Genomic DNA, 54,358 nt, shown 5'->3' on the forward strand with positions numbered 1-54,358 from the left:
CGGCGCGCACGGCGCGCTCCAGGAGCGAGGCGGGCCACGCCACCGGGCGGCGGCCGTCGCCCACCACCAGCTGGGCGCCCACGAGGCTGCGCACCATCGACCAGCAGAACGCGTCGGCGGCCACCGTCGCCACCACGGTGCTGTCCGGGTCGCGGTGCCACGCCATGCGGGACACCGCGCGGATGGTGCTGGCGTGCTCCTTGCGGCGGCAGTACGCGGCGAAGTCGTGCTCGCCCACGATGCCCTCCGCGGCGGCGTTCAGCCGGTCCAGGTCGAGGGGGCGCGGCCAGGCCAGGGTGTTGTGACGGCGCAGCGGATCGGCGCCGTGAGGGGCATCGGTCACGCGGTACTCGTAGCGCCGCGACAGCGCCGAGAAGCGCGCGTCGAACTCGGGTGGCACCGCGAACGCGGCCAGGACGCGGACGTCGGGCGGCAGCAGGCCGGCGAGCTTGCGGACGAGCGCCGGCTCCAGCACGGCCCAGCGCTCCTCGGGCACCTCGACGTGGCAGACCTGGCCCGTCGCGTGCACGCCGGCGTCCGTGCGGCCGGCCACCGTCAGGCCCTCGACCACGCCGAACAGCCGGGTCAGGACGGTCAGCAGCTCGCCCGCGACCGTGCGGCGGCCCGGCTGCACGGCCCAGCCGCTGAAGTCCGTGCCGTCATAGGAGACGTCCAGGCGAATGCGGACTGGCATGCGGTACCCCCCACAAAAGCAAGAAGCCCGGCACCCTCGGAAGGGTGCCGGGCCGTGACCGTCGGCTAGGCCTTGGTCTCTTCGTCCTTCGCCTCGGCGGCGTCCTCGTCCTCGGCCTTGGTGGAGACCGGGGCCGGGGCCTCATCCGCGTCGTCGCCGGCGAGGACCGCGATCGAGTCGGCCTTGGCGGCCTTCCGGGCGGTCTTGCGCGGCGCCCGAGGTGCGGCAACCTCGAGCTCCTCGACCAGCTCGATGATCGCCATCGGCGCGGCGTCGCCCTTACGGGGACCCGTCTTCACGATGCGGGTGTAGCCACCCGGACGGTTGCTGAACCGCGGCGCGATCTGGTCGAACAGCTGGAACACCACGTCCTTGTCCCGCACCACGGAGAGCGCTTGACGGCGCGCGTGCAGGTCGCCGCGCTTGGCCTTGGTGATGAGCTGCTCGGCGAGCGGGCGCAGCCGCTTGGCCTTCGTCTCGGTGGTCTGAATGCGACCGTGCTTGAACAGCGACGAGGCGAGATTCGCCAGCATCAGCCGCTCGTGCGCGGGGCTGCCGCCGAGGCGGGGACCTCTGGTGGGCGTGGGCATTGTCAGGGACTCCTCTAGTACAGCGGCTGTACTACTACAGCTGCTCGGTCTCGCGGTAGTCGTCGGCGTCGTAGTCCACCTCGGCGAAGGAGTCCACGACGTGGGCCGGGTCGAACGTCGGGGCGGAGTCCTTCAGACCCAGGCCCATCCCGGCGAGCTTCATCTTGACCTCGTCGATCGACTTCTGACCGAAATTCCTTATATCGAGGAGGTCTGCTTCCGTACGGCTTATTAGTTCACCGACCGAGTTGATGCCCTCACGCTTGAGGCAGTTGTACGAGCGGACGGTGAGGTCCAGCTCCTCGATCGGCAGTGCCAGGTCGGCCGCGAGCTGCGCGTCCTGCGGCGAGGGGCCGATGTCGATGCCCTCGGCCGTCTCGTCCAGCTCGCGGGCGAGGCCGAAGAGCTCCACCAGCGTCGAGCCGGCCGAGGCCAGCGCGGTGCGCGGGGTCAGCGACGCCTTGGTCTCGACGTCGATGATGAGCCGGTCGAAGTCGGTGCGCTGCTCGACACGGGTCGCCTCGACGCGGTACGTCACCTTGAGCACCGGCGAGTAGATCGAGTCGACCGGAATGCGCCCGATCTCCTGGCCCTGCTGCTTGTTCTGGTTGGCCGTCACGTAGCCACGGCCCCGCTCGACCGTGAGCTCCATGTCGAGGCGGCCCTTGCCGTTGAGCGTGGCCAGCTTCAGGTCCGGGTTGTGCACGGAGACGCCGGCCGGGGGCTGGATGTCGCCCGCGGTGACGTCGCCCGGGCCCTGCTTGCGCAGGTACATCGAGACGGGCTCGTCGAGCTCGGAGCTGACGCACAGCTCCTTGATATTCATGACGAGCTCGACCACGTCCTCCTTGACACCGGGGATGGTGGTGAACTCGTGGAGCACGCCGTCGATCTTGATGCTGGTGACCGCCGCACCCGGGATCGAGCTGAGCAGGGTGCGCCGCAGCGAGTTGCCGAGGGTGTACCCGAAGCCCGGCTCGAGGGGCTCGATGGTGAACTTGGACCGGACATCGCTGATGGACTCTTCGGCGAGACTGGGCCGCTGGGAGATGAGCACGTTCTGTTCCTCCAGTTCGTTGCGCGCCCGCTATTTGACGCGCTACGGAATCGGCGAGGCCCCGCGAGGGGGCCTCCACCGACCTGTGGTGCTACTTGCTGTAGAGCTCGACGATGAGCTGCTCCTGGACCTGGGTGTCGATGACCTGCCGCGCGGGCAGGCTGTGCACCAGGACCTTGAACTCGCTCGGGATGAACTCGAGCCACGCCGGGACGGTCTTGCTGCCCGCGAGGCCCTGCGCGACCTGGAAGGGGGTGAGCTCCCGCGACTTCTCGCGCACCTGCACGATGTCGTGCTCGCGCAGACGGTACGACGGGATGTCGACCTTCCGGCCGTTGACCACGATGTGGCCGTGCTTGACGAGCTGGCGGGCCATGTCGCGCGACGACGCCAGGCCGGCGCGGTACACGACGTTGTCCAGCCGCGACTCGAGGATGCGCAGCAGCTCCTCACCGGTCTTACCCGGCTTGGACACGGCCTCCTCGTAGTAGCCCGCGAACTGCCGCTCCAGCACGCCGTAGATGCGGCGGGCCTTCTGCTTCTCGCGCAGCTGCAGGAGGTACTCGGTCTCCTTCGGCCGGCCACGGCCGTGCTGGCCGGGCGGGAAGGGACGCGACTCGAACGGGCACTTCGGCCCGTCGCACTTGCTGCCCTTGAGGAACAGCTTCATCTTCTCGCGCCGGCAACGGCGGCAGTCGGCACCTGTATAGCGAGCCATGTTCTCTGTCTCTTCCCTTAGACCCGGCGGCGCTTCGGCGGACGGCAGCCGTTGTGCGGCTGCGGCGTGACGTCAGAGATCTGCCCGACCTCCAGGCCGACGGCCTGCAGCGAACGGATCGCGGTCTCCCGGCCGGAGCCGGGGCCCTTCACGAAGACGTCGACCTTGCGCATGCCGTGCTCCATCGCCCGGCGCGCGGCGGCCTCGGCGGCCAGCTGCGCGGCGAACGGGGTCGACTTACGCGAGCCCTTGAAACCCACCTGGCCGGCCGAGGCCCAGGAGATGACAGCACCGGTCGGGTCAGTGATCGACACGATGGTGTTGTTGAACGTGCTCTTGATGTGCGCCTGCCCGTGGGCGACGTTCTTGCGTTCCTTGCGCCGGACCTTCTTGACAGCGGCCCCACCGGCGCGAGCCTTCGGCGGCATTCTCTATGCGCTCCTAGATAAGTTTCTGCGTGGACCGGTGGTTACTTCTTGCCCGGCTTCTTCTTGCCGGCGACCGTGCGCTTCGGACCCTTGCGGGTGCGCGCGTTGGTCCGGGTGCGCTGACCGCGCACCGGCAGGCCCTTACGGTGCCGGATGCCCTCGTAACAACCGATCTCAACTTTGCGGCGGATGTCCGCCTGGACCTCGCGGCGCAGGTCACCTTCGACTTTGTAATTGGCCTCGATGTGGTCGCGCAGCTGCACGACCTCTTCGTCGGTCAGGTCCCGGGCCCGCTTGTTCGGGTCGATGCCGGTGGCGGCCAGGGTTTCGACAGCGCGCGTACGCCCGATGCCGAAGATGTAGGTAAGTGCGATCTCCGTGCGCTTGTCGCGCGGGAGATCAACACCGACGAGACGTGCCATAGGTGGGCGTGCTCCTCAAGTGTGCGGAGGTCTGTGCCCACTCCACTCCCGTCTGCCCACAGACGGGCCCCGGCCTCCGACCGGGGGTGCAGCCCCACGCGCGCCTCACCTTTCGGTGGGCGAGCCCGAGGCTGGAACGGGCTTACTACAAAAAGCGGGTGCCGGGGACTCAGCCCTGGCGCTGCTTGTGGCGCGGGTCGGTGCTGCAGATGATCATGACCCGGCCGTGCCGCCGGATGACCCGGCAGTTGTTGCAGATCCGCTTGACGCTCGGCTTGACCTTCACGGTTTGCCTAACTCTCGCTGCGCGCGCACTCGTACGAGCGGGCACGACAGAACCCGACCGTTATTTTGGGTACCGACACCGAATTACTTGTAGCGGTAGACGATGCGCCCGCGAGTGAGGTCGTAGGGCGAGAGCTCCACGACAACACGGTCCTCGGGCAGGATGCGGATGTAGTGCTGCCGCATCTTGCCGCTGATGTGCGCCAAGACCTTGTGGCCATTGGCGAGCTCCACCCGGAACATCGCGTTCGGAAGTGGCTCGATCACTCGGCCCTCGATCTCGATGGCCCCGTCTTTCTTCGGCATGTCCTCCGCTACCTGACATCGGGTCTGGTGGTCGGCGATCGTGTCCATTTTCTCAGGGCTTTGGAGCCCTGAGCCAGCCGCGGCTCCGGTCACACCACTAGAAGCGCGTGGAGGCATGCCGGAGTGGACGCGATGCGCCAATCGGCAAGTCTACGCGTGCGATCCCCCAGCACCAAATCGAGGTCACCTAGCTGTCGCGATACCGCTGCTGACGACCGTTCTCGGTGCTGCTACCCAGGACTTTGACGGAGAACGTCGATGCGAGGAGCACCGCGCCCCACGGCCCGGCGACCCACATCGGCCAGAAGTAGACGGGCTCGCCGGCGGAGACGCTCACCAGGGCCCAAATGACCACGTTCACCGAGACGGCGACGAGCCAGGCGCTCCAGATGCCGATGAGCCAGCGCGGGTTGCTCTTGTCGGAGGGGTCGGCCCGCTCGTCGGGGTCGTCGACGAACGGCTCCTTCGGCTCCAGCTGCGAACTGCCGACGGGGTGGAAGCCGGGCAGGTCCTTGAGGATGCCGTCCAGGTCGCCGTAGGTGCGCGCGGCGTAGGCGTCCTTGAGCCGGTCGTCGTACTCCCCGAGCGACAGCCGGCCCTCGTCGAGCGCCGCCTTGAGGCGCTCGGCCACGAACTGGCGGTCCACGTCGGCCGCGCGCAGGTTTTCCCGCCGGTCTGCCACTGCTCCCCCTTTGGACGCTGCACCCATCATCGCAGCCTGGCCACAGGGGGCTCTACCCCGGCAATACCCCTACTCGGAGGCCCCGACAGGCTCACGGGCCGTCACCAGGTCGCCGAGGTGGGCCCGCCCGCCGTCGTGGGCGGTCGTCACCCAGACGCCGTCGTCACAGAAGGCCATCGTGTGCTCGACGTGGGCGGCCACGGAGCCGTCGACCGTCACCACCGTCCACCCGTCGTCGAGCTCGGCCACCTTCGGCTTGCCCTTGGTGATCATGGGCTCGATCGCCAGCGCCATGCCGGGGCGCAGCATGGGGCCCTTGCCCGGGCGTCCGGAGTTCTGCACGAACGGGTCCTGGTGCATCGCGCTGCCGATGCCGTGGCCGCCGTAGCCCTCGACGATGCCGTAGCGGCCGGCCTTGCGGATTGTCGACTGGATGGCGAACGAGATGTCGGTGAGCCGCCCCTTGCCGGATCGGGCCCCACGCGCGGCGGCGGCGATGCCGGCCCACATGGCATCCTCGGCAACACGCACGAGCCGAAGCAGATCCGGGTCTACCGCCCCGACGCCGACGGTGATCGCGGCGTCCCCATGCCAGCCGTCGAGGTCGGCGCCGCAGTCGATCGAGATGAGGTCCCCTTCCCGCAGCACCTGCCGCGGGCTCGGGATCGCGTGCACGACCTGGTCGTTCACCGAGGAGCAGATCGAGGCCGGATAGCCGTGGTACCCCTTGAAGGACGGCACGGCACCAGCGGCGCGGATGGTCTCCTCGGCGATGCGGTCCAGGTCGGCGGTGGACACCCCGGGCGCGACCGCGGCGCGCATCCGGGCCAGCGCATCGGCGACGACAAGCCCGGCCCGGCGCATGTGGCCGATCTCCTCGGGCGTCTTGAGCTCGATCTCCATGTGGTGCGCCATCTGAAACTTACCGCCGCTGTGCTCAGGCGCCGTAGGAACGGAGGGCGTCGATCGCGCGCACGGTGATGTCCTCGACCGGACCCGTCGCGTCGATGCCCACCAGCTTGCCCTGTGCGCCGTAGTAGTCCACCAGCGGCGACGTGTCACGCGCGTAGACCTTCAGCCGCTCGGCGATGGTCTCGGCCTTGTCGTCGTCGCGCTGGAACAGCTCGCCGCCGCAGCGGTCGCACACACCGTCGTGCGTCGGCGCGTCGAACTCGACGTGCCAGATCTTCCCGCAGCCACGGCAGGTCCGCCGGCCCGAGAGCCGGCGGATGACCTCTTCGTTCTCCACGACGAGCTCGAGCACGATGTCGAGCCCGGTGCCCAGGTCGGCCAGCAGCTTGTCGAGCGCGTTGGCCTGCGGCACGGTGCGGGGGAAGCCGTCGAGCAGGAAGCCGTCGGTCGCGTCGCCCTCGCTGAGCCGGTCGGACACCATGTTGATGGTGACCTCGTCCGGCACCAGCTGGCCGGCGTCCATGTACCGCTTCGCCTCGACGCCGAGCGGGGTCCCCTGCCCGACGTTGGCCCGGAAGATGTCACCGGTCGAGATTTTGGGCACGGCGAGGTGCGCGGCGATGTACTCGGCCTGGGTCCCCTTGCCCGCCCCGGGGGGACCTACCAGCACCAGCCTCACTACCGGAGGAACCCTTCGTAGTTGCGCTGCATCAGCTGGCTCTCGATCTGCTTCACCGTCTCGAGGCCCACACCAACAATAATCAGAACAGCGGTGCCACCGAACGGGAAGTTCGACAGAGCCTGCGTGCCGCCCACGATCCCGATGAGCAGGTTGGGCAGGATCGAGATGATGCCCAGGTAGAGCGCGCCGGGAAGGGTGATGCGGCTGAGGATGAAGTCAAGATACTCGGCCGTGGGCTTGCCCGGGCGGATGCCGGGCACGAACCCGCCGTACTTGCGCATGTTGTCCGCCACCTCGGTCGGGTTGAAGGTGATGGACACGTAGAAGTACGTGAAGAAGATGATCAACAGGAAGTAGATCGAGATGTGCCAGGCGCTGTTCTGCGGCACGATGTTCCGGTTGATCCACAGGATCGTCTTGTTCGTCGAGTCGGTGCCGGCGAACGACGTGATCAGCTGCGGGATGTAGAGCAGCGACGAGGCGAAGATGACCGGGATGACGCCCGCCTGGTTGACCTTCAGCGGGATGTAGGTCGAGGTGCCGCCGTACATCCGCCGGCCGATCATCCGCTTCGCGTACTGGACCGGGATGCGGCGCTGGGCCTGCTCCAGGAAGACCACGAACGCGATGACGACGACGGCCAGGCCGACGATGATGAAGAACGTGGTGCGGTCGTCCTGCCAGATCTGGATGCCCTCGAGCGGGAGGCGGGCCGCGATCGAGGTGAAGATGAGGACCGACATGCCGTTGCCGACGCCGCGGTCGGTGACCATCTCACCCAGCCACATGATGACGCCGGTGCCGGCGGTCATCGTGATGACGAGCGTGGCGAGCGTCAGCCACATCGGGATGCGGCCGGTGTCCGGGATGATCGGGTAGGTCGACTGGTCACACGCGCCGCCGAAGAGCTGGCCGGACCGCGCCAGGGCGACGAACGCCGAGGCCTGCAGGATGCCCAGACCGAGGGTCAGGTAGCGCGTGTACTGGGTGATCTTCGCCTGGCCCGACTGGCCTTCCTTGCGCAGCTGCTCCAGGCGCGGGATCACCACCGTCAGGAGCTGCAGGATGATGCTCGCGGTGATGTAGGGCATGATGCCCAGTGCGAACACCGACAGCTGGAGGAGCGCTCCACCGGAGAACAGGTTCAACAGGGTGAAGACCTGGTTGTCCTTGCTGTTCTCGACGATGTTGAGGCACTTCTGCACGTTGCCGTATGACACACCCGGGCTGGGCAGCGTGGCGCCGAGCCGGTAGATGCCGATCATGAGCAACGTGAACAGGATTTTCTTGCGCAGGTCAGGCGTTCGGAACGCGCTAACAAAGGCGGAGAGCAACTTCATCCTCCTGCGCAAGGCGGCCGTTCGTTCGGCCGACGAGGTGGGGTCCGGGTGGTGCCGATGTCACTGACGAAACGTATGAGTCGAGCGTGTTACTGCGCAACGGACTCTAACAGGATGTCCGGGGCACATCACGTCCGGCTTTGAACGCACCGCGTGGCGCCCACCACGTTGGTGGACGCCACGATAGCGCTCTATTCGAGCTCGCCGCCGAGCAGCTTCACGGAACCGCCGGCCGCCGCGATCTTCTCCTTGGCCGACGCGCTGAACTTGTGCGCGCTGACCTGCAGCTTCACGCCGCCGAGCTCCCCGTCACCGAGGACCTTGACCAGCTCGCCCTTGCGGACGGCGCCGGCCTGCACGAGCTCGGTCACGCCGACCTCGCCGCCCTGCGGGAAAAGCTCCGCGAGGCGTGCAAGATTCACAACCTGGAACTCGACCCGGTTGCGGTTGCGGAAGCCCTTGAGCTTCGGCAGGCGCATGTGGAGGGGCATCTGCCCACCCTCGAACGCCGCCGAGATGTTCTTGCGGGCCTTGGAACCCTTGGTACCACGACCGGCGGTCTTGCCCTTGGAGCCCTCACCGCGACCCACACGGGTCTTCTCGGTCTTGGCGCCGGGGGCCGGCCGCAGGTGGTGCAGCTTGATGGTCATGGAATTACTCCACCTCTTCAACCGCGACGAGGTGCGACACGGTGTGGATCATGCCGCGGATCTCCGGGCGATCCTCCTTGACGACCACGTCGCGGATCCGCTTCAGGCCGAGCGAGCGCAGCGTGTCGCGCTGGTTCTGCTTGCCGCCGATCTCGGACCGGATCTGGGTCACCTTGAGACGGGCCATGGTTACGCACCCGCCCCGGCGCGCGCGGCCAGCATCGCGGCCGGCGCAACATCCTCGACCGGCAGGCCGCGGCGCGCGGCCACGGCCTCCGGGGACTCGAGCTTCTTCAGCGCCGCCACCGTCGCGTGGACGATGTTGATGGCGTTGGAGGAGCCGAGGCTCTTGGAGAGCACGTCGTGGATGCCCGCGCACTCCAGAACGGCGCGGACCGGGCCACCGGCGATGACGCCCGTACCGGCGGAGGCCGGCTTGAGCAGCACGACACCGGCCGCGTCCTCGCCGATCACCGGGTGCGGGATGGTCGCCGCGAGCCGCGGAACCTTGAAGAAGTGCTTCTTGGCCTCCTCGACGCCCTTGGCGATGGCCGCGGGCACCTCCTTGGCCTTTCCGTAGCCGACGCCGACCGTGCCGTCACCGTCGCCGACGATGACCAGGGCGGTGAAGCTGAAGCGACGACCACCCTTCACGACCTTGGCGACACGGTTGATCGCGACGACCCGCTCGAGGTGGGGGGTCTTCTCGGCGGGCGCGTTGCCACGGCCGCCACCCTCACGACGATTCTCGCGACGGCCGCCACCACCTTCATTGGTGTTACCGGACCCGCCGCCCCTGCGCTGAGGACCAGGCATGAACGCTTCTCCTTCTAGAACTCGAGTCCGGCTTCGCGGGCGGCGGTTGCCAGAGCCGCGATGCGGCCGGCGTACCTGTTGCCACCACGGTCGAAGACGACCTTGCCGACACCCGCGGCCTTCGCCCGCTCGGCGAGGAGGGTGCCGACCTTAGCGGCCTGCGCCTTCTTGTCGCCGTCGGTGCCACGGATGGTCGCGTCGAGCGTCGATGCCGAGGCCAGCGTGTGGCCCTTGATGTCGTCGACGATCTGCGCGGTGATGTTGCGCAGTGAGCGGGTGACGACCAAGCGGGGACGCTCGGCGGTGCCACCGACGTGCTTGCGGATGCGGAAGTGCCGGCGAGCCCGCCCCGTGCGGCGCGCGGAGGCAACGCCACCGGAGTTGCGGCGCTTGAGCAGCGTGGCGCTCATTTCTTACCAGCCTTTCCGGCCTTGCGGCGGATGACCTCGCCCTGGTACCGCACGCCCTTGCCCTTGTACGGCTCCGGCGGGCGAATCTTGCGGATGTTGGCGGCGACCTCACCGACCTGCTGCTTGTCGATGCCGGCGATGTGGAACACCGTCGGCTTCTCGACCGTGAAGGTGATGCCGGGCGGCGGCGTCACCAGGACCGGGTGCGAGAACCCGAGCGCGAACTCGAGGTCGGCGCCCTTGGCCGTGACGCGGTAACCGGTGCCGGCGATCTCCAGGCTCTTGCGGTACCCCTCGGTCACGCCGACCACCATGTTGGAGACAAGCGTGCGGGAGAGCCCGTGCAGCTCCTTGGACTTCCGCTCGTCGTCGGGGCGGACGACGCTGTACGTGCCGTCCTCGGCCCGCTCGATCGTGATCGGCTCGGCGAGCGTGTGGCTCAGCTGCCCCTTGGGGCCCTTGACGGTGACGACCGGGCCGTCGACCTTGATGTCGACGCCCGAGGGCACCGTGATCGGCTTACGTCCGATTCGAGACATGTGATGCCTTCCCTTACCAGACGTAGGCGAGGACTTCCCCGCCCACCCCTCGCTTGCGGGCCTGCTTGTCGGTCAGGAGGCCCTGGGACGTCGAGATGATGGCCACACCGAGACCACCGAGCACGCGCGGCATCTCGACCGACTTCGCGTAAACGCGGAGGCCGGGCTTCGACACGCGACGGATGCCGGCGAGGCTGCGCTCACGGTTCTGGCCGTACTTGAGGTCGACGACAAGGGTCTTGCCGACCTTGCCCTCTTCCGGCTCCTGAACCAGCCACGCGGATACGTAGCCCTCGGTCTTGAGCACCTCGGCGATGTTCGCCTTGATCTTCGAATAGGGCATCGACACCCGGTCGTGGTACGCCTGGTTGGCGTTACGCAGACGGGTCAGCATGTCTGCGATCGGGTCGGTCATGGTCATGTGTTTGTCAGCCTTTCTCGCCGCGGTTCCGCACCGGGTCGGTGGGCCTGCGGCGAAGGAGGATTACCAGGAAGCCTTGGAAACGCCGGGCAGTTCACCACGGTGCGCCATCTCACGGATGCACACGCGGCACAGGCCGAACTTGCGGTACACGGCCTTCGGCCGGCCACAGCGCTGGCAGCGGGTGTATGCGCGAACCGCGAACTTGGGCTTCGCGGCGGCCTTGAGGACAAGGGCTCTCTTCGCCATGGGTCAGTTCTCCCTAGTTCTCACGGAAGGGGAAGCCGAGCAGCTTGAGCAGCGCGCGACCTTCCTCGTCCGTGCGAGCGGTGGTGACCACGGTGATGTCCATCCCTCGCGGCCGGTCGATGCGGTCCTGGTCGATCTCGTGGAACACCGACTGCTCGGTGAGACCGAACGTGTAGTTGCCGTTGCCGTCGAGCTTGCGCCCGTCGAGACCGCGGAAGTCGCGGATACGCGGCAGCGCGATGGACAGCAGCCGATCCAGGAACTCCCACATCCGGTCGTTGCGCAGCGTGACCTTGGCGCCGATCGGCATGCCCTCGCGCAGCTTGAACTGCGCGATGGACTTGGTCGCCCGCCGCACCTGCGGCTTCTGACCGGTGATCGTGGCCAGGTCGCGCACCGCGCCGTCGATGAGCTTGGAGTCGCGAGCAGCCTCGCCGACACCCATGTTCACGACGACCTTCACCACGCCCGGCACCTGCATGACGTTGGCGTACTTGAACTGCTCCTGCATAGCGCCCGCGATCTCGTCGCGGTAGCGCTGCTTGAGGCGCGGGTTCACCTTCTCGACCGTCGTCATCACAGATCCTTACCGGAGCGGCGGGAAACGCGGGTCTTCACGCCGTTATCGTCCTCGCGGGCGCCGACGCGGGTGGGGTTCCCGTCCGAGTCGATCACCATCACGTTCGAGATGTGGATCGGGGCTTCCTGCGTCACGATGCCGCCGGTCTTCGAGCCCCGCTGGGTGGTGCGGATGCGGGTGTGCTTCTTGACCCGGTTGACGCCTTCGACGAGGACCTTGTCCTCGCGGGGCATCGCGGCCAGAACCTTGCCGCGGGTGCCCTTGTCCCGGCCGGCGATGACGAGGACGGTGTCGCCCTTCTTGACCTTCACGGCTACAACACCTCCGGCGCGAGCGAGATGATCTTCATGAAACGCTTGTCGCGCAGCTCACGGCCGACCGGGCCGAAGATGCGGGTTCCGCGCGGGTCGCCACCGTCCTTGATGATCACGGCGGCGTTCTCGTCGAAGCGGATGTACGAGCCATCCGGCCGGCGCCGTTCCTTCGTGGTACGGACGACGACGGCCTTGACCACGTCACCCTTCTTCACGCCGGCGCCCGGAATGGCGTCCTTCACCGTGGCCACGATGATGTCGCCGATGCCTGCATAGCGGCGGCCGGAGCCACCGAGCACACGGATGCACAGGATTTCCCGGGCTCCCGTGTTGTCGGCGACGCGCAGCCGCGACTCCTGCTGAATCACGCTTGTCTCCTAATGTCTGCCAGTTCTCGGCGCCGGCCCGGGGGCAGTGCCCCGGGCGCCGGCGCCGAGCTTGGCGGAACGACGGCCTTACTTGGCCTTTTCGAGGATCTCCACGACCCGCCAGCGCTTGGTCGCCGACAGGGGCCGGGTCTCCATGAGCAGCACCCGGTCGCCGACGCCGCACGCGTTCTGCTCGTCGTGCGCCTTGAGCTTGCTCGTGCGGCGCAGGACCTTGCCGTACAGCGGGTGCTTGACCTGGTCCTCGACCGCCACGACGACGGTCTTGTTCATCTTGTCGCTCACCACGAGGCCCTCGCGGACCTTGCGGCGGCCGCGCACCTCGGTGCCCGACTCGGTCGTCTGCTCGCTCATGCTCATGCCACCTCAGCCACAGCGTCGGGCGCGGCCGAAAGACCCAGTTCGCGCTCACGCATGATCGTGTAGATCCGGGCGATGTCCCTGCGGATGATCTGCAGCCGCCCGTGGTTGTCCAGCTGGCCGGTGGCCGACTGCACGCGGAGGTTGAACAGCTCCGCCTTGGCCTCCCGCAGCTTCTCGACGAGGCCCTCGTCGGAAAGCTCACGCAGGTCGTTGGCCTTGATACCGGCGGCCATCAGACATCAGCCCCTTCGCGCGTGACGATCCGGCACTTCAGCGGAAGCTTGTGGATCGCGCGGCGCATCGCCTCACGGGCGATCTGCTCGTTCGGGAACGACATCTCGAAGAGGATGCGGCCCGGCTTGATGTTGGCCACCCACCACTCCGGTGAACCCTTACCGGAACCCATGCGGGTCTCGGCCGGCTTCTTGGTGATGGAGCGGTCCGGGAAGATCGTGATCCAGACCTTGCCACCACGCTTGATGTGCCGGGTCATCGCGATACGCGCAGCCTCGATCTGGCGGTTCGTGATGTACGCGGGCTCGAGAGCCTGAATACCGAACTCGCCGAAGACCACGCGCGTGCCGCCCTTGGCCGGACCGTGACGGTCCGGGTGGTGCGGCTTGCGGAAGCCCTTCGGGGGCTTACGAGGGATCAGCATTCGTCAGCCCTCCTGCTGCGTTTCTGCCGGAGCGGCGGCCGTCTCGGCCGCGGGTGCGGTGTCGCCGGCGGCCGCCTCAGCAGCGTGCGCGGCGGCCGCGGCCCGACCGGCCTCGGTGCCACCGGCGGTCGTGCCGGAGGAGCCGGAACGCCCACGACGCGGCCGCTCGGGCCGGTCGGTGCGCTCACGGCGGCCACGCGGAGCGGCGGCCTCGGCCGGCGCCTCGCGACCCGGAACGGCGTCGCCCTTGTAGATCCAGACCTTCACGCCGATGCGGCCGAAGGTCGTACGCGCCTCGAAGAAGCCGTACTCGATGTTCGCGCGCAGCGAGTGCAGCGGCACGCGGCCCTCGCGGTAGAACTCGGTGCGGCTCATCTCAGCGCCGCCCAGGCGGCCGGAGACCTGCACCCGGATGCCGCGGACAAGCGTGTTCTTCATCGCCGACTGCATCGACTTACGCATCGCCCGGCGGAAGCTGACCCGGCTGGACAGCTGCTCGGCCACGGCCTGCGCGACGAGCTGTGCGTCCGACTCGGGGCTCTTCACCTCGAGGATGTTGAGCTGGACCTGCTTGCCGGTGAGCTTCTCGAGCTCGGCCCGGATGCGGTCCGCCTCGGCGCCCTTACGGCCGATGACGATGCCCGGGCGGGCCGTGTGGATGTCCACGCGGACCCGGTCGCGGGTGCGCTCGATGTCGACCTTGGCGATGCCGGCCCGCTCCAGGCCCTTGGACATCATCCGACGGATCTTGACATCCTCGGCGATGTAGTCCTTGTAGAGCTTGTCGGCGTACCAGCGCGACTTCCAGTCGGTGCTGATGCCGAGCCGGAACCCGTGCGGGTGAACCTTCTGACCCATTACTCGGTCCCTTCCTCGGCGTCAGCCGCGTCGGCGTCCGCCTGCTTGGCCTCCGCCTGCTTGGCGGGCGCGGCCTTCTTGGCCGGAGCCTTCTTCGCCGCCGTCTTCTTGGCCGGCTTCGACCCCTCGACCTCGTCGACCTCGTCGGTCTCCGGGGTCACGGCCTTGGCGGCCTTGGCCGCCTTGGCCACGCCGGCCTTCGCCGCGCGGGCCTGGGCGGCCGGAACGCTCTCGACCACCATCGTGATGTGGCTGGTGCGCTTGCGGATGCGGTACGCCCGGCCCTGCGCCCGCGGCCGGAACCGCTTGAGCGTGGGGCCCTCGTCGACGTAGCACTCGGCGACCAGGAGCGAATCGGGGTCGAGACGCTCGTTGTTCTCTGCGTTGGCAATGGCGCTCGCGAGCACCTTGTAGACCGGCTCGCTCGCCGACTGCGGCGCGAACTGCAGCACCGTGAGCGCCTCGCGCGCGGGCAGGCCGCGCACGAGGTTCACCACACGGCGCGCCTTCATCGGCGACACGCGGACGTGCCGCGCGATCGCCCGCGCACCGGGCAGCGCCGCCTCGCTCTTCGTTGGCATCGGGAAATCCCCTTGATTCCTTATGGGCTGCCTTAGCGGCGGCGGCTCTTCCGGTCGTCCTTCTCGTGACCCTTGAACGTGCGGGTCAGCGCGAACTCGCCGAGCTTGTGCCCGACCATCGCCTCGGTCACGAAGACGGGCACGTGCTTGCGTCCGTCGTGGACGGCGATCGTGTGCCCGAGCATCTCGGGGACGATCGTCGACCGGCGCGACCAGGTCTTGATGACGTTCTTGGAGTTCTTGGCGTTCTGGACTTCCACCTTCTTGATCAGGTGGTCGTCAACGAACGGGCCCTTCTTCAGGCTGCGAGGCATTGCTCAGGCTCCTTAGCCGCGCTTCCGGGTGGCGTAACGCCGACGGACGATGAGACGGTCGCTCGGCTGGCCCTTGCGCCGCGTACGGCCCTCCGGCTTACCCTTCGGGTTGACCGGGTGGCGACCACCCGAGGTCTTACCCTCACCACCGCCGTGCGGGTGGTCCACCGGGTTCATCGCGACACCACGGACGGTCGGGCGCTTGCCCTTCCACCGCATGCGGCCGGCCTTGCCCCAGTTGATGTTCGACTGGTCGGCGTTGCCGATCTCGCCCACTGTCGCGCGGCAGTGCACGTCGACGCGCCGGATCTCGCCGGAGGGCATACGCAGCGTGGCGTACTGCCCCTCGCGGCCCAGCAGCTGGACGCCGACGCCGGCCGAGCGGGCCAGCTTGGCGCCGCCGCCCGGGCGCAGCTCCACCGCGTGGACGGTGGTGCCGACCGGGATGTTGCGCAGCGGCAGGTTGTTGCCGGGCTTGATGTCCGCGCCCGCGCCCGCCTCGACCCGGTCGCCCTGCTTGAGGTCCTTCGGGGCGATGATGTAGCGCTTCTCGCCGTCCGCGTAGTGCAGCAGCGCGATGCGCGCGGTCCGGTTGGGGTCGTACTCGATGTGGGCGACCTTGGCCGGGATGCCGTCCTTGTCCGCCCGCCGGAAGTCGATCAACCGGTACTGACGCTTGTGCCCGCCGCCCTGGTGGCGTGCGGTCACGCGCCCGTGCACGTTGCGGCCGCCCTTGCTGGGCAGCGGCACGAGCAGCGACTTCTCCGGCGTCGATCGGGTGATCTCGGCGAAGTCGGCGACGCTCGAACCACGACGACCGGGGGTCGTCGGCTTGTATTTACGGATAGCCATCGTCTATACCCCTCAGCTGACCGGTCCGCCGAAGGCTTCGATCCGGTCACCCTCGGCGAGCTTCACCATCGCCCGCTTCGTGTCCTTGCGCTTGCCCCACCCAGTCCGGGTCCGCTTGCGCTTGCCTTCGCGATTGATGGTGTTGACCGACAGGACGCGGACGTTGAAGATCTGCTGGATCGCGATCTTGATCTCGGTCTTGTTGGCGTCCGGGTGCACCAGGAACGTGTACCAGTTGCGGTTGAGCTCGCTGTAGCTCTTCTCGGAGACCACCGGCTGGATGATCACATCCCGCGGGTCGGCGATCGTCGCCATCTCAGCCCTCCTCGTTGCTGTCGGCGTCGGTGTCGACGTTCGCGACCGACTCGCCCTGGGCCCCGAGGAACTCGTCGAGCGCCGTGGCGGTGAACACCACGTCGTCGGCGATGAGCACGTCGTGGGTGTTGAGCTGGTCGGCGACCAACAGGTGCACCGACTGCTCGTTGCGCAGGCTCAGCCAGTTGGCCTCGTCGTCGCGGGCGAGGACCACCAGGATCCGACGGGCCTCGGTGATGCCGCGCAGCACGGTCAGCGCGTCCTTGGTCTTGGGCGTCTCGCCCTCGATGAAGGTCTCGACGACGTGGATGCGACCCTCGCGGGCGCGGTCCGACAGCGCGCCGCGCAGGGCGGCGGCCTTCATCTTCTTGTTCACCCGCTGGGTGTAGTCGCGCGGCACGGGGCCGTGGACGACGCCACCACCGGTGAACTGCGGCGCGCGGATCGAGCCCTGACGGGCGCGGCCGGTGCCCTTCTGCTTGTACGGCTTCTTGCCACCGCCGGCCACCTCGCCGCGGCTCTTCGCCTTGTGCGTGCCCTGGCGGGCGGCGTTGAGCTGGGCGACGACGACCTGGTGCAGCAGCGGAATGCTGGCCTGCGCGTCGAAGATCTTCTCGGGGAGCTCGACGGTGCCGTTGGTGGTGCCGTCGGCCTTACGGACGTCGACGGTGCTCATTTCGTGATCCCACCCTTCTGCGCCTTGACCTCGACCTTGGCGGCGGAGCGCAGGAGCACGAGGCTGCCCTTCGGGCCGGGAACGGCGCCCCGGACGAGGATCAGGCCCTGCTCGGCGTCGATCGCCTGCACGGTCAGGTTCTGCACGGTGAAGCGCGCGCCACCCATGCGACCGGCCATCCGGACGCCCTTGAAGACGCGGCCGGGGGTCGCGCAGGCGCCGATCGAGCCGGGCGAGCGGTGCTTGCGCTCGACGCCGTGGCTGGCCCGCAGGCCGTGGAAGCCGTGGCGCTTCATGACACCGGCGTAGCCCTTGCCCTTGGTGCGGCCGGTGACGTCGATGCGCTGGCCGGCGGCGAAGGCGTCGGCGCTGATCTCCTGGCCGAGCGAGTACTCACCGGCGTCGGTGGTGCGCAGCTCGACAACGTGCCGGCGCGGGGCGACGTCCGCCTTGGCGAAGTGGCCGGCGCGCGGCTTGTTGACCTTCCGGGGGTCGATCTGGCCCCAGGCCAGCTGGACCGCCGAGTAGCCGTCGTTGTCCGGCGTGCGCACCTGGGTCACGACGCACGGGCCGGCCTGCACGACGGTCACGGGGACAACCTTGCCGTTGTCCCAGACCTGGGTCATGCCGAGCTTCTCACCCAGGATGCCCTTGACTTGCCTGTCCATAAGTCCGAGTCCCTACAGCTTGATCTCGATGTCGACGCCGGCCGGAAGGTCGAGCCGCATGAGCGAGTCGACCGTCTTCGGGGTGGGGTCGATGATGTCGATCAGACGCTTGTGCGTGCGCATCTCGAAGTGCTCGCGCGAGTCCTTGTACTTGTGCGGCGAGCGGATCACGCAGTAGCGGTTGATCTCAGTGGGCAGCGGCACCGGCCCAGCGACCTGAGCCCCGGTGCGCGTGACCGTCTCGACGATCTTCCGCGCCGAGGAGTCGACGACCTCGTGGTCGTAGGCCTTGAGCCGGATGCGGATCTTCTGTCCCGCCATGGTGGCTTCAGTTCCCTCTCTCATGCGGGGCTTCGCAACCCCGCCAAACCCCGCAGGGTCCGGTGCCGCCTATTGGAGTCTGTCCGACCCCCGCGGTCGGGCGTGTCGCGGCCAAGGGCCAGGCTCCGCCTCATGCGATTTCCGCTAGTGGAGACCTACCCCAGGGCGTGCCACGCCCGTCGAGGGGATCCGCGCCAGTTCAAAGAACTGACGCCGCGCAGAAGCGGTCGAGACTCCTCATCGAGCAGTCCCGACCGCCCCGCGACGCAACCCGTCCATTATGCCGCACGCACTGCGACAAAGTGAAATCGGGGTACCTCTTGGCTATTACTTGATGATCTTCGTCACACGGCCGGCGCCGACGGTACGGCCACCCTCGCGGATCGCGAAGCGGAGGTTTTCCTCCATCGCGATGGGCTGGATGAGCTGAACCGACATGCTGGTGTTGTCGCCCGGCATGACCATCTCGGTGCCCTCGGGCAGCGTGACGACGCCGGTGACGTCCGTGGTGCGGAAGTAGAACTGCGGCCGGTAGTTCTGGAAGAACGGCGTGTGCCGGCCACCCTCCTCCTTGGAGAGGATGTAGACGGTCGCCTCGAAATCGGTGTGCGGGGTGTTGCTCCCCGGCTTCACCACGACCATGCCGCGCTCGACGTCCTCGCGCTTGATACCACGCAGGAGCAGGCCGACGTTCTCACCGGCGCGCGCCTCGTCGAGGATCTTGCGGAACATCTCGATCGCCGTGCAGGTGGTCTTCATCGACTTGGCCTTGATGCCAACGATTTCGACCTCCTCGTTCGGCTTGAGGATGCCACGCTCGACGCGGCCGGTCACGACCGTGCCACGACCGGTGATCGTGAAGACGTCCTCGACGGGCATGAGGAACGGCTTCTCGGTCTCACGCTCGGGCTGCGGGATCGCGGTGTCGACCGCGTTCATCAGCTCGAGCAGAGCGCCGGTCCACTGCGAGTCGCCCTCGAGCGCCTTGAGCGCCGAGACACGCACGACCGGCGCGTCGTCGCCCGGGAACTCCTGGCTGGAGAGCAGCTCACGGACCTCGAGCTCGACGAGCTCCAGGAGCTCCTCGTCCTCGACCATGTCGCTCTTGTTCAGGGCCACGACGATGTACGGCACGCCGACCTGGCGGGCCAGCAGCACGTGCTCGCGGGTCTGCGGCATCGGGCCGTCGGTCGCCGCCACCACCAGGATCGCGCCGTCCATCTGCGCGGCACCGGTGATCATGTTCTTGATGTAGTCGGCGTGACCGGGGCAGTCGACGTGCGCGTAGTGCCGGTTCGCGGTCTGGTACTCGACGTGGGCGATCGAGATCGTAATACCGCGGGCCTTCTCCTCCGGCGCCTTGTCGATCTCGTCGAACGGCGTGTAGGGGTTCAGGTCCGGGAACTCGTCGTGCAGCACCTTGGTAATGGCCGCCGTCAGCGTCGTCTTACCGTGGTCGATGTGACCGATGGTGCCGATGTTGACGTGCGGCTTAGTCCGCTCGAACTTCGCCTTCGCCACTGGTGTCCTCCTGTGGACTTCTTGGTTCATGGTGGGCCGATGCTGGAAGCACCGACACACCCTGTCGACGGATCACCCCCGCTTACACGGGGATAACTACTCTCCGGTCGCCTTCGCGATGATCTCCTTCGCGACGTTCGCGGGAACCTCGGCGTAGGAGTCAAACTGCATCGAGTAGCTCGCCCGGCCCTGGGTCTTTGACCGGAGGTCGCCGACATAGCCGAACATTTCCGAGAGCGGCACAGTGGCGCGGACGACGCGGGCTCCGCCGCGCTCCTCCATCGCCTGGATCGTGCCGCGCCGGGAGTTGAGGTCGCCGATGACATCACCCATGTTCTCTTCCGGGGTGGTGACTTCGACGGCCATCAGCGGCTCGAGGAGCGCAGGAGTGGCCCGGCGGGCCGCTTCCTTCATCACCATCGAGCCGGCAATCTTGAACGCCATTTCTGACGAGTCGACCTCGTGGTACTGGCCGTCCAGCAGCGTCAGCTTCACACCCACCATGGGGTAGCCGGCCAACACGCCGTACTGCATCGCGTCCTGGGCGCCGGCGTCCACCGAAGGGATGAACTCCTTCGGGATGCGACCGCCCGAGACCGCGTTGACGAACTCGTAGGTCGCGCCGTCCGCCGTCATCTCGAGGGGCTCGAGCTTGACGATGACCTTCGCGTACTGACCCGAGCCACCGGTCTGCTTCTTGTGGACAAAGTCGATCTTGTCCACGGTGCCCTTGATGGTCTCGCGGTAGGCCACCTGCGGCTTGCCGATGTTGGCCTCGACGCTGAACTCGCGGCGCATCCGGTCGACCAGGATGTCGAGGTGGAGCTCGCCCATCCCGGCGATGATCGTCTGGCCGGTCTCCTCGTCGTTCTTGACGCGGAAGGTCGGGTCCTCCTCGGCCAGCCGCTGGATGGCGGTGCCCAGCTTCTCCTGGTCGGCCTTGCTCTTCGGCTCGATGGCCACCTGGATGACCGGCTCCGGGAACGTCATCGACTCGAGGATGACCGGGTTGGCCGGGTCGCACAGCGTGTCGCCGGTGGTGGTCTGCTTCAGACCCTGCACGGCGATGATGTCCCCGGCCTGGGCACTGGGACGCTCTTCACGCTTGTTGGCGTGCATCTGGTAGATCTTGCCGATCCGCTCCTTGCGGTCCTTGGTGGAGTTGACCACCTGCGAACCGGACTCGAGCGTGCCCGAGTAGATGCGGACGTAGGTCAGCTTGCCCAGGTGCTTGTCCGTCTGGATCTTGAAGGCCAGCGCGGAGAAGGGCTCGTCGTTGGACGGCTTGCGCTGCAGCGGGGTCTCGCCGTCGGTCGCAACGCCCTCGACCGCCGGGATGTCCAGCGGCGACGGCAGGAAGTCGACGACCGCGTCGAGCATGGGCTGCACGCCCTTGTTCTTGAACGCCGAGCCGCACACCACCGGGTTGAGCTTGCCGGCGATCGTCGCCTTGCGGATCGCGGTCTTGAGCTCCTTGACGTCGAAGCTGTCGCCGTCGAGGTAGCGGACCATGATGTCGTCGTCGGTCTCCGCGAGGGTCTCGAGGAGCTTGTCCCGGTATTCGTTGGCCTGCTCGACCAGGTTTTCCGGGATCTCCTCGATCGCGTAGTCCTCGCCCTTCTGGGTCTCGCCGCGCCAGGTGAGCGCGCGCATCTCCAGGAGGTCCACAACGCCGATGTGGTCGCCTTCGAGCCCGATCGGGATCTGCAGCACCAGCGGGGTGGCGTTGAGGCGGTCGACCATCATCTGCACGCAGCGGAAGAAGTCGGCACCCGTGCGGTCCAGCTTGTTGACGAAGCACATGCGCGGGACGTTGTACTTGTCCGCCTGGCGCCAGACGTTCTCGGTCTGCGGCTCCACGCCGGCCACGCCGTCGTAGACCGCCACCGCACCGTCCAGGACACGCAGCGACCGCTCGACCTCGACCGTGAAGTCGACGTGGCCGGGCGTGTCGATGATCTGGATCGTGTGGCCCTTCCACTCGCACTTCGTGGCGGCGGAGGTGATGGTGATGCCGCGCTCCTGCTCCTGCTCCATCCAGTCCATGACCGCCGCGCCCTCGTGGACCTCGCCGATCTTGTACGTGATGCCGGTGTAGAAGAGGATGCGCTCGGTCGTCGTCGTCTTACCGGCGTCGATGTGCGCCATGATGCCGATGTTGCGGACCTTGGCGAGGGCGGCGTCTGCGGCAGCCACTACAAATCCCTACTTCGTCTCTCGTCGGATCGCTGGATGCGCTTGCTTACCAGCGGTAGTGCGCGAAGGCCTTGTTGGACTCCGCCATCTTGTGGGTGTCTTCGCGGCGCTTCACCGAAGCACCGAGGCCGTTGCTGGCGTCGAGCAGCTCGTTCATGAGCCGCTCGGTCATCGTCTTCTCGCGGCGGGCGCGGGAGTAGGTGACAAGCCAGCGAAGGCCCAGCGTCGTCGCCCGGGGAGGGCGGACCTCGACCGGCACCTGGTAGGTCGCGCCACCGACGCGGCGGCTGCGGACCTCGAGGGTCGGCTTGACGTTGTCCATGGCGCGCTTGAGCGTGACCACGGGGTCGGTGCCGGTCTTCTCACGGGCACCCTCAAGCGCCGAGTACACGATGCGCTCGGCCAGCTGACGCTTGCCCTCAACCAGGATCTTGTTGATCAGCTGGGTGACGAGCAGGGAGTTGTAGACCGGGTCCGCCACGAGCGGCCGGCGCGGCGCGGGGCCTTTACGCGGCATGTCAGCTCTTCTCCTTCTTCGCGCCGTAGCGGCTGCGAGCCTGCTTGCGGTTGCGGACACCCTGGGTGTCCAGCGAACCACGGATGATCTTGTACCGGACGCCGGGGAGGTCCTTCACCCGGCCGCCGCGGACGAGCACGATCGAGTGCTCCTGAAGGTTGTGACCGACACCGGGGATGTAGGCCGTCACCTCGATACCGTTGCTCAGTCGCACACGAGCCACCTTGCGAAGCGCCGAGTTGGGCTTCTTCGGCGTGGTGGTGTACACACGCGTGCAGACGCCACGCCGCTGCGGGCTTCCCTTGAGCGCCGGCGTCTTGGTCTTGCTCAGCTTCGCCTGGCGGCCCTTGCGGACCAGCTGCTGGATCGTAGGCACTGGGCCTGCCTCTCCCTTCGGCCTCCCGGCCGCACGTCTTCTCTTTATATTCCCCGTGTGACCGGCACACGCGGTCGGGCGTGTCGCCGCGTCCGCGACCCGGCCCGTTCATTCCCAGCCCGGGGTTGTGGTCCACGCCCACCCTCACTCCCACGGAGCGGGAGCCGAGTTGGGCGCACGCACGAGTTGCCCGGCAAAGCCGGGCACGAGGGGAAAGAGTACCCACCGTAAGGACGCTGGTCAAAATCGCCCGAGGCGCCCGCCGACGGAACACTCTTCACACCAAGAGTACCTGGTCGCTGATCGAAGCGTCCGGGGGGCCCGTTTCCTGGTCGTCGACCGCCGGCCGGCCTACGACAACACGAAGGTCAGCACGATCACCAGGAGGGCCAGACCAGCGCCGACGCTGCCCAGGACGATGCCGGTGACGGCCATCCCCCGGCCGGTGATCGCGGCGCCCGAGCCCGCGGCCCGGCGGATCTGGCGCATCGAGGCGAGCGCCAGCCCGATCGCGCCGGCACCGAGAAAGACACCCAGGACGGTGAAAGCTCCGGCCGCGACGAGGCCCCAGCCGTCCTGCGCGCCGGTGGTCCCGAGGCACCCCGCGAACAGCGCGACGAGGATCGAGGCGATCCCGGCGACAAGCGAGCCGATCGACGGGCCGCTCGGCGTGGCCGGAACCGCCGGGTAGGCGACCCCGAACGGTGTGCCCTGGATGACGTCGACCCGCATGGCCGGGGCCACGGGCGGGGACGGCGGCATGTACGGGGGCGGCGGCTGACCGTATCCGGGCGGCGGGCCATACCCGGGTGGCGGCCCGTACGCGGGCGGCTGGTTGTAGATGGGCGGCTGCGACGGCGGGTAGGACATCAGTTCACCGTCGGGTCGAAGTCGGTGCCCCGCTGCCGCGCGTAGTGCAGCAGCCCGATGATGGCCAGCACGACCAGGCCGGCGATGGCCAGCACGATCCCGGTCCAGGCCAGCCGGACCCCGCTGCGGACCCGCCGGGCGCCCAGGAGGAAGCCCTCCGCCGCGACCAGCTCCCGGTGCGACTCCCGGGCCATGAGCAGCGCCAGCGTCGCCGGGATCACCCCGCCGAGGAACGGCCCGGTGACGACCGAGAGCAGCCCGAGGCTGAACACGGCGGTGGCCTTCGTCGCGCGGACCGGATCCGGATCCAGGGGATGCCGGGTTGAGGACGTCACCGTCTGACTCTACTGCGCCCCGCGGTCGCTTCGCTCCCTCCCCGGCATGGGGCTCCGCCCACCCGCACCCCCTGCCACAGGTGGTCACCGCCAGCCGGTCAGGAGCCGTGTCCGCGGCCGGCCAGGCCTGGGTGGTGGTGATCTCAGACAGGCGAAAGGGCGGGAGCCCGAAGGCGCCCGCCCTTTCGTTGCTGCTTGGATCAGCGGAACGAGCCCAGATCGAAGTCGTCGAGCGGGACCGCCTGGCCACTCGCGGGCCCGAAGCCGTAGTCGGCCTCCGGGTAGCCCGTCATCGAGTAGACCTTGGCCTTCGCCTCCTCGGTCGGCTCGACCCGAATGCTGCGGTACTTGCTGATGCCCGTACCGGCCGGGATGAGCTTACCGATGATGACGTTCTCCTTCAGACCGATCAGCGAGTCGCTGCGCGCGTGGATCGCGGCGTCGGTCAGCACCCGGGTCGTCTCCTGGAACGAGGCCGCGGACAGCCACGACTCCGTCGCCAGCGACGCCTTGGTGATACCCATCAGCACCGGACGACCAGCGGCCGGCTCACCGCCCTCGGCGACGACGCGGCGGTTCTCCGCCTCGAACATCGCGCGGTCGACGAGCACGCCCGGCAGGAACTCGGTCGAGCCGGAGTCGATGACCGTCACCCGCTTGAGCATCTGCCGGATGATGATCTCGATGTGCTTGTCGTGGATGAGCACACCCTGCGAGCGGTACACCTCCTGGACCTCGGACGTGAGGTGCACCTGCACCGCCCGGGGACCCATGATGCGCAGCAGCTCGTGCGGGTCGATGGTGCCCTCGGTGAGCTTCTCGCCCACCTCGACGTGCTCGCCGTCCTGGATGCGCAGCTTGACACGGCGGCTGAGCTTGTCGTGGACGATCTCGTCGCTGCCGTCGTCCGGCACGATGATGATCTTCCGCATCCGCTCGCCGTCCTCGATGCGCACGCGACCGGGGGTGTCGGCGATGGGCGCCTTACCCTTCGGCACGCGGGCCTCGAAGATTTCCGTGACACGCGGCAGACCCTGGGTGATGTCCTCACCCGCGACGCCACCGGTGTGGAAGGTACGCATCGTCAGCTGCGTGCCCGGCTCACCGATCGACTGGGCGGCGATGATGCCGACCGCCTCGCCGACGTCGACGGTCTTGCCCGTGGGCAGCGACCGGCCGTAGCAGGCGCCACAGACGCCCAGCTTCGACTCGCAGGTGAGCACGCTGCGGACCCGGACGTTCTCGGTGCCGGCCGCGATGAGCAGGTCGACGACGATCGAGTTGATGTCCGTGCCGCGCTCGGCGACGATCCGCCCGTCCTTGTCCCGCACGTCGTCGGCCAGGGTGCGCGCGTGCACACCCGTCTCCGCGTGCTGGTGGATGCGCAGCACACCGTCGGCCAGCTCGCCGACCGCCATCGGGATGGCGCGGTCGGTGCCGCAGTCCTCCTCGCGGATGATGACGTCCTGCGAGACATCGACCAGACGACGGGTCAGGTAACCCGAGTCGGCGGTACGCAGCGCGGTGTCGGCCAGACCCTTGCGGGCACCGTGGGTGGAGATGAAGTACTCCAGCACGGACAGACCCTCCCGGTAGCTGGCCTTGATCGGCCGCGGGATGATCTCGCCCTTCGGGTTGGCCACCAGGCCACGGATCGCGGCGATCTGGCGGAGCTGGAGGAGGTTACCGCGGGCACCCGAGTTGATCATCTTCCACAGCGGGTTTTCGCGCGGCAGCGCGCTCTCCATCTCCTTGGCCACCTCGCCGGTCGCCTTGGTCCAGATCTCGATGAGCTCGCCGCGACGCTCCTCGGCGGTCATGAGACCACGCTGGTACTGCTTGTCGATCCGCTCGGCCTCCTTCTCGTAGCGCTCGAGGATCTCGCGCTTACGAGGCGGCTGGATGACGTCCTCCATGCCGATGGTGACGCCGGACCAGGTGGCCCAGTGGAAGCCGGCCAGCTTGAGCGCGTCGAGGGCCGCCGCGAGGGAGACCTTCGGGAAGCGCTCGGCGAGGTCGTTGACGATCGCCGAGAGCTGACCCTTGCGGATCTCGTAGTTCACGAAGCGGTACCCCACGGGCAGTGCCTCGTTGAACAGCACGCGCCCGAGCGTCGTCTCGACGATCACCGGCTCACCCGGCTGCCAGCCCTCCGGCGCCTCCCACGGCTCGGCACCGGCGCCGTTGTCGACCCCGATGATGTCCCGCAGCCGGATCTTCACCGGCGCCTGCAGGTGCAGCTCGCCGTTGTCGAACGCCATCCGCGCCTCGGCGTCGGAGCTGAAGGTCCGCCCCTCGCCGAGCAGGTTCTTCTGGATGTGCGAGAGGTGGTACAGGCCGATGACCATGTCCTGGGTGGGCATGGTGACCGGCTTGCCGTCGGCCGGCTTGAGGATGTTGTTGCTGGACAGCATGAGGATGCGGGCCTCGGCCTGCGCCTCCGCGGACAGCGGCACGTGCACGGCCATCTGGTCGCCGTCGAAGTCGGCGTTGAAGGCGGTGCAGACGAGCGGGTGGATCTGGATCGCCTTGCCCTCGACCAGCTGCGGCTCGAAGGCCTGGATGCCCAGGCGGTGCAGGGTCGGCGCGCGGTTGAGCAGCACCGGGTGCTCCGCGATGACCTCCTCCAGCACGTCCCACACGACCGGGCGCTGACGCTCGACCATGCGCTTGGCCGACTTGATGTTCTGCGCGTGGTTGAGATCCACCAGGCGCTTCATCACGAACGGCTTGAACAGCTCCAGGGCCATCTGCTTCGGCAGGCCGCACTGGTGCAGCTTGAGCTGCGGACCGACGACGATAACCGAACGGCCGGAGTAGTCGACGCGCTTGCCCAGCAGGTTCTGACGGAAGCGGCCCTGCTTGCCCTTGAGCATGTCGGACAGCGACTTCAGCGGCCGGTTGCCCGGGCCGGTGACCGGACGACCGCGGCGGCCGTTGTCGAACAGCGCGTCGACGGCCTCCTGCAGCATCCGCTTCTCGTTGTTGACGATGATCTCGGGCGCGCCCAGGTCGATCAGGCGCTTGAGCCGGTTGTTCCGGTTGATGACGCGCCGGTACAGGTCGTTGAGGTCGCTGGTGGCGAAGCGGCCACCGTCGAGCTGCACCATCGGGCGCAGGTCCGGCGGGATGACCGGGACGCAGTCCAGCACCATGCCCAACGGCGAGTTGGCGGTGTTGAGGAACGCGGCCACGACCTTGAGGCGCTTGAGCGCACGGATCTTGCGCTGGCCCTTGCCGCTGCGGATCGTCTCGCGCAGCTGCTCGGCCTCGTCCTCCAGGTCGAGGTTCTCCAGCAGAGCCTTGATCGCCTCAGCGCCCATGGCTCCGTTGAAGTACTCGCCGAACCGGTCGCGCAGCTCGCGGTAGAGCAGCTCGTCGGTGATGAGGTTCTTGCGCTCCAGCTTGCGGAACGTGTCCATGACCTCGTCGAGACGGTCGATCTCGCGCTGGGCGCGATCGCGCATCTGCCGCATCTCGCGCTCGCCGGCCTCCTTGACCTTGCGGCGCACGTCGGCCTTCGCACCCTCGGCCTCGAGCTCGGCCAGGTCCTGCTCCAGCTTGGCGGCCCGCTTCTCGATCTCGGAGTCGCGCGCGTTCTCCGCCTGCCGCTTCTCGGCCGACACCTCGTTCTCGAGGGTCGCCAGGTCGCGGTGGCGGGCCTCCTTGTCGACGCTGGTGATCACGTACGACGCGAAGTAGATGATCTTCTCGAGGTCCTTCGGAGCCAGGTCGAGCAGGTAGCCGAGCCGGCTGGGCACACCCTTGAAGTACCAGATGTGCGTGACCGGCGCGGCGAGCTCGATGTGGCCCATGCGCTCACGGCGGACCTTCGCCCGGGTCACCTCGACGCCGCAGCGCTCGCAGATGATGCCCTTGAAGCGGACCCGCTTGTACTTACCGCAGTAGCACTCCCAGTCCCGGGTGGGGCCGAAGATCTTCTCGCAGAAGAGCCCGTCCTTTTCCGGCTTCAGGGTGCGGTAGTTGATCGTCTCAGGCTTCTTGACCTCGCCGTGCGACCACTGCCGAATGTCGTCGGCTGTGGCCAGGCCGATGCGGAGCTCGTCGAAGTAGTTGACGTCGAGCACTTCGTCTATGTCCTCACGATTCAGTTGCTCGGGTAATTGCTAGGTCGCGGGGCCCGATGCCCCCGCCGTCTCCGGCGGGGGCATCAGCCGCGAATCAAACTTCCTCGACGCTGCTCGGCTCGCGCCGCGAGAGGTCGATGCCCAACTCCTCGGCGGCCCGGAACACCTCGTCGTCCGTCTCGCGCATCTCGAGGGCCACACCATCGCTGGAGAGCACCTCGACGTTCAGGCACAGCGACTGCAGCTCCTTGAGGAGCACCTTGAAGGACTCCGGAATGCCCGGCTCCGGGATGTTCTCGCCCTTGACGATCGCCTCGTAGACCTTGACGCGTCCGAGGACGTCGTCGGACTTGATCGTCAGCAGCTCCTGCAGCGCGTAAGCCGCACCATAGGCCTGCATCGCCCAGCACTCCATCTCACCGAAGCGCTGGCCACCGAACTGCGCCTTACCACCCAGCGGCTGCTGCGTGATCATGGAGTAGGGGCCGGTGGAGCGAGCGTGGATCTTGTCGTCGACCAGGTGGTTGAGCTTCAGGATGTAGATGTAGCCGACCGCGATCGGGTCCGGGAGCGGCTCGCCGGAGCGGCCGTCGAACAGCCGCGCCTTGCCGCTGGCCCCGATGAGCTGCTTGCCGTCCCGGTTGGGCAGCGTGCTGCTCAGCAGGCCGGCAATCTCCTCCTCCTTGGCGCCGTCGAAGACCGGGGTCGCCACGTTGGTGTCCGGCTCGGACTCCCCCGCGTTGATGGACTTCAGGGCGCGCTGCCACTCGTGCTCGTCGCCGTCGATCTTCCAGCCGGTCTTGGCCACCCACCCGAGGTGGGTTTCCAGGACCTGCCCGATGTTCATACGGCTCGGCACACCGAGCGGGTTGAGGACGATGTCGACCGGGGTCCCGTCCTCGAGGAACGGCATGTCCTCGACGGGCAGGATCTTGGAGATGACACCCTTGTTGCCGTGGCGGCCGGCGAGCTTGTCGCCGTCCTGGATCTTCCGCTTCTGGGCCACGTAGACGCGGACCAGCTCGTTCACGCCCGGGGACAGCTCGTCGCCGTCCTCGCGGCTGAACGTGCGCACACCGATGACCGTGCCGGTCTCGCCGTGCGGCACCTTGAGGCTGGTGTCGCGGACCTCGCGGGCCTTCTCACCGAAGATCGCGCGCAGCAGCCGCTCCTCCGGGGTCAGCTCGGTCTCACCCTTGGGCGTGACCTTGCCGACGAGGATGTCGCCGGTGACTACCTCGGCGCCGATCCGGATGATCCCCCGCTCGTCGAGGTCGGCGAGCATTTCCTCGCTGACGTTCGGGATGTCGCGGGTGATCTCCTCCGGCCCCAGCTTGGTGTCGCGCGCGTCGACCTCGTGCTCCTCGATGTGGATCGAGGTGAGGACGTCGTTCTGCACCAGCTTCTGGGACAAGATGATCGCGTCTTCGTAGTTGTGGCCCTCCCAGGGCATGAACGCCACGAGCAGGTTGCGCCCGAGCGCCATCTCGCCCTCGTCGGTGCACGGACCGTCGGCGATGACCTGCCCGGCCTCGACCCGCTGCCCCTCGAAGATCACCGGCTTCTGGTTGACGCAGGAGCCGGAGTTGGAGCGGCGGAACTTGTGCAGCAGGTAGGTGCGGCGGTGGCCGTCGTCCTGGTGGACGGTGACGTAGTCGGCGCACATGTCCTCGACGACCCCACCGACCTCGGCCACGACCACGTCGCCGGCGTCGACGGCGGCACGGTACTCCATGCCGGTGCCGACGAGCGGCGACTCCGCCTTGACCAGCGGCACGGCCTGGCGCTGCATGTTCGCGCCCATCAGTGCCCGGTTGGCGTCGTCGTGCTCGAGGAACGGGATCATCGCGGTGGCGACCGAGGTCATCTGCCGCGGCGACACGTCCATGTAGTCGACCTGGTCGGCGGGGACGTTGTCGACCTCGCCGCCCTTCCGGCGAACCAGGATCCGGTCCTCGGCGAAGTTGCCGTCGCTCTTCAGCGGAGCGTTGGCCTGCGCCTTGACGTACCGGTCCTCCTCGTCCGCGGTCAGGTAGTCGATCTGGTCGGTCACCTTGCCGTCGACGACCTTGCGGTATGGCGTCTCGACGAAGCCGAACGGGTTGACCCGCGCGAACGTCGAGAGCGCGCCGATGAGACCGATGTTGGGACCCTCAGGGGTCTCGATCGGGCACATGCGGCCGTAGTGGGACGGGTGCACGTCGCGGACCTCGAAGCCGGCCCGCTCACGGGAGAGACCACCCGGGCCGAGCGCGCTCAGCCGGCGCCGGTGGGTCAGGCCCGCCAGCGGGTTGGTCTGGTCCATGAACTGGGAGAGCTGCGAGGTGCCGAAGAACTCCTTGATCGCCGCCACGACGGGACGGATGTTGATCAAGGTCTGCGGCGTGATCGCCTCGACGTCCTGGGTAGTCATGCGCTCGCGGACGACGCGCTCCATCCGGGACAGGCCCACGCGGACCTGGTTCTGGATGAGCTCGCCGACCGTGCGCAGCCGCCGGTTGCCGAAGTGGTCGATGTCGTCGGCCTCGTAGCCCTCTTCGCCGGTGTGCAGGCGGCAGAGGTACTCGACCGTGGCGACAATGTCCTCTTCGGTCAGGACGCCCTGGTTGATCGGCAGATCCAGTTCGAGCTTCTTGTTGAACTTGTATCGACCAACCTTGGCGACGTCGTACCGCTTCGGGTTGAAGAACAGGTTGTCGAGGAGGTTCTGCGCGTTCTCCCGCGTCGGCGGCTCACCAGGCCGCAGCTTGCGGTAGATGTCAAGCAGCGCCTCGTCCTGGCCGGCGATGTGGTCCTTCTCGAGCGTGGTCATCATGAGCTCGGACCAGCCGAACTTCTCACGAATCCGCTCGGCGGACCAGCCGATGGCCTTGAGCAGGACGGAGACCGCCTGCCGGCGCTTGCGGTCGATGCGGACACCGACGGTGTCGCGCTTGTCGATGTCGAACTCGAGCCAGGCACCCCGGCTCGGGATGACCTTGACGCTGGTGAGGTCGCGGTCGGAGGTCTTGTCCGGCTGCTTGTCGAAGTACACGCCCGGCGAGCGGACGAGCTGGCTCACCACGACGCGCTCGGTGCCATTGATGATGAACGTGCCCTTGGGCGTCATCATCGGGAAGTCACCCATGAACACCGTCTGGCTCTTGATCTCGCCGGTGGTGTGGTTGGTGAACTCCGCGGTCACGAACAGCGGGGCGCAGTAGGTGAGGTCCTTCTCCTTGCACTCCTCGATCGGGGCCTTGACCTCATCGAAGCGGGGCGCGGAGAACGACAGCGACATCGTGCCGGAGAAGTCCTCAATAGGACTGATCTCTTCGAGGATCTCCGCGAGCCCGGAACGGGCGTGCTGATCACCGGACGAGCGGCTCTGCCAAGCCTCGTTGCCAACCAACCAGTCGAACGAGTCGGTTTGGATGGCGAGGAGGTTGGGAACCTCAAGGTGTTCGGTGATCCTGCCGAAGGAGACCCGGCGGGGAGCGTAAGCGCTCGAACTGGTCTTCGCAGGGCGGGAAGCTGCCAAGATGCGTCCTTCCGAGGACCGGTGTTGCAGACAGGCCGTTTCGCGTGCAGCCTGACGACCCCCGATGTGGAGGAGCCCACGAAGGGACACCTCACGCCGAAGGTGAAGTCAGAAGACAGCGCAAACTAGCAGTGTAGCCGCAAGGCTCACCGCTGTCCAGCGGCATCGTGCACGATGTTTCCAACGACCTTTTTTGAAGATCGTTTCCCCACCGGCCGAGCCGCTCGCATCGGTCGTGGCCTGCGGGTTCCTGTCGATGCGCGCTGAGCCGCGCCCAAGAAGGGCGGGGGCACATCAGGTCGGTCCGCTCGGCCGCCGCGTCCGCGGAAGGCAGTGCCTGATTAGCGTGCCTGCCCGCCGGTCATCGCGTCAAGGGTTCCCACGCGCGTCGGGGCTTCGTGACAGATATCTCGCAGTGCGACCACTAAGTGTTGTGGTCGACCCCCTAGATCTTGGGGTCCTTACATGTTGCGTAAGAAAAGAAAGACGGCCGCCGGAATTCCGGCGGCCGTCCGATCTCGCTGTTCCGCGGCACGGGCCGCGTCGGTAATGACGCAGCCGGCCCGCCGCTTTGTGCGCGAGCAGCAGATTACTTGAGGGAGACCTTGGCGCCCTCGGCCTCGAGCTTGGCCTTGCCCTTCTCGGCGGTCTCCTTGTTGACCTTCTCCAGGACGGCCTTCGGCGCGGCCTCGACGAGGTCCTTGGCCTCCTTCAGGCCCAGGCCGGTCAGCTCACGCACGACCTTGATGACCTGGATCTTCTTGCCGCCGTCGGCCTCGAGGACGAGGTCGAACTCGCTCTGCTCCTCAACGGCCTCGGCCGGGGCGGCCGGGCCGGCGGCGCCGGCGATGGCGACCGGGGCGGCCGCGGTGACCTCGAAGACCTCTTCGAACTGCTTCACGAACTCGGAGAGCTCGATCAGCGTCATCTCCTTGAACGCGTCGAGGAGTTCGTCGGTGCTCAGCTTCGCCATGGTGGCGTTTCCTCTCAAAAGTTTCGAATAACGGGGCGGGCCGGACTATTCGGCCGCGCCACCGGCTTCCTGCGCGCGCTTGTCCACCAGAGCCTGGGCGGTGCGGACCGCCTTCGACAGCGGAGCCTGGAACAGCGCCGCGGCCTTGGACAGGTTGCCCTTCATGGCGCCGGCCAGCTTGGCCAGCAGCACCTCACGGGACTCCAGGTCGGCCAGGCGACGGACCTCGTCCGCGCTGATGGCCTTGCCCTCGAAGACGCCGCCCTTGATGACGAGCATCGGGTTGGTCTTCGCGAACTCGCGGAGGCTCTTGGCCGCCTCCACCGGGTCCCCGCCGACGAAGGCGAGCGCGGTAGGACCGGAGAACAAATCGTCGAGCCCGCTGATGCCCGCATCGGTCGCGGCACGCTTCGCGAGCGTGTTCTTCGCGACGGCGTACGTGGTCTCGCGGCCCAGGTTGCGGCGCAGGGTCTTGAGCTGCGCCACGGTCAGGCCGCGGTACTCGGTCAGCACGGTGGCCGAGGAGCCCCGGAACTTGTCAGTGAGTTCCGCGACCGAAGTGGCCTTGTCGTCTCGAACCGGCTTGTCCGCCATGTCCCTCCTCTCATCCTTGTTGCAGTTGCCGTTTAAGAGCGCCGGCTGAAAACTCCGGGCAATGAAAAACGCCCCGGGCGCAGGGGCGCTCGGAGCGGAGGGCGGCCAGTGACGGCCGACATTCACACCAGTATCGCGTCCCTGCGCGGGTCGCCCGCATTGCGGCGGGGCCTTCGATATCCGCTCACGCGGACATGACCAGCGGTCTTCGGGTTTCAGCGACAAGAGTACGGGTTACCGGCCGCTTCTCCAAATCACGCCTGCTCCCGGCGGATGCGGGCGTACACGGCGGTGAACACGGCGCTCCAGGCGATGCCCCATCCGGTGGCGAGCAGGACAGCCGGCAGGTGGGCCGCGCCGACCGTGTCGCGGGCGGTGACCATCACGGGCGGGGCCAGCCACGGCACCGGGAAGCTCTTGAGGCCGAACACGATCGCGAACACGATGCCGGCCACCAGCACTGTCAGCCCGCGGCCGGTGTGCCCGGTCACGGCCCGGCTGGCCAGCGCGCCGAGGACGACGGCCGGCAGCAGGAGCAGCAGGTGGGCCCAGACGCCCAGGGCGATGCCGGTGGACAGCGGCGGATCTCCGGCGCGCGGGGTCGTCACGCCGCCGACCACCCACGGCAGGATCAGCGCGACCAGGACAACGGGCAGGCCGGCCAGGACGGCGGCGAGCAGGCCGGCGGTGATCTCCCGTGTGGCCCCGCCGACGGCGATCCGGCTGAGGCGCCGCTGGACGTCCGGCTCGACGTCCATGAGGACCTTCGTCTGCCAGGCCAGGACCGCGAACAGGATGGCCGCGGAGACGCCGTACGCCTCGCCGGCCTGGGACTGACCGCCGCCATACAGGATCGACAGGACCACGAGGGTGCAGAACAGCGGTGCGGCCGCTCGACCGGTCTGGACGAAGCCGACAAGCCGCATGCGGACAAGTGCAATCATCGCTGGGGTACCTCATCCCGCACCGACAGCACGTCGAAGCCGAACGAGCGCAGGCGCGACACCGCGTCACCCGCCTCCGCCGCGTCGACCGCCAGCTCGATCACCTTCTTGCCGCCCGCGCGCTCGCCGGCGCGGACCTCGCCGTCGCGGACGTCCCAGCGGCGCGCCCCGGGCAGCCGCGCGACCTCGCCCAGGTGGTCACTGACCAGCACGGACCCGCCCTGGCCGACGACCTCGGCGACGATCGCGGGCACCTGTTCGCGGGTCTGCGCGTCGAGGCCCTCCCAGGGCTCGTCGAGCACCAGCAGGCCCGGCGGTTTGAGGAGCGCCTGCACCAGGCCGACCTTCTGGGCCGAGCCCTTCGACAGCCGGCCGAGCCGCACGTCGAGGAAGTGCCCGAAGTTGAGCCGGTCGGCCCAGCGGTCGATGTCGGCGGTGGCGTCCAGACCGTGGATCTTGCCCATGTGGGTGAGGTAGGCCCGCGCGGTGAACGGCTGGTCGGCCGGAAAGCGTTCAGGAACCCAGCCGACGACCTTCGGGCGCTGGGCGACGATGCCGCGGCCGGGCACCAGGACACCGGCGGCGAGCTGCAACAGGGTGGACTTGCCCGAGCCGTTCGGGCCGGCCACGACGGCCGTCTCCCCGGGTTCGAGCGTCAGGTCGACACCGCGCAGCGTCCAGGGTGCGCGACGGCCGTACCGGAACCACACGTCCTGGAAACGCACCGGGACAGCGTGCCATAGACACGCTGTCCCGGGTGTTCCCAGTCGGCTGGGAGATTGCTGAGCGTCGTTACTACTCCGCTGCTCCAGGGGTGACGCTGTCGTCCTCGAGGAGGTTGCGGGTCTTGCTCGGGTCGACCGGGATGCCCGGGCCCATGGTGGTGGTGACGAAGATCTTCCGGAGGTACTTGCCCTTGGCGGCCGAAGGCTTGGCCCGGTTGACCTCGTCCAGCACGGCCGCGTAGTTCTCGACCAGCTGCTGCTCGCTGAAGCTCGCCTTGCCGATGATCAGGTGCAGGTTCGAGTGCTTGTCCACCCGGTAGGTGATCTTGCCACCCTTGATCTCGTTGATCGCCTTGGTGACGTCCATGGTCACCGTGCCCGTCTTCGGGTTCGGCATCAGGCCGCGCGGGCCCAGGATCCGCGCGATCCGGCCGATCTTGGCCATCTGGTCCGGCGTGGCGATCGCCGCGTCGAAGTCCAGCCAGCCCTCCTGAATGCGGGCGACCAGCTCGTCCGTGCCGACCGCGTCGGCGCCGGCGGCCTCGGCCTCGGCGGCCTTGGGGCCCTGCGCGAAGACGATGACGCGGGCGGTCTTACCGGTGCCGTGCGGGAGGTTGACCGTGCCACGGACCATCTGGTCGGCCTTGCGCGGGTCGACACCCAGGCGCATGGCCACCTCGACGGTGGGGTCGAACTTCACGGTCGTGGTCTGCTTCGCCAGCCGGATGGCGGCGACGGGGCTGTAGAGCGCGCCGCGGTCGACGAGGTCGACGGCCTTGCGGTAGTTCTTGCCGTGCTGCGACATGTCGCTGATTTCTCCTGTGGTCTCAGTGCGGACGCCCCGCGGAGCGCCCTCCCACTCAATGTGCTTGGGGTCAGTCCTTGACGATGATGCCCATGGAGCGGGCAGTGCCGGCGATGATCCGCTCGGCCATCTCGATGTCGTTCGCGTTGAGGTCGGCCATCTTCTTCTCGGCCACCTCGCGCAGCTGCGCCTTGGTGATCGAGCCGACCTTGTCCTTCTGCGGGACGCCCGAGCCCTTCGGCACACCGGCGGCCTTGAGCAGCAGGCGCGCGGCGGGCGGGGTCTTCAGGATGAACGTGAACGTACGGTCCTCGTAGACGCTGATCTGCGCCGGGATGATGTCACCGCGCATGGACTCCGTCTGGGCGTTGTACGCCTTGACGAACTCCATGATGTTCACGCCGTGCTGACCGAGGGCGGGGCCGACCGGCGGCGCCGGCGTGGCCTGGCCGCCCGGCAGCTGAAGCGTGAAGGTCTTGACGAGCTTCTTCTTCGGAGGCATGGCTGTTTTCGTCTTCCTGGGCTGGAATCGTGTTTGGTGCGTCCGCGCTGTGTCGCGGTCTCTACGCACACGTGAGCGCCCGGCCTTTCCGGCCGGACGCTCAAGCGTACCGCAGGCTATTTTGGATCTTTGACCAGGCCGTTGGCCCGGCCTTTAGATCTTGGTGACCTGGTTGAAGTTCAGCTCGACCGGGGTCTCGCGGCCGAAGATCGAGACCAGCACCTTGAGCTTCTGCTGGTCCGCGTTGATCTCGCTGATCGTCGCCTGGAGCGAAGCGAAGGCGCCGTCGGTGACGGTGACCGAGTCGCCGACCTCGAAGTCGAGGACCTTGACCTCGGGCTTGCCGGCCTTCTTGCCCGCCTCCGGCTGGACTGCGGGGGCCAGCCACTTGAGCACCTCGTCGAGCGACAGCGGCGCCGGGCGGTCGGCGCGGTCCGTCGCACCCACGAAGCCGGTGACGCCCGGCGTGTTGCGCACGCACGAGTACGACTCCGGGGTCAGCTCCATCCGGACCAGGATGTAGCCGGGGAAGACCTTGTTCTGCACCTGGGTGCGCTTGCCGTTCTTGATCTCGACCTCTTCGCGCGTCGGGACCTCGACCTGGTAGATGAACTCTTCCATGTCGAGGCTCGTGATGCGCGTCTCGAGGTTGGTCTTGACCTTGTTCTCGTAGCCGGCGTAGGAGTGCACGACAAACCAGTCACCGGGCGCGAAGCGCAGTGCGGCGCGCAGCTCGGCGACGGGGTCCTCGGCCGGGGCCGACTCCGCCGGGCTCTCGGCCGTCAGCACCGTCGACGCTTCCTCGTGCTCCTCGTCGTCGGTTCCGGGCGTCTCGTCGAATTCCTGCACGCTGCTCACTTCCGTCTGTCTGTCTTCGGTTTGTGGCGCCGGCTGAAGATCCCCCGGCTGGTTGATCCCGGCGCCGCCGACCGCCTACTGGTCGGCCGCGCTGCCGTTGCCGAAGGACCAGAGGACGAGCTTGGCGAAGCCGTAGTCGAGACCGCCGACGATGGCCAGCATGACGATCACGAACACCACTACGACGAGCGTGTAAGTGGTCAGCTCCTTGCGGGTCGGCCAGATAACCTTACGCAGCTCGGCGACAACCTCGCGGATGAAGTTGATGAGCCGCGCGAAGATGTTGTTGGAGCCGCCCTCTTTGACCTTGACCTTCTTGCCCGGCTTTTCTTTCAGGTCCTTGGACTTGGCGTCCTTGGCCTTGTCCTTGGCCCGGCCGTTGCGGCTCGAGGTGTCGTCGTCATCATCGTCGAGCTCGTCCTCGTCGATGTCGTCGGCGGCGTCGAGGCGGTCCAGCTCGTCGGCGAACTCTTCCTCGATGGCGGCGTCCTCGGCGCTGAGCTCCTCTTCACGGCGATCGTCGGCGGGGTTGGTCCCGCGTCGCCTGCGTTCGGCCACTTTCGCCCTCTTCCGTGATCTCGCGAGTGCTCGGTCCGTTTCGGCCGGCAGCAAGACCCCGGGTCCGATGATCGACCCGTAGACCACCGGTTCGGCTTCGGCCGCGGACACCGGCAGGAGCCGGCGGCACTCGGTCGGTCGAACCGTGACCGCTGTGGCCGGCACCCCGGCCCTCCGGCCGGATGCACCGGACCCAGGTCAGGCCTTCGGCGCAGGGGCGACAGGACTCGAACCTGCAACCTGCGGTTTTGGAGACCGCTGCGCTACCAATTGCGCCACACCCCTTCGTGAGGAGGGCAGTCCCGACGGGTCCAAATGAACCGGTGTCGAGTTGCTCACCCCACGGCGGACCAGTGTACGGGGTTCTGGCGGGATATCCCAACCACCCCCCTCTACCGGTGTCCACCGATCGCTGTCGACGCCGCCGCCGGCTACATCGACACCGGCTGTGCCGGTGTCGCCTGATCGCTTCGGACGATGGCCTTCGCCGCACCCAGGACCTTGTCTCCCTGGCACGTCGCCGCGACGTCGATCTGCACCAGGCCCTCGTCGAGGACCTTCTTCACCACGCCGCTGATGACGATCTCGGTCCCCTCGTCGTCATCGGGCACGACGACTGGATTGGCGAACCGCGTCGAAAATTCCACGATTGCCGCCGTACCGCCCACCCAGCACGCCACCGCCTGCCCGGCCAGCCCCATGGTGAGCATGCCGTGCGCGATGACGCCGGGGAGCCCGACGGCGACCGCCTGCCGGTCGTTCCAGTGGATCGGGTTGAAGTCGCCGGACGCGCCCGCGTAGCGCACCAGGGTGGCGCGGGTGACCCGGTAGGTCTGGGCCGGAAACTCGGTGCCTGGCTGCATGGCGTCAGCCCTCCCCACGGATCACGAGCCGGGTCCAGATCGTCACGACGAGTTCACCCTCAACGGTGGAAACTTCATGCCGGGTGGTGAGGAAGCCGTGCCCGGCCCGGCTGCTGATCTCCTCCACCGCCATCACCGTGACGAGGTGGTCGCCGGCCTGAATGGGCCGCACGTAGCGGAACGTCTGCCCGCCGTGCACGACCCGGCTGTAGTCCAAGCCGAAGTGGGGGTCGTCGACGAGCTGCTGGCCGGCGTTCTGGCTCAGGATGATCGCGAAGGTGGGCGGCGCGATCACGTCGCTGTAGCCCTTGGCCCGCGCCTCGGCGAGATCGCGGTGCACGGGGTCGGCGGCGAGGATCGCGTCGGCGAACTCGCGAATCTTCTCCCTCCCCACCTCATACGGCGGGGTCGGCGGGTACACCCGGCCCAGGAACGACTGATCGAGCGGCATGCGGAGAATTTACCGTTCCGCCTTCCCGGGAGATGACGAAGGCCCAGCCTTCCTGGTCCGGAGCACGACGAAGCCCCCGACCTGCTCGGCCGGGGGCTTCGTCGTGCGCTGTATGGCTGACTGTGGGCTTGGGGGCGGAGCCCCCTACCCGAGGCGGGAGCGAAGCGGCCTCGGAACCCGCAGCGGCAGTTGTCGCTCTTTGCTTTTATCGGGTCTCGCGGTGCACGGTGTGCTTGCCGTCCCGGGGGCAGAACTTCTTCAGCTCGATGCGGTCCGGGTCGTTGCGGCGGTTCTTCTTGGTGATGTAGTTCCGCTCTTTGCACTCCGTGCACGCCAGCGTGATCTTCGGACGAACGTCGGTCGCCTTGGCCATGGCGAAGTGCCTTCCTTCAGAGCTTGCAAGTTGGGGTGCATTCAGATCCAGCGAACCATCATAGCGGCTCACACAGATGGACGCCCAATCGGGCGTCCCGTAGTGCTTCTGTAGCGGTGGCCGGACTTGAACCGGCGACACAGCGATTATGAGCCGCTTGCTCTGCCATCTGAGCTACACCGCCGCGGGCGGACTCGATGTCTCAAGCCCGGTCTCGAGCCCCCTTACGGAATCGAACCGTAGACCTTCTCCTTACCATGGAGACGCTCTGCCGACTGAGCTAAGGGGGCGCATCGCATCCGTTCCCGTTACGGTCCCGCACACGCGCTTGCTAAGAGTACACGGCCCCGGCCCGGGCACGAAATCGACTTACCCTCTTTTGATTCTGTCCCCGATGACCTGCGGTTTTCCGGGGTTATGGCACTGCCCGAAGCCAGCGCACCTCGCCCGCCGGCGCCTCCGCCGAGTCCTCCGCGGTCTGCACCTGGAGCCAGGATTCGAAGCGCTCGTAAGGCAGCGGACGGCTGAAGAGGAAGCCCTGGCCCATGTCGCAGCGCATGTCCTCCAGCAGCCCGAGCGTCAGCTCGCTCTCGACGCCCTCGGCCACCACGTCGAGCTCGAAGTTGCGGGCCATGTCCACGATCGTGCGCACGATCGCGAGGTCGCTGGGCGAGGTCGCCATGCCCTGCACGAATGTCCGATCGATCTTGACCTCCTGGACCGGCAGCCGGCTCAGGTCCGCGAACGACGAGCGGCCGGCGCCGAAGTCGTCGACCGACAGCCGGACGCCGAGATCACGCAGCCGGGTGAGGGTCGACAGGGCCCGGCCACCGGCCAGCAGCCCCTCGTCCTCGGCGATCTCCAGGATGAGCCGGTCGGCGGGCACGCCGTGCTCGTCGAGCAGCTCCGAGATCTGCAGCGGCAGGTCCGAGTCGCCGAGGGTGCGGGCGGAAAGGTTCACGGCCACCGCGAGCGGGCGCCCGGCGTCGGCCCACTGGCGGGCCCGTCGGATGCCCTCCCGCAGTACGACCCCGTTCAAGCGGTTGAGCTGACCGGTGTGCTCCGCCACGGCCACGAAGTCCGGCGGCGCGACCTGGCCGTGCACCGGGTGCTCCCAGCGGGCCAGGCACTCGACACCGACCAGCCGCCGGTCACTCAGGGCGACCTTGGGCTGGAAGTACACCTCGAGCTCTCCGCCGGCCAGGGCCGTGCGCAGGTCGGCGGCCAGCCCGACGCGGCGGACCGCGCGCGACTGGAGGCCGGCGTTGAAGACCTGCACGATGCCCCGCGACTTCGCGACGTGGGTGGCCACGTGGGCCCGCTGCAGCAGCTCCTCGGCGTCGGTGCCGTGCTCGGGGAAGATGGACACCCCGACGTACGTGTCGATGTCGATCGTGAGCGAGTCGATCACCATCGGGTCGCGCAGCCCCTGGCGCAGCGTGTCGGCGACGTTCGCGGCCGCCTCGGCGCTCGCGGTGCGCAGCTCGATCGCGAACTCGTCGTCGCCCACCCGGGCCACCAGCGCACCCTGCGGCGCGAGCGCCTGCAGCCGGCGGGCCACCTCGGCCAGCACCTTGTCGCCGGCCGCGTGCCCGAGCGAGTCGTTGACCTGGCGCAGCGCGACGACGTCGAACAGCAGGACGGCCACGACCTCGCGGGCCCCGCGGCCGCTCATGGCCTCGCCGAGCGCCTCGAGCATCCGGCGCCGGTTGGCCAGCCCGGTCAGCGCGTCGTGGTTGGCGTCGAACTGGAGCCGGTCGACGAGCCGGCTGTTCTCGACGGCGACCCCGGTGTGGGCCGCGAGCGTCTCGATCAGCTGCACGTCGTCCTTGCCGAACGCGGTCCGCTCGCCGAGCCGCCCGGCCGCCTCCAGGGTGCCGATGGTGACGCCGCCGGAGCGCAGGGGCACGACGATGATGTCCTTGACCGAAGCCTCCTGCAGCGCGGTGCGCAGCTCGGAGTCGCCGATTGCCGGCCCGACCGCGATCGTCCGGCCGGTGCGCATTGCGAGATCGCGGAACAGGTCCGGCGTCGGCGCGGCGTCCAGCAGCCCCGGGTAGTCGAACCGGGCCGACAGCAGCAGCTCCTGGTGCCGGCCCTGGCGGGGCAGCCACAGCGTGGCGGAGTCGGCGACGAGCAGCGCGCGGACCCGGGCCAGCAGCACGTCGGGCAGCGTGCCGTCGTGGTTCGTGCTGGCGATGTCACGGGTGAGGGCGTACATCTCCATCAGGCTCTTGTGCTGGCGCAGGAAGCGCGCATAGGCCCGGTTGCCGAGCACCAGGACGACCGCGATGAAGAACAGGAACAGGCTCGCCCACGGACTGGCCTGCAGCGTCAGCAGCATCACGAGGCCGAGCACGATGCCGACGCCCATGACGGCGAACCCGGGCAGCGCCGTGCGCAGGAACTGCGGCAGGTGGGCGATGCCCTGCACGAGCACCATGACCCCGGCGATCGCCGCCAGGTTGACGATGTTGCTGACCACGATGGCCAGCGCGAGCACCAGCCAGGTCCGCGGGTCGCCGGCCGGCCCGAGGTGCAGCGTGGCGACGACGAACGTCGCCGTCGCCGTGCCGGCGAAGAAGCTGGCGGCGTTGAACGCGACCTTGTGCGGCCCGAGCTTGAGCTTGAAGACGTACCACGCCAGGCCGGCGATGATCCGAATGATGATCACCAGGGCCGGCGGCAGGTAATACAGCGCCAGCAGGATCGGAACGTCGTTCATCCCGATCGCCAGCACCTGCCGGCGCACATCGAGCCGCAACTGCATGTGCGTCGCGACGATGGCGAACAACAGCAGGACCGGTGCGTACTGAATGTTGTGCGTCAGCGGCACCGAATGCTCGGACAGCAGCGCCGGCAGGGAGATCAGGCAACCGAGGATGAGCAGCGGCCCCGTAATGAGCCAGGCATGCGTGTCATCGCGCCTGATCGGCGTCTTTGGTGCGGGCACCGGTTCCCCAATCGCGTGCAGCCATGGCCTTGATCAACCGCCGCCCAGCTGCACCGGCGACGGAGGTCACTCCCAGGCGAAGTCTTCAGTAACGAAGACCTGGGCGGAGCCCGCGTTCGTCACAGCTGGCGCACTGACCGACCCCGGAAGAGGGTGGAAGCGGACAATTGTGATCGGATCCGCACTGGCCGCGGCCGCTGACAGCCCTAACGCCACCGAGCCGAAGCCGATGGTCACCGCCAGCCGCACAATCCACCGGCCGAGCGTCTTTTCGCGCATCTCTGACTCCCATGCGATCGGTGCGACACGTGGCGCGGTTTGGTTACCCACGATCGTGCCACAAGCCACGTCAGGACCAACAGAGCGCGGGCCAAGATGACGCGGTCGCGAGGAAGAATCGACCTTTCGGCCGATTTCAGGTCTGGCGAACCGGCTATATCGCTTCACTCGTCGCAGCTTCACCGCAACGTTTCGGCGTCGCCGTGAGTCGGCCTTCGTCGAACTCGACGGACCTTCCGCCACCCGCCCGAGCCGATCGGCCGTGACAACCTCCACAAAACGGACGTGGGCCTCCGGCAATCCGCTGCCGGTACTCCCACGTACACGGGATTTTCACTTCTCGCGCACTTGCCCCAATTCCGACCAACCTTCTCGTTTGGGAACGCCGACGCCCTACCGGATCTCCTGACGGACGGCCCGCCCGCGGCGGGGTGGTTGCTGCCCGGCAACAGTGTGACGCCACTTCGCTCGGCCCGGTGTCGGCCGCCGGACTTGTCGCACCAAAAGTGGTCCGAGCACGTTCGCGGGGCCGGCGGCGCGAACGCGAGTGGGGCCACCTCCGCGCAGCCGACACCTTCGGGCGCAGGTTGCCGACGCGCCCCCGAGCGGGCGGGCAGGTCGGCGGCGCGCGAACGCTCCGGACACTTTCACGGCGGCGGCACCCCCGCCGACACTTTCGGGCCAACCCTCGCACCGGGCCGCGAACGCCTCCCGCCGCCCTCCCCGGCAACTGCGGCGACGCGCACACCACGGCGAGGCTGAGGGATCGCGCGACACCTCGTCACGCAACCCTCAGGTCACCGCTGCCGCTCTCGCAGCGCCTTCTTTCTCAGCGCCTTCTTTCCCCATGCCTTCTTGCTTCTGCATGCCTTCTTGCACGAGGTCGGCTTTCTTCACCCAGCGCGCCTCCACCCAGCGGGCCTCCACCCGGCGCGCCGTCACGCGACGAGCCCACCGGTATCCCCGCCCGAGCCGCTCTTCGCCACCTTCCGGCGGGTGCGCGCCTTCGCTTTCCCCCGCTGCGCGGCGCCGATCTCCCGCCAGTTGGGCTCGACGGCGACCACCGCGCTCTCGATCCAGGCGATCGCCTCCCCCTCGGATTCGAACGCACGGGTCCGCACCCGCCCGGCCGGCCCGCCTCGCCGCAGCTCGACCTGCCACCGGCCGTCGGCCGCGTTGTGCACGAAGACGTCCCGGCGCGTGAGCCGGGACCAGCTGCCGTTCCACCACCGTCGCTCGTTCATGCCTACATCTTAGAACAGGTGTACGACATTTTTTTGGGCCTCCGTCCGCCGCCACCCGTCCGGGTCCGGTGTTACCTTCCGGACGTGGAGTTTCCGGGGAAGGGTCTCGCCAAGGGACTGGCCGTGACGCTGGGCACGATGACCAAGCGGTCGCACACCCAGCAGTACCCGGACGTCCAACCGGACCTGCCGCCCCGGTCCCGCGGCGTCATCGCGCTGCTGGAAGAGAACTGCACGGTGTGCATGCTGTGCGCGCGGGAGTGCCCGGACTGGTGCATCTACATCGACTCGCACAAGGAAGAGGTGATGGTTCCCGGCGCCGCCCGGGCCCGCCAGCGCAACGTCCTCGACCGGTTCGCGATCGACTTCTCGCTCTGCATGTACTGCGGCATCTGCATCGAGGTGTGCCCGTTCGACGCGCTGCACTGGTCGCCGGAGTTCGAGTACGCCGAGCACGACATCCGTGACCTGCTCCACGAGAAGGAGCGCCTGGAGGAGTGGGTGCCGACGGTCCCGGCTCCACCGGCGCACGATCCCCGCGGCGAGCCGGCCAAGGAGCAGACAGCGGCGGCCAAGCGCGCCGCCCGCGACGCCGGCTGAGCCAGCTCCCACTCCGCGCCGACCGCGTCTCGATGCTGCGCGGGAACCGAGGGTGATCGCCAGGCGGCCCGGCGGTCGATTCCTGTCATACCCGGATGGCAGGATGTCGGCCATGAGGGTGGCGCAGCGATGACCGTGGCCGACGTGCTCACGCTGGCGCTCGGCGCTGTGGCGCTGGGTGCCGGCCTCCTGGTCGTGACGACCCGGCACGTGGTGCGGGCCGGGCTCTGGCTCGTCGTCGCCCTGGGCGCGGTCGCCGGCCTCTATCTGGTCCTCACCGCCGAGCTCGTGGCCTGGGTGCAGGTGCTCGTCTACGTCGGCGCGGTCGTCGTCCTGCTCCTCTTCGCCGTCATGCTCACCCGCGCTCCGATCGGTGCGAGCGACGACCTGGACCGCACCCGCTGGCCGGGTGCCCTGGTCGGCGCCGGGGCCGGGGCCGGTCTCGCGGCGCTGTTCATCGACGCGTTCCGGTGGGCGGGGGTCACGATGCCGGAGCCGGGCACCGCCGAGCGCATGGGCGCGGCCCTGTTCCGCACCTGGGTGCTGCCGTTCGAGCTGATCTCGGTGCTCCTGCTGGCCGCCCTGGTCGGCGCGATCGTGGTCTCCCGCCCCGACATCGGCTCCCGCCCGGCGGATCGGAGGCGGTCCTGATGCATCCCGCGCTTCCGTTCACGATCGCCGCCCTGCTGTTCGGCATCGGGGTCTACGGCGTGCTGGTCCGCCGCAACGCGGTCCTGCTGCTGATGGCCGTGGAGCTCATGCTCAACGCGGTGAACCTGGTCTTCGTGACCGCCGACGCCACCATCCGGGCGGCGGTGCCACAGGCCGGGCAGTCCTTCGCCCTCTTCATCATCGTCCTCGCGGCCGCGGAGATCGGTGTCGGGCTCGCGTTGATTCTGCAGCTGTACCGCCTGAGGAGCACGGTCGGCGTGGACGACCTCCCGCTCGCCGACCCCCCACCTCCTCCCCCGGCACCGTCGCCCGGACCGTCGCCGAGCCCGCGGCCCACGCCGTCTCCGGGCCCGCCGACGCCGGTGACCACCGGCCGGTCGACGCCTCCCCCGGCCCCGGCCGAGCCGCCGCCACCCGCGGGCGAGCACGGACTCCGCGGATCGGAAACCGATGGCGGCCCGCACAAGGATGAGGAAGCAGAAGCCGCGGCCGACGGACCGGTGGCGGAGTCGGGCTCGAGCGCAGCGGGGGTGGCGCGGTGAGTGTGGACGCACTGGGAGTCGCACTGCCGGCCGTGCCCGTCGGCGTGGGGCTGGCGGGACTGCTCTTGCGGTACAAGCAAAGGGGCCTTGCCGCTCTTCTCGGAGTGACAGGTGCGGTCGTCGCGGTCGGGTGCGCCGTCGCCGTTGCGCTGCGGGGCGCGCGCGGGGCCGACCCCGGGATCACGGTTGCCGAGTTCGGCCGGGTGGCGGTGACGTTCGGGACCTGGCTGGACGGGCCGGCGGGGCTCGTCGCCATAGCGGTCGGGGTCGTCGCGCTGTGCGTGCAGGTCTACTCCGTGGCCTATCTGCACGATGACGAGCGGTATGCGCCGTACGCCGCGCAGGTGAGCCTCTTCACCGGGGCGATGCTGCTGGTGGTCGTGTCCGGAGACCTCATCGCGCTGCTGGTGGGGTGGGAGGTCATGGGCATCTGCTCATACCTGCTCATCGGGCACGACCGGCGACTGCCCGAGGCGCCGCGGGCCGCGGTGAAGGCGTTCATCGTGACACGGGTCGGCGACGTCGGGTTCCTGCTCGGGATCGTCGTGCTGGGGCTGCACGCGCACAGCTTCCGCATCGCCGACGTGTTCGCGGCGGCCGGGTCCGGGGCGATCTCCAGCGGGACGCTTACCGCGGCGTGCGTGCTGCTGCTGGCCGGGGTGGCCGGCAAGAGCGCACAGTTCCCGCTGCACACGTGGCTGCCCGACGCGATGGCCGGCCCGACCCCGATCTCGGCGCTGATCCACGCCGCGACGATGGTGGCCGCCGGCGTCTACGTGGTGGCGCGGCTGTATCCGCTGTTCGAGCGCTCGACGGCGGCGCTTGTCGTGCTCGCGTTGATGGCCGCGGTGACAATGCTGCTCGGCGCGCTCAGTGCACTCGGACAGGACGACATCAAGCGGGTGCTCGCCTGGTCGACGGTGAGCCAGCTCGGGTACATGACAGGCGCGCTTGCCGTCGGCGCCCCGTCGGCGGCGCTGTTCCACCTGCTCACGCACGCGGCGTTCAAGGCGCTGCTGTTCCTCGCGGCGGGGTCGGTGATCCACGCCGTCGGCAGCAACCTGATGTCGGCGATGGGCGGGCTGCGCTCGCGCATGCCGGTGACGTTCTGGACGATGACGGTCGGGCTGGGTGCGCTGGCCGGGGTGCCGCCACTGGCCGGGTTCTGGAGCAAGGACGCGATCCTGGAGGCGGCGACCGGGTCCGGGCCGGTGCCGCGCGGGGTCGCGTGGATCGTGCTCGGGTCGGCGGGGTTGACGGTGGCCGTGACCGCGGCGTACGTGGTGCGGCTCTGGCGTCGCACGTTCTTCGGTGCGCCGCGCGGGGCTGCGGCGGCGGCCGGGCACGAGCCGTCCTGGGCGATGCGGGGGCCGCTCGTCGTGCTGGCCGCGCCCGCGGCGCTGCTCGGGCTGGCCGGGCTGGCACCGGGTTTCAGCGCCCGGCTCGGCTCTCACGAACCGGTTGCGCACCTGGGCCTCATGACGCTTGTCGCGCTGGTGCTGCTGGCCGCCGGTGGGCTGTTCGCCTGGCGCCTGGACCCGGCCGCGGCGCCGCCCGACACCGGCCTCGGACGGCTCCTCGCCAACGCCTTCTATCTGGACACGGTGCAGAACGCGCTCGTCACCCAGCCGATCGTCGCGCTGGCCCGGCTGGCCCGCCGCTCTGACGAGGGGCTCGTGGACGGCGCCGTCGACGGGGTCGGCACGGGCGCCGGCGGCCTCGGCGGACTGCTCGCCCGGGCCCACACCGCCGCCCTTCCCCGGGCCGCGACAGCGGTGCTGACCGGCGCCGTGGTGATCGCCGCCGTAGTCGTCGTCGCGCTGGGGGTGGGGCGGTGACCTCCGCACAGACGCTGCTGCTGGCGTCGCTGCTGCTGCCGGCGATCGGGGCGCTTTTCGCGGCCGCGATGCCGGCGCGGCTGGACCGGGTCGCGCGGGTCGGCGCGACAGCGTTCGCCGCGGCCACCGCGGGCGTGGTAGTCGCGCTCGGGCTCGCGCACACCGACACCGCCGGGGTGCGCCGGATCGAGCCGTTCGCCGAGGTCGACCTGCCGTGGGCGCCGACGCTGAGCCTGCGCTTCCACATCGGCGTGGACGGCATCTCCTATCCGCTCGTCGCGCTCACCGCCCTGCTGACGCTGCTCTGCTGCGCCTACTGCCTGTGGCGGGTGCCCGAGCCCGGGCGCGGGCGGCTGCTCGTCGCGCTGCTGCTCGTCCTGCAGGCCGGCATCACCGGCGTGTTCCTCTCGCTCGACCTGGTGCTGTTCTTCGTGTTCTTCGAGGTCGTGCTCCTGCCGATGTACGCGGTGATCGCCGTCTGGGGCGGGGCCGACCGGCGGCGGGCGGCGCGGAAGTTCGTGCTCTACACGCTGTTCGGATCGGTGCTGCTGCTCGTCGGCGTGTTCGTGGTGGTGTCCGCGTCCGGCACCGGTGACCTGGTGGCGCTGAGCGACCCGGCGGTCCGGCCGATGTCGGCGGGGATGCAGCTGCTGGCGTTCGTGCTGCTGGCCCTGGCGTTCGCGGTGAAGAGCCCGCTGTGGCCGCTGCACACCTGGCTGCCCGCCGCGCACACCGAGGCGCCGACTGTCGGGTCGGTGATCCTGGCCGGGGTACTGCTGAAGATGGGCACCTACGGCCTGCTGCGGGTCGCGGTCGGTGTGGCCCCCGACGGAGCCGCCCGGTGCGCGCCGGTGCTCGGGGTCCTGGCGACGGCGGCGATCATCGCGGGCGGCCTGATCTGCCTGGCGCAGACGGAGTTGAAGCGGCTTATCGCGTACTCCTCGGTGGGGCACATGGGCTTCGTCCTGCTCGGCGTGTCCACGCTTACCGCCACCGGGATGCAGGCCGCGCTCATCGGCAACATCGCCCACGGGCTCGTCACGGGCCTGCTCTTCTTCGTCGCCGGCGGCATCAAGGACCGCACCCACACCGGCGACCTCGGCCGGCTCGGCGGTCTCCGGGAGACGGCGCCCGCGCTGAGCGGGGTGCTGGCCTTCGCGGCTATCGCCTCGCTCGGCCTCCCCGGCTTGGCCGGCTTCTGGGGCGAGGCGTTCGCGGTAGTGGCCGCCTTCGAACGCGGCGGCCCCCTGTGGACGACGCTCGGCGCGGTCGCGGCGGTCGGGGCGGCGCTGGCCGCGGCGTACTTCCTGCGGCTCCTGCGCCGGGTCACCCACGGCCCGGCCACTCCCCTCGTCGCCGCGCTCGCCCTGCCGCTCCCGGCCCCGTTCGGCGGCATCGCCCCGCTCGGCGGCGTTGCGCCCCTCGACCTGAGCACGCCGCTGGGCGGCGAGCCGGCCCGGGCCGGGGCTGCCGGTGGGCCGCCGCACGACGGCCGGGCGGACGACGGCGACGGGCCGGTGGCGGCCAGCGGAGCGGCGGCCGGTGACGACGACGTCGAAGACGAAGGTGCCGGGGACGGCGCCGGCCGCGGGACAGGTCTCGGCGGCGCGAACCCGAGCGGCTCGGGCGGAGGGCGGACGGCGGCGCGGTTGACCGCCGGTGAGCTGGTGGCCTGGGCGCCGCTGGTGGTGCTCACGCTGGTGGTCGGTGTGGCGCCCGGGCTGGCGCTGGGGTGGTCCAACGCGGCCGTCGAGGCGCTGGCGGGGGTGTTCGGGCGATGAGGATCGATCAGGTGGCGCTGATCCCCGCGTACGTGGCGGCGGGCACGGCGGTGCTCGCGCTGCTCGTGGATCTGCTCTGGCCGGGGCGGCGGGGGCCGGTGATGGGGGCGACAGCGGTCGGGATGGCCGGGGTGCTCGCGGCGGCTGTCGCTGTCGGGGTTTCCGGCGAGCATCGCAGCGCGTTCTGTTTCGGACCCGACCAGTGCTCGTTGGTGCTCGACCCGGCCGCCGCGATCGTCGCCGGGGTCTTCGCCGGGCTGGCGCTGGGCGCGCTGGGGCTCTCCGTCCCGTTGCTGCGGACCGGGGAGGTGCCGGTCGGGGAGTACTGCTTCTTGCTGGCCTGCTCGCTCGCCGGGGCCGTGGTGCTGGGCGGGGCCCGAGACCTGATCACGCTGATCGTGGCGCTGGAGACGCTGACGCTTCCGCTGTACCTGCTGGTCGGGCTGCGGCGGGGAGCGCGCGAGGGCGGGACGGCGGCCGTCACGTTCTTCGTGGTGAGCGTCGTGTCGACGGCGGTGGCGCTACTCGGGGCGGCGCTCGTGTTCACCGCTACGGGCGGGGTGCACTTCTCGGACATCGCGGCCGGGACCGGGCACCTGGCCGGGCGGTCGGTTGACGTCGGCGCGGCCGGGGCGGCGACCGGGGCGCTGCTCAAGGCCGGCGTGGTGCTGCTGCTGGTCGGGCTCGGGTTCAAGGTCGCGGCGGTGCCGGCGCACGCGTGGGCGCCCGCGACGTACGACGGGGCGCCGCTGCCGATCGCGGCGTACCTGTCGACCGCCTCCAAGCTGGGCGGGGTGGTCGCGCTGCTGCTGGTCGGGGTTTCGGCGGCGCGGCCGGTGCTGTCGACGTCCGGGCTGACGCTTGCCGTGCTGGCCGTCCTGAGCATGACCGTCGGCAACCTGGTGGCGCTGCGGCAGCGGCGGATGGTGCGGCTGCTGGCCTGGTCGTCGGTCGCGCAGGCCGGATACCTGCTCGCGCCGCTGGGCGCGCTCGTCGCCGCCGATCAGGTGACGCCGCTGCTGGTGGCGGCGACGATCGGATACGCCTTCTTCTACGTGGTCCTGGAGTTCGCCGCGTTCGGGGCACTGGTGGCGGTGCGCGGGGCCGGTGACGGCGGGACCATCGCCGACTACCGGGGGCTGGCGCGGCGGTCGCCGTGGCTGACCGCGGTGCTGGTGCTGGCGCTGGCCGGGCTGGCGGGGCTGCCGCCGGGGCTCGCGGGGCTGTTCGCGAAGGTGGCGGTGGTGCGGTCGCTGCTCGGCGGGGACGCGGCCTGGCTGGCGATCGTGGTGGCGGTGAACGCGGTGATCGGGCTCGCGTACTACGTGCGGGTCGGTGCAACGTTCTTCGCGGCTCCGGCCGGGCCCGGCAACGCGGTAGGAGTCGATGACGCCCTGGGCGACGGTGGCCGTGGTGGCGCGCTCAGTGGTGACGGCCGAAGCGAAGTGGCCGGTAGGGGCGGTGGCCGAAGCGGCGTGGTCGAGGGCGGTGGCGGCCGGGGCGACGTGGTCGAGGGTGACGGGGTGGTTGGTGTGGCGCAGCGGGTGCCGTGGGCGGTGGCTGTGGCCGTGGGCGTGGCGGCGGTGGTGGCCGTGCTCGTCGGGTTGGGGCCGGAGGTTGTCATGCGAGCTGCCGGGGCGTTCGGCTAGGCGGCTGGGAGCGCTGCGGCGGTGCCGGTGGTCGCGGCCGGCGGTGGGCGGTGGGCAGTGGGCGGTGGTGCTGTCAGGAGCGACGGCGGCCTGCGGGGCTCCGGTCAACGGTGGCGACTGGTGGTTCGAGCGGGAGGTGCGTAAGGAGTGGGCTGTAGACGGTCTGGATGTGTTGTAGATCACGTGGTTGCTTGGCTCGGTGGGCGTCGTGTCGGTGGGCTGGAAGTGGGGTGAGCTGGGGAACTTTCAGCTAGCTCACAGCTTGCGTTGGGAAGAGGTACGGGGAGTTGCGGTGTTGTTGGAGGTATGCAGCACAGGCATTTCAACGGGTTGAAGACGGCGGCCCTTCTTGGGCTGCTGACATCTGTCATTTTGCTTGTCGGGTACTGGCTCGGCGGTAGCGCCGGCCTGGTGATCGCCGTGTTCCTGTCGCTGGGCATGAACGCGTTCAGCTACTTCTACTCCGACAAGCTGGCGCTGCGGGCGATGAACGCGCAGCCGGTGAGTGAGGCGCAGGCGCCCCAGCTGTACGCGATGGTGCGGGAGCTGGCCACGTCGGCCGGGCAGCCCATGCCTCGGCTCTACATCAGTCCTACGCGCCAGCCCAACGCCTTCGCGACCGGGCGCAATCCGCAGAACGCGGCGGTGGCTGTCACCTCCGGGATCCTGGAGATGCTGACGCCGCGTGAGCTGCGGGGAGTCATCGGGCACGAGCTCTCACACGTGTACAACCGCGATATTTTGATTTCGAGCGTCGCCGGAGCACTGGGCGGCATGATCACCATGCTGGCCAACCTGGCGATCTTCCTGCCGCTCGGGTCGAGCGACGACGAGGAGGGGCCCGGGCTCGGTGGGCTGCTGCTCATGATGATCCTCGGGCCGCTGGCCGCGTCGGTGATCCAGCTGGCGATCAGCCGGAGCCGGGAGTATCAGGCGGACGAGTCGGGTGCGCGGCTCACCGGAGACCCGCTCGCGCTGGCCAGCGCTCTGCGGAAGATCCACCGCGGGACCCAGGCGCTGCCGTTGCCGGCCGACGGGCAGATGGCCAGCCAGGCTCACCTCATGATCGACAACCCGCTCCGGGGTGGTGGGATCGCGTCGCTGTTCTCGACGCACCCGCCGATGGAGGAGCGGGTGGCGCGGCTGGAGCAGATGGCCGGGCTCGCGCTGCACCGCTGAGGCTTCGAACCGCGGCGGCCATCGGCTTCTGGGGTGACCCGCGCTTGAGGCGCTCGGCACCGCAGCGCCGATGGCCGCCGTCGTGTGTGTGACCCGCTTGCCGCTTCCGGACGACGGACGGGGACCGGCGGGGCGAGCGGTAAGGGGTGCTGGGGGCTTCGGGTCGTACGCCGGCGGCCGTAAACAGGGGTGAATCGCGGGAGAGCTCGCCGTACCATCGGCGGGCTCTTTGCTTTTGGAAACACTTGGAAACGAGGTCTGCCGTGCGGCAGTACGTGTCCGTGTGGCGGCTTCCGGGGGCGCCCCTCTTGCTCGTCGTCGGGGTCGCGGCTCGGCTCGGCGGCGGGATGGTGTCGCTGTCGTTGCTGTTGCTGCTGCAGCAGGCCAATGGGCACTACGCGCAGGCGGCGCTCGCCTGTTCGGTCTACGCGCTCACGACTGCCGCGGCGAGCCCCGTGGTGGGGCGGCTGGCGGACAGGGTCGGTCCGGCTCCTGTGTTGTTGGTCACGGGCGTGGCGTACCCCTGCTGCTTGGTCCTGTTGCTTGTCGCCGGGATGAACGATCTGCCGCTTGGCGTCGTGCTGGCCGCGGCGGCGCTGGCCGGGGTCACGTTTCCGCCGCTCACGGCGGCCGTGCGGGGGACCTGGAACTCGTTGACCGCCCATGATGCCGAGGTGCGGGGCACGGCGCTGGCGGCGGAGACGGCACTGTTCGAGCTCGTGTTCGTGGTCGGGCCGCTGCTCGTCGCGCTGTGTGTGGCCCTCTGGCAGCCGGCCGTAGCACTGGCCACGGCGGCCGCAGTGACGTTCGTCGGGACGCTGGTTGTGGCGCGCGGGCAGGCCATTCGCTCCTGGCGGCGGGCGGAGGAGCACATCCCGGCTCGGGGGCTGGGGCCGCTGCGGGTGCCGGGGTTCGCGGCGCTGCTCGTGACCGCGCTCGGCGTCGGGTTCGCGTTCGGCGGAATCGGGGTGGCGGTGCCGGCGTACGCGACGGCCTACGTTGCGGAGGACGCCGAGAGCGTCGGCGGCATCCTGCTCGGCGTGTGGGGCATCGGGAGCGCGGCCGCGGGCGTGTGGTTCGGCAGCCGGCCCCGCCCGGGCGCGCGGCTGCGCCGGCTGCTCGTCGCGGTGGCGGGCAGCCTGGCGATCCTGGCCGCGATGCCCAACGCGCTCGCGCTCGGGGTGGCGCTCGTGATCGGCGGGGCCACGATCGCGCCCGCGCTGACGGTGCAGAACTCGATGGTCGGGCTGATCGTGCCGCGGTCGATGCTGAATGAGGCGTACACGTGGCTTGTCACCGTCTCGATCGGCGCCAGCGCGGCCGGAGTCGCGGTGGCCGGCCTGATCGTCGACCGGCCGGGCGGGGTCGTCTGGGCGTTTCTCCTGGCCGGTGCGTCGGTGGCGGCGGGCGCCCTGGTCGCGCCGACGGCGTTCACTCACACGGGCGATCGAAAACCGGCCGCCGTGTAGGGTCGGCTCCCATGGCTCAGACGCTCAACGTCGTGCTCACCGATCCGGACGGTGCCGGGGAGCAGGACCTCGAGATCCGTGACACGGACAGCTTCCTGCTCGTCCGGGCGCCGCAGGACCTTCGCGATCTTCACGCCTTTCCCGAGGGTTTCCCGGGCCGCGGCGATCTTGTTTATCGAGGCGGGTCAACGAACGATTCGCTGCTCGGCTAGGCTGCTCGGCCATGGGTGCGATCAAGCCTTGGCATGTTCTCGTTCTGCTGTGCTGCCTGCTGGCGATGGCGGCGATCGTCGCCACGGTCGCGGTCGTGATGACCCGGCGCAACAAGCGCTGACCGGAGCCGGCCGGCCCGAACTCCCCGGCGGGTGACGGGCGCCGCTCCGACCTGCTGGACACGTGCGGGCCGGAGCGGCGGGTGGGTCAGCGGTAGTTGGTGAACTGCAGGGCGATGCCGAAGTCCTCCTGCTTGAGCAGGGTGATGACGGCCTGCAGGTCGTCCTTCTTCTTGCCGGTCACGCGCAGCTGATCGCCCTGGATCTGGGCCTGGACGCCCTTCGGGCCCTCGTCGCGGATCTTCTTCGAGATGGCCTTGGCCTTGTCGGACTCGATGCCCTGGATGATCCGGGCGTCGATCTTGTAGGTCTTGCCCGAGGCGCGCGGCTCGTCGGCGTCGAGGGACTTGAGCGAGATGTTGCGCTTGATGAGCTTCTCCTTGAAGACCTCGAGCGCGGCCACGACCCGCTCCTCGGTCTCGGCCTGGAGGGCGACGGCCTCCTCGCCGGACCACTTGATCTCAGCGCCGGTGCCGCGGAAGTCGAACCGCTGCGCCAGCTCCTTCTCGGTCTGGTTGAGCGCGTTGTCGACCTCCTGCCGGTCGACCTTGCTGACGATGTCGAACGAGGGTGCCGAAGCCATGACAGACGCTCCCTGTTACTGCGTGCGTTAGACGGTTGTGGGCGTGCCGAGGGTACCCGTTTGCATTGCCCCGGGGGCCTA

The 54,358-nt window shown here is 68.9% G+C and carries 63 protein-coding genes, 3 tRNA genes and 3 pseudogenes (1 of these 69 only partly in view); 9 read left to right on the plus strand and 60 right to left on the minus strand.

All coding sequences use genetic code 11. The annotated features are described in order from the left end of the window. The 59 genes and pseudogenes from truA to Dvina_RS50000 all read right to left on the minus strand — a co-directional run. Positions 1-694, minus strand: the 5' portion of a protein-coding gene (gene truA, locus Dvina_RS49710; RefSeq protein ID WP_223099054.1) for a tRNA pseudouridine(38-40) synthase TruA. The gene continues 116 nt to the left of window position 1, outside the view; 694 of the gene's 810 nt are visible here — the first part of the coding sequence; the start codon lies at positions 692-694; its stop codon lies off the left edge, out of view. Between the two features lie 65 nt (positions 695-759). Next, positions 760-1,284, minus strand: a complete 525-nt coding sequence (gene rplQ / locus Dvina_RS49715) for a 50S ribosomal protein L17 (RefSeq protein ID WP_223099056.1) — start codon at positions 1,282-1,284, stop codon at positions 760-762. Between the two features lie 34 nt (positions 1,285-1,318). Further along, positions 1,319-2,341 carry a DNA-directed RNA polymerase subunit alpha gene (locus tag Dvina_RS49720; protein ID WP_223099059.1) on the minus strand — a complete coding sequence of 341 codons (1,023 nt, stop codon included), beginning with the start codon at positions 2,339-2,341 and terminating at the stop codon, positions 1,319-1,321. A 91-nt stretch (positions 2,342-2,432) separates the two neighbouring features. Continuing rightward, positions 2,433-3,059: a 30S ribosomal protein S4 gene (gene rpsD / locus Dvina_RS49725; RefSeq protein ID WP_223099061.1), complete on the minus strand. Its 627-nt coding sequence runs from the start codon at positions 3,057-3,059 to the stop codon at positions 2,433-2,435. A gap of 17 nt (positions 3,060-3,076) precedes the next feature. After that, positions 3,077-3,487, minus strand: a complete 411-nt coding sequence (rpsK, locus tag Dvina_RS49730) for a 30S ribosomal protein S11 (protein WP_223099064.1) — start codon at positions 3,485-3,487, stop codon at positions 3,077-3,079. Between the two features lie 41 nt (positions 3,488-3,528). Beyond that, complete coding sequence (rpsM, locus tag Dvina_RS49735) at positions 3,529-3,909, minus strand: 30S ribosomal protein S13 (protein WP_223099067.1); 381 nt, start codon at positions 3,907-3,909, stop codon at positions 3,529-3,531. A 169-nt stretch (positions 3,910-4,078) separates the two neighbouring features. Then, positions 4,079-4,195, minus strand: a complete 117-nt coding sequence (gene rpmJ / locus Dvina_RS49740; protein WP_091262778.1) for a 50S ribosomal protein L36 — start codon at positions 4,193-4,195, stop codon at positions 4,079-4,081. An 83-nt stretch (positions 4,196-4,278) separates the two neighbouring features. Further along, positions 4,279-4,500 (minus strand): translation initiation factor IF-1, encoded by a 222-nt coding sequence (gene infA / locus Dvina_RS49745; protein ID WP_007073013.1) that lies wholly within the window; start codon positions 4,498-4,500, stop codon positions 4,279-4,281. A 187-nt stretch (positions 4,501-4,687) separates the two neighbouring features. Next, entirely contained in the window at positions 4,688-5,182 is a 495-nt protein-coding gene (locus Dvina_RS49750; protein WP_223099070.1) for a DUF1707 SHOCT-like domain-containing protein, read from the minus strand. Positions 5,183-5,251: 69 nt separating this feature from the next. Further along, the gene (gene map / locus Dvina_RS49755) at positions 5,252-6,085 is read right to left on the minus strand and encodes a type I methionyl aminopeptidase (RefSeq protein WP_223099073.1); all 834 of its coding nucleotides are present in this window, start codon (positions 6,083-6,085) and stop codon (positions 5,252-5,254) included. A 34-nt stretch (positions 6,086-6,119) separates the two neighbouring features. Beyond that, positions 6,120-6,773 carry an adenylate kinase gene (locus Dvina_RS49760; RefSeq protein ID WP_223099076.1) on the minus strand — a complete coding sequence of 218 codons (654 nt, stop codon included), beginning with the start codon at positions 6,771-6,773 and terminating at the stop codon, positions 6,120-6,122. Next, positions 6,773-8,110, minus strand: a complete 1,338-nt coding sequence (gene secY / locus Dvina_RS49765; RefSeq protein WP_223099079.1) for a preprotein translocase subunit SecY — start codon at positions 8,108-8,110, stop codon at positions 6,773-6,775. The genes Dvina_RS49760 and secY overlap by 1 nt, the downstream gene beginning before the upstream one ends. Positions 8,111-8,307: 197 nt before the next feature. Continuing rightward, positions 8,308-8,766 (minus strand): 50S ribosomal protein L15, encoded by a 459-nt coding sequence (gene rplO / locus Dvina_RS49770; protein WP_223099081.1) that lies wholly within the window; start codon positions 8,764-8,766, stop codon positions 8,308-8,310. 4 nt (positions 8,767-8,770) lie between these two features. Continuing rightward, positions 8,771-8,953, minus strand: a complete 183-nt coding sequence (gene rpmD / locus Dvina_RS49775) for a 50S ribosomal protein L30 (protein ID WP_223099083.1) — start codon at positions 8,951-8,953, stop codon at positions 8,771-8,773. Between the two features lie 2 nt (positions 8,954-8,955). Further along, positions 8,956-9,582, minus strand: a complete 627-nt coding sequence (gene rpsE / locus Dvina_RS49780; RefSeq protein ID WP_223099085.1) for a 30S ribosomal protein S5 — start codon at positions 9,580-9,582, stop codon at positions 8,956-8,958. Positions 9,583-9,596: 14 nt separating this feature from the next. Beyond that, entirely contained in the window at positions 9,597-9,992 is a 396-nt protein-coding gene (gene rplR / locus Dvina_RS49785) for a 50S ribosomal protein L18 (protein WP_223099087.1), read from the minus strand. Continuing rightward, positions 9,989-10,531, minus strand: coding sequence for a 50S ribosomal protein L6 (gene rplF / locus Dvina_RS49790; protein ID WP_223099090.1), 543 nt, complete (start codon positions 10,529-10,531; stop codon positions 9,989-9,991). The genes rplR and rplF overlap by 4 nt, the downstream gene beginning before the upstream one ends. 13 nt (positions 10,532-10,544) lie before the next feature. Beyond that, positions 10,545-10,952: a 30S ribosomal protein S8 gene (gene rpsH / locus Dvina_RS49795; protein ID WP_223099092.1), complete on the minus strand. Its 408-nt coding sequence runs from the start codon at positions 10,950-10,952 to the stop codon at positions 10,545-10,547. A gap of 63 nt (positions 10,953-11,015) precedes the next feature. After that, complete coding sequence (locus Dvina_RS49800) at positions 11,016-11,201, minus strand: type Z 30S ribosomal protein S14 (protein WP_223099095.1); 186 nt, start codon at positions 11,199-11,201, stop codon at positions 11,016-11,018. 13 nt (positions 11,202-11,214) lie between these two features. After that, positions 11,215-11,778, minus strand: coding sequence for a 50S ribosomal protein L5 (gene rplE, locus Dvina_RS49805; protein WP_223099098.1), 564 nt, complete (start codon positions 11,776-11,778; stop codon positions 11,215-11,217). Continuing rightward, complete coding sequence (rplX, locus tag Dvina_RS49810) at positions 11,778-12,092, minus strand: 50S ribosomal protein L24 (protein WP_223099101.1); 315 nt, start codon at positions 12,090-12,092, stop codon at positions 11,778-11,780. Before rplX ends, rplE begins: the two co-directional genes overlap by 1 nt. A 2-nt stretch (positions 12,093-12,094) precedes the next feature. After that, positions 12,095-12,463, minus strand: a complete 369-nt coding sequence (gene rplN, locus Dvina_RS49815) for a 50S ribosomal protein L14 (RefSeq protein WP_033357657.1) — start codon at positions 12,461-12,463, stop codon at positions 12,095-12,097. Between the two features lie 87 nt (positions 12,464-12,550). After that, complete coding sequence (gene rpsQ, locus Dvina_RS49820; protein WP_223099103.1) at positions 12,551-12,835, minus strand: 30S ribosomal protein S17; 285 nt, start codon at positions 12,833-12,835, stop codon at positions 12,551-12,553. A 2-nt stretch (positions 12,836-12,837) separates the two neighbouring features. Further along, a complete protein-coding gene (gene rpmC, locus Dvina_RS49825) occupies positions 12,838-13,077 on the minus strand; it encodes a 50S ribosomal protein L29 (protein WP_223099105.1) in 240 nt (79 codons plus the stop codon). Further along, positions 13,077-13,502 carry a 50S ribosomal protein L16 gene (gene rplP / locus Dvina_RS49830; RefSeq protein ID WP_203845084.1) on the minus strand — a complete coding sequence of 142 codons (426 nt, stop codon included), beginning with the start codon at positions 13,500-13,502 and terminating at the stop codon, positions 13,077-13,079. Before rplP ends, rpmC begins: the two co-directional genes overlap by 1 nt. 3 nt (positions 13,503-13,505) lie before the next feature. Further along, a complete protein-coding gene (gene rpsC, locus Dvina_RS49835; protein ID WP_223099107.1) occupies positions 13,506-14,360 on the minus strand; it encodes a 30S ribosomal protein S3 in 855 nt (284 codons plus the stop codon). Between the two features lie 131 nt (positions 14,361-14,491). Further along, positions 14,492-14,941, minus strand: a pseudogene (gene rplV / locus Dvina_RS49840) (50S ribosomal protein L22); the annotation flags it as partial. Between the two features lie 32 nt (positions 14,942-14,973). Further along, positions 14,974-15,255, minus strand: coding sequence for a 30S ribosomal protein S19 (gene rpsS / locus Dvina_RS49845; protein WP_190249384.1), 282 nt, complete (start codon positions 15,253-15,255; stop codon positions 14,974-14,976). Between the two features lie 12 nt (positions 15,256-15,267). Further along, complete coding sequence (gene rplB, locus Dvina_RS49850; RefSeq protein ID WP_223099110.1) at positions 15,268-16,107, minus strand: 50S ribosomal protein L2; 840 nt, start codon at positions 16,105-16,107, stop codon at positions 15,268-15,270. A gap of 12 nt (positions 16,108-16,119) precedes the next feature. Then, on the minus strand, positions 16,120-16,422 hold the full coding sequence (rplW, locus tag Dvina_RS49855) for a 50S ribosomal protein L23 (protein ID WP_033357665.1): 303 nt from the start codon (positions 16,420-16,422) through the stop codon (positions 16,120-16,122). Between the two features lies 1 nt (position 16,423). Then, entirely contained in the window at positions 16,424-17,098 is a 675-nt protein-coding gene (rplD, locus tag Dvina_RS49860) for a 50S ribosomal protein L4 (RefSeq protein WP_223099112.1), read from the minus strand. Continuing rightward, a complete protein-coding gene (gene rplC / locus Dvina_RS49865) occupies positions 17,095-17,766 on the minus strand; it encodes a 50S ribosomal protein L3 (protein WP_223099113.1) in 672 nt (223 codons plus the stop codon). The genes rplD and rplC overlap by 4 nt, the downstream gene beginning before the upstream one ends. 12 nt (positions 17,767-17,778) lie before the next feature. Next, the gene (gene rpsJ, locus Dvina_RS49870) at positions 17,779-18,087 is read right to left on the minus strand and encodes a 30S ribosomal protein S10 (protein WP_018347762.1); all 309 of its coding nucleotides are present in this window, start codon (positions 18,085-18,087) and stop codon (positions 17,779-17,781) included. 327 nt (positions 18,088-18,414) lie between these two features. Further along, entirely contained in the window at positions 18,415-19,608 is a 1,194-nt protein-coding gene (gene tuf, locus Dvina_RS49875) for an elongation factor Tu (protein WP_223099115.1), read from the minus strand. A gap of 96 nt (positions 19,609-19,704) precedes the next feature. Continuing rightward, entirely contained in the window at positions 19,705-21,804 is a 2,100-nt protein-coding gene (fusA, locus tag Dvina_RS49880; protein ID WP_223099118.1) for an elongation factor G, read from the minus strand. Positions 21,805-21,850: 46 nt separating this feature from the next. Next, on the minus strand, positions 21,851-22,321 hold the full coding sequence (gene rpsG, locus Dvina_RS49885; protein WP_223099121.1) for a 30S ribosomal protein S7: 471 nt from the start codon (positions 22,319-22,321) through the stop codon (positions 21,851-21,853). 1 nt (position 22,322) lies between these two features. Next, positions 22,323-22,697 (minus strand): 30S ribosomal protein S12, encoded by a 375-nt coding sequence (rpsL, locus tag Dvina_RS49890; RefSeq protein WP_033357671.1) that lies wholly within the window; start codon positions 22,695-22,697, stop codon positions 22,323-22,325. Between the two features lie 351 nt (positions 22,698-23,048). Beyond that, positions 23,049-23,567: a hypothetical protein gene (locus Dvina_RS49895; protein WP_246655832.1), complete on the minus strand. Its 519-nt coding sequence runs from the start codon at positions 23,565-23,567 to the stop codon at positions 23,049-23,051. Continuing rightward, entirely contained in the window at positions 23,567-23,902 is a 336-nt protein-coding gene (locus tag Dvina_RS49900) for a hypothetical protein (RefSeq protein WP_223099124.1), read from the minus strand. The genes Dvina_RS49895 and Dvina_RS49900 overlap by 1 nt, the downstream gene beginning before the upstream one ends. A gap of 200 nt (positions 23,903-24,102) precedes the next feature. Continuing rightward, positions 24,103-27,990 carry a DNA-directed RNA polymerase subunit beta' gene (locus tag Dvina_RS49905; protein ID WP_223099126.1) on the minus strand — a complete coding sequence of 1,296 codons (3,888 nt, stop codon included), beginning with the start codon at positions 27,988-27,990 and terminating at the stop codon, positions 24,103-24,105. 94 nt (positions 27,991-28,084) lie between these two features. Beyond that, positions 28,085-31,510, minus strand: a complete 3,426-nt coding sequence (gene rpoB, locus Dvina_RS49910; protein ID WP_223099129.1) for a DNA-directed RNA polymerase subunit beta — start codon at positions 31,508-31,510, stop codon at positions 28,085-28,087. Between the two features lie 589 nt (positions 31,511-32,099). Next, positions 32,100-32,483: a 50S ribosomal protein L7/L12 gene (rplL, locus tag Dvina_RS49915; protein ID WP_223099131.1), complete on the minus strand. Its 384-nt coding sequence runs from the start codon at positions 32,481-32,483 to the stop codon at positions 32,100-32,102. Between the two features lie 45 nt (positions 32,484-32,528). Next, entirely contained in the window at positions 32,529-33,077 is a 549-nt protein-coding gene (gene rplJ, locus Dvina_RS49920; protein WP_223099132.1) for a 50S ribosomal protein L10, read from the minus strand. Between the two features lie 254 nt (positions 33,078-33,331). Further along, complete coding sequence (locus Dvina_RS49925) at positions 33,332-34,021, minus strand: hypothetical protein (RefSeq protein ID WP_223099133.1); 690 nt, start codon at positions 34,019-34,021, stop codon at positions 33,332-33,334. Continuing rightward, the gene (locus Dvina_RS49930) at positions 34,018-34,746 is read right to left on the minus strand and encodes an ATP-binding cassette domain-containing protein (protein ID WP_223099134.1); all 729 of its coding nucleotides are present in this window, start codon (positions 34,744-34,746) and stop codon (positions 34,018-34,020) included. Before Dvina_RS49930 ends, Dvina_RS49925 begins: the two co-directional genes overlap by 4 nt. A 70-nt stretch (positions 34,747-34,816) precedes the next feature. Then, complete coding sequence (gene rplA / locus Dvina_RS49935; protein WP_223099135.1) at positions 34,817-35,551, minus strand: 50S ribosomal protein L1; 735 nt, start codon at positions 35,549-35,551, stop codon at positions 34,817-34,819. Between the two features lie 70 nt (positions 35,552-35,621). Continuing rightward, positions 35,622-36,053: a 50S ribosomal protein L11 gene (gene rplK / locus Dvina_RS49940; RefSeq protein ID WP_223099136.1), complete on the minus strand. Its 432-nt coding sequence runs from the start codon at positions 36,051-36,053 to the stop codon at positions 35,622-35,624. 153 nt (positions 36,054-36,206) lie between these two features. Then, the gene (nusG, locus tag Dvina_RS49945; protein ID WP_223099137.1) at positions 36,207-36,902 is read right to left on the minus strand and encodes a transcription termination/antitermination protein NusG; all 696 of its coding nucleotides are present in this window, start codon (positions 36,900-36,902) and stop codon (positions 36,207-36,209) included. A gap of 84 nt (positions 36,903-36,986) precedes the next feature. Next, positions 36,987-37,469: a preprotein translocase subunit SecE gene (gene secE / locus Dvina_RS49950; protein WP_223106165.1), complete on the minus strand. Its 483-nt coding sequence runs from the start codon at positions 37,467-37,469 to the stop codon at positions 36,987-36,989. A gap of 212 nt (positions 37,470-37,681) precedes the next feature. Beyond that, positions 37,682-37,754: transfer RNA gene (locus Dvina_RS49955), tRNA-Trp, on the minus strand. Between the two features lie 146 nt (positions 37,755-37,900). Further along, positions 37,901-38,332 (minus strand): MaoC family dehydratase, encoded by a 432-nt coding sequence (locus tag Dvina_RS49960; protein WP_223099138.1) that lies wholly within the window; start codon positions 38,330-38,332, stop codon positions 37,901-37,903. A gap of 4 nt (positions 38,333-38,336) precedes the next feature. Beyond that, positions 38,337-38,783 (minus strand): FAS1-like dehydratase domain-containing protein, encoded by a 447-nt coding sequence (locus Dvina_RS49965; RefSeq protein ID WP_223099139.1) that lies wholly within the window; start codon positions 38,781-38,783, stop codon positions 38,337-38,339. Between the two features lie 205 nt (positions 38,784-38,988). Continuing rightward, a complete protein-coding gene (gene rpmG / locus Dvina_RS49970) occupies positions 38,989-39,156 on the minus strand; it encodes a 50S ribosomal protein L33 (RefSeq protein ID WP_033357682.1) in 168 nt (55 codons plus the stop codon). Between the two features lie 111 nt (positions 39,157-39,267). Continuing rightward, positions 39,268-39,340: transfer RNA gene (locus Dvina_RS49975), tRNA-Met, on the minus strand. Between the two features lie 33 nt (positions 39,341-39,373). Beyond that, a tRNA-Thr gene (locus Dvina_RS49980) sits at positions 39,374-39,446 on the minus strand. A gap of 125 nt (positions 39,447-39,571) precedes the next feature. Further along, the gene (locus tag Dvina_RS49985; RefSeq protein ID WP_223099140.1) at positions 39,572-42,109 is read right to left on the minus strand and encodes a putative bifunctional diguanylate cyclase/phosphodiesterase; all 2,538 of its coding nucleotides are present in this window, start codon (positions 42,107-42,109) and stop codon (positions 39,572-39,574) included. A 66-nt stretch (positions 42,110-42,175) separates the two neighbouring features. Next, positions 42,176-42,388, minus strand: coding sequence for a hypothetical protein (locus Dvina_RS49990; protein WP_223099143.1), 213 nt, complete (start codon positions 42,386-42,388; stop codon positions 42,176-42,178). Positions 42,389-43,180: 792 nt separating this feature from the next. Then, positions 43,181-43,330: a hypothetical protein gene (locus Dvina_RS49995; protein WP_223099145.1), complete on the minus strand. Its 150-nt coding sequence runs from the start codon at positions 43,328-43,330 to the stop codon at positions 43,181-43,183. Then, positions 43,327-43,632 (minus strand): hypothetical protein, encoded by a 306-nt coding sequence (locus tag Dvina_RS50000; RefSeq protein ID WP_223099148.1) that lies wholly within the window; start codon positions 43,630-43,632, stop codon positions 43,327-43,329. Before Dvina_RS50000 ends, Dvina_RS49995 begins: the two co-directional genes overlap by 4 nt. An 84-nt stretch (positions 43,633-43,716) precedes the next feature. Here Dvina_RS50000 and Dvina_RS50005 point away from each other — a divergent pair, with 84 nt between their 5' ends. The 9 genes and pseudogenes from Dvina_RS50005 to Dvina_RS50045 all read left to right on the plus strand — a co-directional run bounded on the left by Dvina_RS50005 (position 43,717) and on the right by Dvina_RS50045 (position 53,574). Further along, entirely contained in the window at positions 43,717-44,232 is a 516-nt protein-coding gene (locus Dvina_RS50005) for a NuoI/complex I 23 kDa subunit family protein (protein ID WP_246655833.1), read from the plus strand. A 129-nt stretch (positions 44,233-44,361) separates the two neighbouring features. Beyond that, positions 44,362-44,883 (plus strand): NADH-quinone oxidoreductase subunit J family protein, encoded by a 522-nt coding sequence (locus tag Dvina_RS50010; RefSeq protein WP_223099150.1) that lies wholly within the window; start codon positions 44,362-44,364, stop codon positions 44,881-44,883. Then, positions 44,883-45,254 (plus strand): annotated as a pseudogene (gene nuoK, locus Dvina_RS54985) (NADH-quinone oxidoreductase subunit NuoK); the annotation flags it as partial. The gene Dvina_RS50010 and the pseudogene nuoK, both read left to right, overlap by 1 nt. 188 nt (positions 45,255-45,442) lie before the next feature. Beyond that, positions 45,443-47,284: an NADH-quinone oxidoreductase subunit 5 family protein gene (locus Dvina_RS50020; RefSeq protein WP_223099154.1), complete on the plus strand. Its 1,842-nt coding sequence runs from the start codon at positions 45,443-45,445 to the stop codon at positions 47,282-47,284. A 68-nt stretch (positions 47,285-47,352) separates the two neighbouring features. Beyond that, positions 47,353-48,765, plus strand: a pseudogene (locus Dvina_RS50025) (complex I subunit 4 family protein); the annotation flags it as partial. 296 nt (positions 48,766-49,061) lie between these two features. After that, a complete protein-coding gene (locus Dvina_RS50030) occupies positions 49,062-50,714 on the plus strand; it encodes an NADH-quinone oxidoreductase subunit N (RefSeq protein WP_223099156.1) in 1,653 nt (550 codons plus the stop codon). Positions 50,715-51,020: 306 nt separating this feature from the next. Beyond that, positions 51,021-51,893 (plus strand): zinc metalloprotease HtpX, encoded by an 873-nt coding sequence (gene htpX / locus Dvina_RS50035; RefSeq protein ID WP_223099157.1) that lies wholly within the window; start codon positions 51,021-51,023, stop codon positions 51,891-51,893. 263 nt (positions 51,894-52,156) lie between these two features. Next, entirely contained in the window at positions 52,157-53,362 is a 1,206-nt protein-coding gene (locus Dvina_RS50040) for an MFS transporter (RefSeq protein WP_246655834.1), read from the plus strand. Positions 53,363-53,373: 11 nt separating this feature from the next. Then, positions 53,374-53,574 carry a hypothetical protein gene (locus Dvina_RS50045; protein ID WP_223099158.1) on the plus strand — a complete coding sequence of 67 codons (201 nt, stop codon included), beginning with the start codon at positions 53,374-53,376 and terminating at the stop codon, positions 53,572-53,574. Positions 53,575-53,782: 208 nt separating this feature from the next. Here the strand turns inward: Dvina_RS50045 and Dvina_RS50050 are convergent, their stop codons facing one another. Further along, complete coding sequence (locus Dvina_RS50050; RefSeq protein WP_223099159.1) at positions 53,783-54,277, minus strand: YajQ family cyclic di-GMP-binding protein; 495 nt, start codon at positions 54,275-54,277, stop codon at positions 53,783-53,785. Positions 54,278-54,358: the final 81 nt, after the last annotated feature.

It is taken from the genome of Dactylosporangium vinaceum, assembly GCF_019904175.1.
Lineage (GTDB): Bacteria > Actinomycetota > Actinomycetes > Mycobacteriales > Micromonosporaceae > Dactylosporangium > Dactylosporangium vinaceum.

Excerpts from the sequence above, each read along its gene's own strand:
- rplF (WP_223099090.1), bottom strand. The coding sequence starts at position 10,531 with ATGTCTCGAATCGGACGTAAGCCGATCACGGTGCCCTCGGGCGTCGAC.
- rpmC (WP_223099105.1), bottom strand. The coding sequence starts at position 13,077 with ATGGCCGCCGGTATCAAGGCCAACGACCTGCGTGAGCTTTCCGACGAG.
- rplW (WP_033357665.1), bottom strand. The coding sequence starts at position 16,422 with ATGGCGACGATCGCCGACCCGCGGGATGTGATCATCCAGCCGGTGGTC.
- rplP (WP_203845084.1), bottom strand. The coding sequence starts at position 13,502 with ATGCTGATCCCTCGTAAGCCCCCGAAGGGCTTCCGCAAGCCGCACCAC.
- rpsH (WP_223099092.1), bottom strand. The coding sequence starts at position 10,952 with ATGACCATGACCGACCCGATCGCAGACATGCTGACCCGTCTGCGTAAC.
- rpsD (WP_223099061.1), bottom strand. The coding sequence starts at position 3,059 with ATGGCTCGCTATACAGGTGCCGACTGCCGCCGTTGCCGGCGCGAGAAG.
- Dvina_RS49990 (WP_223099143.1), bottom strand. The coding sequence starts at position 42,388 with ATGCGCGAAAAGACGCTCGGCCGGTGGATTGTGCGGCTGGCGGTGACC.
- Dvina_RS49960 (WP_223099138.1), bottom strand. The coding sequence starts at position 38,332 with ATGCAGCCAGGCACCGAGTTTCCGGCCCAGACCTACCGGGTCACCCGC.
- rplC (WP_223099113.1), bottom strand. The coding sequence starts at position 17,766 with ATGGACAGGCAAGTCAAGGGCATCCTGGGTGAGAAGCTCGGCATGACC.
- rpsM (WP_223099067.1), bottom strand. The coding sequence starts at position 3,909 with ATGGCACGTCTCGTCGGTGTTGATCTCCCGCGCGACAAGCGCACGGAG.
- rpsC (WP_223099107.1), bottom strand. The coding sequence starts at position 14,360 with ATGGGTCAGAAGGTTCACCCGCACGGGTTCCGGCTCGGCATCAGCACC.
- Dvina_RS49800 (WP_223099095.1), bottom strand. The coding sequence starts at position 11,201 with ATGGCGAAGAGAGCCCTTGTCCTCAAGGCCGCCGCGAAGCCCAAGTTC.
- rpsJ (WP_018347762.1), bottom strand. The coding sequence starts at position 18,087 with ATGGCGGGACAGAAGATCCGCATCCGGCTCAAGGCCTACGACCACGAG.
- rplE (WP_223099098.1), bottom strand. The coding sequence starts at position 11,778 with ATGACGACGGTCGAGAAGGTGAACCCGCGCCTCAAGCAGCGCTACCGC.
- rplA (WP_223099135.1), bottom strand. The coding sequence starts at position 35,551 with ATGTCGCAGCACGGCAAGAACTACCGCAAGGCCGTCGACCTCGTCGAC.
- rpmD (WP_223099083.1), bottom strand. The coding sequence starts at position 8,953 with ATGGCCCGTCTCAAGGTGACCCAGATCCGGTCCGAGATCGGCGGCAAG.
- rpsS (WP_190249384.1), bottom strand. The coding sequence starts at position 15,255 with ATGCCTCGCAGCCTGAAGAAGGGCCCGTTCGTTGACGACCACCTGATC.
- rpsK (WP_223099064.1), bottom strand. The coding sequence starts at position 3,487 with ATGCCGCCGAAGGCTCGCGCCGGTGGGGCCGCTGTCAAGAAGGTCCGG.
- infA (WP_007073013.1), bottom strand. The coding sequence starts at position 4,500 with ATGCCGAAGAAAGACGGGGCCATCGAGATCGAGGGCCGAGTGATCGAG.
- rplQ (WP_223099056.1), bottom strand. The coding sequence starts at position 1,284 with ATGCCCACGCCCACCAGAGGTCCCCGCCTCGGCGGCAGCCCCGCGCAC.
- rplB (WP_223099110.1), bottom strand. The coding sequence starts at position 16,107 with ATGGCTATCCGTAAATACAAGCCGACGACCCCCGGTCGTCGTGGTTCG.
- Dvina_RS49895 (WP_246655832.1), bottom strand. The coding sequence starts at position 23,567 with ATGTCCTACCCGCCGTCGCAGCCGCCCATCTACAACCAGCCGCCCGCG.
- Dvina_RS50000 (WP_223099148.1), bottom strand. The coding sequence starts at position 43,632 with ATGAACGAGCGACGGTGGTGGAACGGCAGCTGGTCCCGGCTCACGCGC.
- Dvina_RS49965 (WP_223099139.1), bottom strand. The coding sequence starts at position 38,783 with ATGCCGCTCGATCAGTCGTTCCTGGGCCGGGTGTACCCGCCGACCCCG.
- rplR (WP_223099087.1), bottom strand. The coding sequence starts at position 9,992 with ATGAGCGCCACGCTGCTCAAGCGCCGCAACTCCGGTGGCGTTGCCTCC.
- Dvina_RS50030 (WP_223099156.1), top strand. The coding sequence starts at position 49,062 with ATGAGGATCGATCAGGTGGCGCTGATCCCCGCGTACGTGGCGGCGGGC.
- rpsG (WP_223099121.1), bottom strand. The coding sequence starts at position 22,321 with ATGCCGCGTAAAGGCCCCGCGCCGCGCCGGCCGCTCGTGGCGGACCCG.
- rplO (WP_223099081.1), bottom strand. The coding sequence starts at position 8,766 with ATGACCATCAAGCTGCACCACCTGCGGCCGGCCCCCGGCGCCAAGACC.
- Dvina_RS49925 (WP_223099133.1), bottom strand. The coding sequence starts at position 34,021 with ATGATTGCACTTGTCCGCATGCGGCTTGTCGGCTTCGTCCAGACCGGT.
- Dvina_RS50010 (WP_223099150.1), top strand. The coding sequence starts at position 44,362 with ATGACCGTGGCCGACGTGCTCACGCTGGCGCTCGGCGCTGTGGCGCTG.
- Dvina_RS50050 (WP_223099159.1), bottom strand. The coding sequence starts at position 54,277 with ATGGCTTCGGCACCCTCGTTCGACATCGTCAGCAAGGTCGACCGGCAG.
- rplJ (WP_223099132.1), bottom strand. The coding sequence starts at position 33,077 with ATGGCGGACAAGCCGGTTCGAGACGACAAGGCCACTTCGGTCGCGGAA.
- rpmG (WP_033357682.1), bottom strand. The coding sequence starts at position 39,156 with ATGGCCAAGGCGACCGACGTTCGTCCGAAGATCACGCTGGCGTGCACG.
- rplK (WP_223099136.1), bottom strand. The coding sequence starts at position 36,053 with ATGCCTCCGAAGAAGAAGCTCGTCAAGACCTTCACGCTTCAGCTGCCG.
- Dvina_RS50045 (WP_223099158.1), top strand. The coding sequence starts at position 53,374 with ATGGCTCAGACGCTCAACGTCGTGCTCACCGATCCGGACGGTGCCGGG.
- map (WP_223099073.1), bottom strand. The coding sequence starts at position 6,085 with ATGGAGATCGAGCTCAAGACGCCCGAGGAGATCGGCCACATGCGCCGG.
- rpsE (WP_223099085.1), bottom strand. The coding sequence starts at position 9,582 with ATGCCTGGTCCTCAGCGCAGGGGCGGCGGGTCCGGTAACACCAATGAA.
- rpsQ (WP_223099103.1), bottom strand. The coding sequence starts at position 12,835 with ATGAGCGAGCAGACGACCGAGTCGGGCACCGAGGTGCGCGGCCGCCGC.
- rplL (WP_223099131.1), bottom strand. The coding sequence starts at position 32,483 with ATGGCGAAGCTGAGCACCGACGAACTCCTCGACGCGTTCAAGGAGATG.
- rplD (WP_223099112.1), bottom strand. The coding sequence starts at position 17,098 with ATGAGCACCGTCGACGTCCGTAAGGCCGACGGCACCACCAACGGCACC.
- htpX (WP_223099157.1), top strand. The coding sequence starts at position 51,021 with ATGCAGCACAGGCATTTCAACGGGTTGAAGACGGCGGCCCTTCTTGGG.